This is a genomic window from Mesorhizobium sp. M1006 (assembly GCF_040318825.1).
In the GTDB taxonomy this organism is placed as follows: Bacteria; Pseudomonadota; Alphaproteobacteria; order Rhizobiales; family Rhizobiaceae; genus Mesorhizobium.
Map to the genome: position 1 here is coordinate 1 of NZ_JAMYMZ010000031.1, position 55251 is coordinate 55251.

Consider the following 55251-nt stretch of genomic DNA (forward strand, 5'->3'; position numbering starts at 1 on the left):
TTTTGCTCAGCGCCAATCCGGCATGAAGCGCTGTGGCGAGCGTAACCGGGTCGCCCTGGCCGAAGACGTGCATGTAGAGTGTCATCGGCTCCGCGCGCAGCAAGTGGTTGTGTACCGCAGTGATCTCGATCCCGCTTTCTTCAAGCTTCTCCATGACCGGGCTCACCTCGTCCTGCGTCAGAACGATGTCGCCCATAACCATTGCCTGATCTCCCATGGGTTCGAACGCAATCCAGCCTCCAAGCGCAAATCCGGGTTTCAGGGCCACGCCGTCGAGCGAAACCTTCAGGTCCGTTCGCGGCAGCCCGACCCGGTAGACGCCATCAGGCGTCTCGGTTCCGGATTTGCCGAGCGCCTTAGCGATTGTTTGCCAATCGGGTGCCGCCGATGCCGGTTGGAGCAGCGCCGACATCGCGATCAGCATTGCTCCGGTCACGAGTTTTGCATGCATGGGATTTCTCCTTGTGATCTGCCCCCATTGCCCAATTCGTCATGCGGCCGCCGGCTTGATGGCGGGTGGCCAGCTATGCGTTTCCGCCTTGCGGCCCGAAGCCCACGCGTAGAGCGCGTCATAGATGACGAAGCCGTGCTTCAGCACCTCGTGGTCGTCGGGCGTCAGGTCCCGCAGACCCATGGAGATCGCCAGCAACCCTGCCGACTGTGGCGTGAGATCGTGCCGGTCCGTGTCGGCGCCGCGTACGATCGCGGCAATGGTTACGATCGCCGGGTCGCGCTCGAGCCCATTTTTGGAAACGAAGGTGTCGAAACTGCAGCCGTCGCCGACATGGGTGAATTCGACGCCGGGCACGTCGTAAGGCGTCGCACCCGTTTCCTGGGCGACGCGGATCACCTGATCGGGCGGCACGAAGAGGAACTCAGGTTCCTTGTCGATGAAGCGCGCAATCAGCCAGGGGCAGGCAATGCGGTCGATGACCGGACGTTCGCGGGTAACCCATTTCATGGCGCAATCCTTTCGTTGACTATCAGAGGGACAGTGCGCGCGCCGATCGCATGCCAGGCGGCAATGCCGCCCGAAAGCGCACTTGCGTCGACGCCGCGACGGCGCAGTTCGGCGACGGCGTCGCCGCTGACCTGGAAGCCGTAGAGGCAATAGACGATGACTGGCCTGTCCTTCGGCAGTTCATCCGCCCAATCGACGATCTTCTCGGGCGCGCGGAGCTTGGCCCCCGGCAGCATGTCGCCGCGCTTTGCCAGATCCTCGGCAAGGCAGACGTCCAGCACCACGAGATCTTCTCCTTGATCGAGGCGCGCCCGCAGTTCCTCCGGCGCAATCGCTGGAACCGCGTCGTCCGATGCCGATCCTGTTGAAGGATCTCGCTGCGCGACGGCCCGGCGGTGGCGGGCAGCGACCCGTTCCCAATGGATGTTCTTCATGAAGGCATCAACATAGGCGCCGGCCTTGGTGCCGAAATCCATGTGGTAGGCATGCTCGTACATGTCGAGCGCAAGGATCGGCATGCCGCCGGCAAGACAGTTGGTGTGGTCCGCCGCCCATTGGATCATCAGTCGGTCGCGCCGCTCCGACCAGGTCAGCAGGGTCCATCCCGAGCCTCCGGCCTGTGCCTTGGCACAGGCCATGAACTTGGCGCGCCAGGAGGCTACGCTGCCGAAGTCGCGCTCCAGTGCCGCAGCGAGATCGCCTCCGGCATCGCCGGAGCCACCGAGTCCGTCGAAATAGATTTCGTGCAGGATCGCTGAATTGGCGGCGACCAGTTCCTCGCGTTTCAGACCGTTGATGTCGAAAACTGGCGCCGCGCCCCAGTCGAGCCCGTCGAGCCGCTGTTCGATGGCGTTGAGGCGACGAACGGCACCGCCATAGTTGTTTTCGTAGTGGCTTGCCAACAGCCGCTCGGAAAGGCCGACAAGGCGAGGCGGCTTGAACGGCAACGGCATGATCTGGTGTGGCATCGGTTTCCCCCACTCTGCGGCACGGCCATCCGTGAGGAGGCGAACGCTATGCCCGAATGTAAAATGATACAAGTGTTGCATTTGGCTTTGTTCGTGATACGGTTCACTTATGAGTGAGGGGCAATTGCAGGAGCAGCGCTGGCTGCTCCTGATCCATCAGCTGCCAAGCAAACCCGCCTACTTCCGGGTGAAGATCTGGCGACGCTTGCAAGGCATCGGCGCGGTCGCAGTCAAAAGCACCGTTTACGCCCTGCCGGCCAATGCCGAGATGCAGGAGGATTTCGAATGGCTCCTCAAGGAGATCGTCGCTGGCGGCGGCGAGGCGATGATGTGCGAGGCGCGCCTCGTAGATGGTTTGTCCGACACCCAGGTCCGCGCGCTCTTCGACGCAGCCCGTGACGCCGACTATGCGGAGATCGTCAAAGAAGCGCGCGATCTGGCCGCAGCGATCAAATCCGACGCGCCATCGGAAAGACAGGCGGAAGCGCGTTCGCAGCTCGGCCGTTTGCGCAAGCGGCTCGCCGACGTCGTGACAATCGACTTTTTCGGCGCCAGCGGTCGCCTCAGCGCCGAGGGACTGATCGCCGAGCTCGAGGCACAGCTTCTAGAGGACGACGCCATGACAAAGGAACCGAAGAAGGCGGCCGAGCCGGGTGAGCTCAAGGGCCGGACCTGGGTCACGCGCCGGGACGTGCATGTCGATCGTATCGCCTGCAGCTGGCTGATCCGTCGCTTCATCGATGCCGATGCAACAATCCGCTTCGTCGCTGGCAAGGGATACGTGCCAAAGGAGGGCGAATTGCGCTTCGACATGTTCGAGGGCGAAATCACCCATGAAGGCGACCGCTGCAGCTTCGAGGTGCTGCTGGGTCGCGCCGGCATTACGGATACGGCTTTGCAGGCCATCGCCGAGGTCGTCCACGATATTGATCTCAAGGACGCCAAGTTCAATCGCGAGGAAACTACCGGCATCGCCAGCCTGATCGCCGGCATCACCATGGCAAACGCGGGGGACGAGCAACGGATCGCCGAGGGCGCTTCGGTGTTCGACAACCTCTACCGATATTTCCGCTCGAAGCGCGGCTGATCCGAGGAACTAATCATGGCCAATGCAGAGAGCACCGTGACAGCACCGAACCGACCAGACGACACGCCCGGCCATGGCATTTCGTTCGCTGAGGCCACGCGGGTGTGGGCGCGTGTGGCCGCGCTCAGCTTCGGCGGCCCGGCGGGTCAGATCGCCATGATGCACCGCATCATCGTCGAGGAAAAACGCTGGATCGGCGAGACCAGGTTCCTGCATGCGCTCAATTACTGCACGCTGCTGCCCGGGCCGGAGGCACAACAGCTTGCCATCTACATCGGCTGGCTCATGCACAAGACCAGAGGCGGCCTAGTCGCCGGTATCCTGTTCGTGCTGCCTGGTGCGATCGCCATCATGGCGTTGAGCTGGATCTATGCAATCTTGGGCAATGTCGGAGCAGTTCAGGCCCTCTTCTTTGGCTTGAAGGCGGCGGTCCTTGCCATCGTGCTCGAAGCGGTGTTGCGGATCGGCAGACGGGCGCTCAAGAACAATGCCATGATCGGGCTTGCGGCGGCGGCCTTCACCGCTCTGTTCTTCTTCCACGCGCCATTCCCGCTGGTCATCCTGGCTGCGGGTGTGATCGGTTACGTCGGGGGACGGGCAGGGTGGGCTGCATTCCAGTCGGGCAACGGACATGGCAAGGTCGGCGGCAAGCAGGTTGCCGACGTTGATACGGCGCTTGGCGAAGGGGTGCCTGCGCATACCCGGCCATCCGTCAGTTGGTCGCTGAAGATCGCAGCGGTGTGTCTGCTGCTGTGGCTCGTGCCGGTCCTGGCACTTCTGGTGTTTCTTGGGCAAGGCAATGTCTTCACCGACATCGCGATCTTCTTCTCGAAAATGGCGATGGTCACTTTCGGCGGCGCCTATGCAGTGCTCGCCTATGTCGCTCAGCAAGGCGTCGAGCACTACGGCTGGCTCAAGCCGGGAGAAATGCTGGACGGCCTCGGCATGGCCGAGACCACGCCCGGTCCGCTGATCATGGTCACCCAGTTCGTCGGTTTCATGGGCGCGTACCGGGCGCCAGGAATGCTCAGCCCGCTGGTCGCCGGAACACTCGGCGGTCTGCTGACGACGTGGGTAACCTTCGTCCCGTGCTTCCTGTGGATATTCCTCGGCGCGCCGTTCATGGAGACGATGCGCAGCAACAAGGCCCTGTCGGCAGCGCTGTCTGCGATCACGGCGGCGGTGGTCGGTGTGATCCTGAACCTGGCAGTATGGTTCGCGCTTCATGTGCTGTTCCGCGAACTGCGTGAGGTCAGCTGGCTGGGCACGACGGTGGATGTGCCGGTATTCAGCTCCGTCAACCTGCCGTCGCTGGTGCTGACAGTCGGTGCGCTGCTGGCCGTGTTTCGTTTCAAGATCGGCATGATCCCCGTGCTCGCGACATGCTCCGTCCTGGGCGTGCTTTATGGCGTTGCCACGGGATCGATTTAAGCAGTGCCATAGGCGCAACCACTTTGCGGCAGGAGGCATACCTGGCAGCCCAGACGCCGACGAATGCTTCGCGCGAACCTTTAGCCCAACAGAGGTTTTCGCTGCTGCCTGCCGGTGCCAGGCCGGCAGCCGCCCTTCTGTTGACGTCCAGGGGATTGAGGGCATTCGGCGACGGACTCGTCAGTCTTCTGCTTCCCGCCTATTTGGCCACACTTGGTTTCAGCCCTTTCAGGATCGGGGTTCTCGCCACAGCGACGCTCGCTGGTTCAGCAGCACTCACTTTGACCGTCGGGTTTGTCGCACACCATTTCTCTCGCCGCTCCCCGCTGATCGCAGCTGCCGTCCTGATGGTCGTCACGGGGAGCGCCTTCGCGTTGGTTCAGGATTTCTGGCCGCTGCTCCTTGTCGCATTCGTGGGAACGTTGAACCCATCCTCGGGCGACGTCAGTGTGTTTCTGCCGCTGGAGCATGCGCAACTTGCCCATAGTGTCACTGACCGCGACCGCACCGCGCTCTTTGCACGCTACAGCCTTGTCGGCTCACTTGTAGGGGCGGTCGGTGCTCTTGCGGCCGGAGCCCCCGACCTACTCCGCCAGATTGTCGGCCTGGACATCAAGCAAGCTCTCCAGATCGCCTTCCTGCTTTATGCCTTTCTGGGACTCGGAGCGTTGCTCCTGTATCGGCGGCTGCCGGACGAGTCTGTCGGGGCGAGCGCAGCGCCAGCAGAGCCATTGCGCAAGTCTCGAACCATCGTCCTCACCCTTGCTGCGCTTTTCAGCCTTGACGCTTTTGCCGGCGGCTTCGTAGTCCAGTCGTTGTTGGCTCTGTGGCTGTACCAACGCTTTGGCCTATCGCTCGCCGCGACGGGCGCAATCTTCTTCTTGACGGGTATTCTTTCGGCTGGGTCGTATCTGGTGGCCGTGCAAATCTCTAAACGGATCGGGCTGGTGAACACGATGGTATTCACACACCTGCCATCCAGTCTTTGCCTTTTGCTCATCCCCTTTATGCCGAGCCTCGGTCCCGTTATCGTGCTTCTGCTGATCAGGAGCGCTTTGTCGCAGATGGACGTACCGACCCGCACCTCCTACGTCATGGCCGTGGTATCGCCTGGTGAGCGGGCCGCAGCCGCGAGTGTCACCGCCGTCCCGCGCAGCCTCGCGGCTGCCGTCAGCCCGATGCTTGCCGGCTCGCTGCTCGCAATGTCCGGTTTCGGTTGGCCGCTGCTGATCGCCGGCGCCTTGAAGATTGTCTACGATATGCTTCTGCTTGCGATGTTTCGCAAGGTTCGCCCGCCAGAGGAACGACGAGATGGGCCGTAGCAACCCGCAGAATGCCGAGACAGCATGAGCCGCGCGCCCCTGTTATTCTGCAGGTGCGCGTTCTGCCGACGAGTAGTGCATCAATTCAAAAGCCCGCCACGGTAGCGACCACGGGCGGGCTTTCAATGGGAGCGGCTACATTCCTGAGAAATCGACCGCTATGGCCATAATGCATGACCAGTGGAACGGTTCCAGACGATTTTTAACCATTGGGCATGCGGTCAAATCGGGACAACTGCCTTTTTTCGCACAAGGTTATCGATCTCTTTCGAAAACGCATAGTCAGGCACATGAAATTGCCCATGCGCATCTTGAGGACTATTCGCGCAACTTGTGACGTGCTGACGTGCGGTTATATCGGGGGCGCCTTCGATACGGCTCCTCTTGACGCTGGGGCAATCGGCAGGGCCTGTAGCTGCCCTTGGCGCGGTCCGGCGAAGCGCCGTAAATCTTGATCAGCTGCACATTCGGCATCGGCACCAAAGCGTCCGCTTGACCAGCGTGCCAATGGCTCCATCTTATTCGTACCGGTGCTCGCTCTTCAGCGCGAGGTGTAACAGATATGTCGAGAGTTCTCTTCGCTTTTGCGCTCGCAGGCGTCTGCATGATATCGACACCGGTGTATGCCGACAATGTCGATCTGGGGCTAGAAACTTTTCACCAAACCTGTCTTGCCCATGGCCCCGATTTCGAGCGAACCGCCGCTGTGGCGAAAGCGCGTGGATGGACACCGCTATCCGGTGACGCAGCGCTTGCTCCAGTCGATGACGAGGATGCCTTTCAGGGGTGGGCTGTGACTGGCAATGATCTACCTGCCGGAACCATAATCGCGGTGACCAAAGGCACCTTGAACGGCAAGGCCGTGCAGACCTGTTCCATCAGACTGTTCGACGTCGACCGCGCAATATTTGAGCAACGCTTCTTCGCCCGGACGGACGCCGAAAAGATCGGCGAGGACCGGGCCGGGACTCATCTCTCCAAACTCTACATATTGATTGCAGGCAATCGAAAACAGCTCGTCCATTTAACATCGCCGGTCGGCACGGAGCGAGCCAATTCGATCATTGCGAGCTCGATAGCCGACGACTAATCAGGCTCCGATGCCTTTTCCCGCCATCCTCTGGAACAGCTCGTCGGCCTGTGCCGGTGAAAGGTTCATGTCGGTGGCGACCCACCAGGCGAGGACCGCAAGAAATGCGCCGGCGATGAACTGAATGGCGAATTCGGCAGGCATGCCGCGATCGCCGATCCGTTTCTCGACGAATTCTTCCCGGACGGCTCGCCGGATACGCTCACGCAATTCGTCGTGGATCGTATCGCCGCTGCTTGCAAGCAATGCGTGGTGAAGCGGTCGGAATGCATGAGCGTGCTCGAACATGGGCAGGCTGAACTCGAACAGGCGGCTATCTGTTTCTTGACTTGCCGCCTCGCGCCTGCGGCCTATCGACCGCAGATGCGCCTCGATGGTTGCGCTGCGCAGAGCATCCTTGTCGGCATAGTGGGTATAGAAGGTCGACCTGCCAACATTGGCCCGCTGGCAAATGTCATCGACCGTGATGGCGGCATATCCCTGCTCCGGGATCAGGGCGATGAGCGCGTCCTGCAGCAGGCCGCGCGTCCGCGCGACGCGTCGATCGATCGTGTTCCGCTCGCCCGCGCGTTCTATTTTCATGGCCATGGCCTTCTGCAGTGCCCGGTTTCGGACATTCGGCGGTCCGGTGTCCGACAACAGCATTTCCAGACATTGTGTCCATTATGATACGCCAAGTCCAGGAGCTCAAATTGGGTTGGGCACGCCGCAATGAAGCAGAAGGTCGCCGGACATGCACTCATCTGATCATCACGCCGGCAATGGACCGCATTCGCGCAAGAGGGTGATAGCCTTGGCCCTGCTTGCCAAGCTGTCGCTGGTCGCCGGCTTTCTCGTCCTCGCCAAATTGGGCATGGGCTATGTTCAGGCCGGCGCCTGGACGGCGGCATTCCACGGCCTCGTCCTTGCGGTGATCGCGGGATTGGCGCTGTGGGGCAGCCTGCGTCACAGGGGGCTGGTCGGCAACGCTGCGCAGAGCGCGAGCGACAGAGGCATCGGCATCGTCCTGCACAGGGCGGCGGCCTATGACTTGCTTGCGCGCGTTCTGACCTTTGGCCGCGAGGGCCGGTTTCGCGAGCTCATGCTTCGCCCGGCAAAGCTCCAGCCCGGCGAAGCGATGCTCGATGTGGCCTGTGGAACGGGAACCCTTGCCATTGCCGCGAAGCGGCTGGTCGGTTCGGACGGAAGCGTCACCGGCGTCGATGCGTCGGCCGAAATGATCGAGCGGGCGCGCGCCAAGGCCGAACGGTCCGGTCTCGATCTGACTTTCGTCAACGGGACGGCGCAGCAGCTTCCCTTCAAGGACGCGCAATTCGACATCGTCGTCGGCACGCTGATGCTGCATCACCTGTCGAAGCCCGTTCGATCGGCCTTCATCCGCGAGGCGGCACGCGTCTTGAAGCCACCAGGCCGGCTGTTGCTCATCGATTTCGGCAGGCCCGTGCGCAAGTCCAGATTGCCCAGTCTCCACAAGCATGGTCACGTCGATATGCATTCGGTCGCCTCGATATTGACTGAGAGCGGTTTCCAGGTCAGCGATATCGGCGCCGTCGGAACCAAGAACCTGAATTACATTTGCGCAACGGTGAAAAAGGACCAGCCAGGCCAGGCGTCGTGATCATGCTCAGACGCTAGTTGCATGACGACCTGTTCTTGTATGTCCCATTTCGGCCCGCTTGCAATGGCAGGTGTCCCACCTGATCTGGAATCGACGAGCGAAATGTGAGCGAAAAATGCAGCTGATGGGCATAGTATCAGGCGCGTCGCTGTTGCTCGCTTCCGCCGCGGCGGCGAACGCCCATCCGCATGTGTTTGCCGAAGCGAAGCTGGACCTGACCGTTGGTCCAGACCACACGGTCAAATCGCTTCGGCATCTCTGGCGTTTCGACGACCTCTTTTCCAGCACCGTGCTGATGGAATTCGACAAGAATTCCGACCTTGTCCTTGATGCAAAGGAACTCGATGAAGTCGCTCTCACCATCCATGCGTCGCTGGCCGAGTACAACTATTTTCAGATGGTGACCTTGAACGGCAAGGACGTGACTATGGCGCCACCGCCGAATTTCAGCGTCAGCTATGAAAAAGATCAACTCGTCGTCCAGTTCGAAACGCAGCCGAAGGACCCTTTGGCCCTAGCTGGAAAAGTCAGCATCGGCGTATACGATCCGACCTTCTACACGGCGATCGATTTTACCGACGACGACAAGATTGCTGTGGCTGGCCTGCCTGAAGGCTGCTCACGCGCGGTCGTGCGTCCAGATCCGGACACGGCCATCGCGCAGAACCAGAAGAGCCTGACAGACGCGTTCTTTAGTGACCCGACGGGGACCGATCTCGGCAAGATTTTCGCGACTCGCCTCGAACTGACCTGCGGCTGAAGCGGAGCCGGTTCGATGGCCATGTTCCAGGTGCTGGTCGAGTTCCAGCGCACGATCTACCTGGCGCTTGCCGAGCAGATCAAACTGCTTTCGGCCGGCGGCGATTGGCTGGCCTTCACGGCCTTTCTGCCCATGGGCATTCTGTTCGGTGCGGCGCACGCGCTGACGCCGGGCCATAGCAAAGCCGTGCTGGCGACTTATCTTGCCGGATCGGATGCCAGTGTCCGGCGTGGGCTTCTGGTATCGCTGACACTTTCCTTCACGCATGTGACGATCGCGGTACTGATCGCGGCGCTCTCGTTGCCGTTGGTATCGATTGCCCTGGGCAGTGTCGGCCGTGCCCCACTACTGGAAGACATCAGTCGGGGCCTGCTCGGGCTGATTGGCATCTGGATGCTCTGGCGCGCATTGAGCCACGGCCATCACCACAAGCATGAGGGCGAGGCGGTTGGGGTGATGGCTGGCTTGATCCCCTGTCCGCTGACGCTTTTTGTGATGACCTTTGCGATATCCCGGGGCGTTCCGGTGGCCGGCATTCTTTTCGCAATCACCATGATGGCCGGCGTGGCGCTGACGCTGTCTTGCGTTGCGGTGCTGTCGATCCTGTTTCGGGAGCGCCTGGTGCATTTTTTCGATAGCCGGCCACGCCTGTTCGATGCCATTTCGCGGACGATCGAAGGCGCTGCCGGAATTGTTCTAGCCGGCGTAGCCGTTTGGCAAATCACGTCTCCTTAACGCCGTTTTGGAAAAAGGGACCATGCGACTAGAACCCAATCTCCAAGAAACTCCGGACCCAACTCTGCATTTGGGCGAAACAGAGTTGGGCGCATGACCGACGAGCCGCCTGCGACGACCTACGTTGTGAGCGTGTCGAGGCACCGCACTGGCGCCAAGTGTTGACGACCAAGGACAAGGCCAAAGCGCTGGCGACAGCAAAAGAGATGGGCGACAAGGTGAGGGTCGCGACGAATGCGCCGCAAGTCTAGCGAGGATAAAGGCGGTGGTCGCACTCAAACCGCGCTGCTATCACGGCAAGGCAAAGAATCTTCAGGCGTTCGCCATCGCAGAGCGTGTGGCTTAGTGAGGTGTGCCCTTGCGTCCTTCAATTGCCGAACGGATTGCAATCCGCGAGCAACATACTGGATTCGCCTTCAGCCGACGATACCGGTTGCGTATTGCCGTGAGGGTTGTGAGCTCCTGGGGAGATCATGAGTGACCGACCGTCAAAAGATCGCTTGGATGATAGCGCTAGCCATACTTGCGGGCATTGCGGTGATTTTGCTCGATCACTGGATCAAGGGCGATCTATCCATGGCGCTGCCATTGACTTCGGTCGACAAGACCAACTCGTCTTCTGTCTGATCTCGTCCGCCGGTCGATGTCGGCCGGCTTTTGTTCGGTCGAGTTCGCAGCGCGAATTTGGGTTTGCTAGCCTTGATTGAGCAGGCCCCGGCGCTGCGGTAGCAGCTCCGGTTTGACGATCTTGGCCTAATGCGGTTGCGCATAGCGCCAAACACGCTTCAGAGATGGCCCCAGTGAGATTAAGCAGAGGATATCATGCCGGCGGACGATGGTAGTCTACGCGACATTCTTGGAATTCTATTGGTTCTCGTACTCGTTGGCGCAAATGGCTTCTTTGTCGCTGCCGAATTTGCGTTGGTGGCGGTCAGGCGGAGCCGAGTCGACGAACTTGCTACCGCTGGGCGCTTGAACGCCGGGCTGCTTCAAAGAGCCTTGGCGAGTCTCGATGCCAATCTTGCCGCGACCCAGCTGGGTATCACCATTTCGTCGCTGGCGCTTGGCTGGGTTGGCGAACCTGCACTCGCCCATCTGATCGAGCCACTGCTGGTTGGAGCGATGGGGTCTCTTGCCACCGCCGGATCCCATACAGTCGCCGTCGCAATTGCTTTTATTATCATCACTGCTCTCCACATCGTTCTGGGCGAGTTGGCGCCGAAAAGCCTGGCGCTTCAGCGTAGCGAGGGCACGGCACTCTGGGTGGTGCGGCCGCTAGGCCTGTTCCTGTTCCTGCTCAGGCCGGCGATCCTCGCTTTGAACGGTCTTGGCAATCTGGTGTTGCGTCTCTGCGGGCTACGGCCAGGGACGGGCGAGGAGTCCCTGCATTCGCCTGAAGAGCTGAAGCTGCTTGTCGCGGCGAGCCAGGAGGCAGGGCTGCTTCACCAGACCCAGCAGGAGCTCGTCGAGCGCGTCTTCAACATTGGCGATCGGCGCATCGCCGATATCATGACGCCGCGGCGCGATATCGACTGGATCGACACTGAGGACAGTCCAGACGAGATTCTGCGTACCATCCGTGAATGTCGCCATGAGCAGCTTCTGGTCGGCCGTGGCGGGATCGATGAACCAATCGGCATGATCCTGAAGAAGGATCTCCTCGACCAAGTGCTCGACGGGAAAACGCTCGATCCAATGGCGGTCATCCGCGACCCCGTGATCGTTCATGAAGGAACGCCGATATTCCGCGTTCTCGATCGGTTCAAGAGGGCACCGGTGCGCCTGGCGATCGTCATCGACGAATATGGCGCTCTGGAGGGGATCGTCACCCAGACCGATCTGCTCGAAGCCATCGCAGGCGACCTTCCGGATCTGGACGGTGAGGACCCCGACGTCGTCGAGCGTGAAGACGGCTCCCTGCTGATCGACGGTATGATGCTGGCGCACGATGCTTTCACTCTCCTCGGCTTTCGATCACGGGCGGCAGAGGGTGATTTTCACACGATCGCCGGGTTCGCCCTGTCCCGGCTTGGGCATCTTCCGGAAGCTGGTGAGCACTTCGACTACGAGGGCTGGCGCTTCGAGATTCTCGATATGGACGGAAGGCGGATTGACAAGCTGCTCGCTCGCCGTGAGCCGCCTACATTCCACGGGAAGTCGCCCGGATAGTGGTCTTCGACGCCCATGACGAGAGGCGTATATGCGAGCAAAATTGAGACAGAGTAGTTGAACTGAACTCGTCAAAGCAGACGCGTTCAACTGCTTAATTCAGAATCTGGCTGAGAAACAGCTTGCTGCGTTCATGAAGCGGGCTTGTGAAGAACTCGACCGGAGTGTTCGTCTCGACAATCTCGCCCTGGTCCATGAACACAACGCGGTCCGCAACCTGGCGGGCGAATCCCATCTCGTGGGTGACGCACAGCATTGTCATGCCATCATCGGCCAACGACGCCATTGTATCTAGCACCTCCTTGACCATTTCGGGATCAAGTGCCGATGTCGGTTCGTCGAACAGCATAATTTTCGGGTTCATGCAGAGTGAGCGAGCAATGGCTACGCGCTGCTGCTGGCCGCCAGAGAGCTGACCCGGATATTTGTGCGCCTGATCCAGAATCCCTACGCGCTCGAGATAGTGGATGGCTGTCTCTTCAGCCTCCTTGCGCCGCAGTCTACGCACCCAGATTGGCGCCAGTGTCAAATTTTCCAACACGGTCAGATGCGGAAAGAGGTTGAAATGCTGGAACACCATGCCGATGTCGCGGCGGATTTCATCGATCTTCTTCAGATCGTTCGTTAGCTCAGTGCCATCTACGACGATATGACCTTTCTGATGCTCCTCCAACCGGTTGACGCAACGGATCATCGTCGACTTGCCAGAGCCAGACGGTCCACAGATCACCAGCTTTTCGCCGCGACGAACGGTGAGATTGATGTTCTTCAAGACATGGAAGGTCCCGTACCACTTGTTGACGCCAATCATCTCGACGGCAGCTGTCTCGGCAGTAGAAGATCCAGGTTCAGCATGTCGCGTGCGAGGAGTGGAAGACAACATGTTCTTGTTCCTAGTGCGATGTCGGACCGCGCCGTTCGAGGAAGTCGGCGAAACGGGCGAAGGAGAAGGAGAGCGCAAAGAAGATCGCGCCGATGAATAGGAAGGTCTCGGCCGCCGGCGATGGCCATTCGGGATCCGCAAGCGCTGCCTTGCCGGAACTGATCAAGTCGAATAGGCCCACGACTAGGACAAGACTGGTGTTCTTGATCATGACGATGATTGTGTTGGCTAGTGCAGGGATGGCCACGCGGATGGCCTGTGGCAGGACAACGAGGTACTGGGTGCGCCAGAAGGGAAGGCCGAGCGCGGCGGCGGCCTCGTATTGCCCATTGGGGATAGCCTGAAGCCCGCCGCGGATGACCTCGGCCAGATAGGCCGCCGCAAAAATGGTCAGAGCAACCAGCGCGCGCACGAATTTGTCGGGCAGCAGCGATTCCGGCAGGAAGAGCGGCATCATGATCGATGCCACGAACAGGATGGACAAGAGGGGAAGGCCGCGCACTGATTCAATCAGTACCACCGCGCCGATCCGCACCGCAGTCATGGAAGAGCGTCGGGCCAGCGCAAGCAGAATGCCGACCGGAAAGGCGACACCGATGGCAACGACGGTCAGTATCAACGTTACAGGAAGTCCGCCCCACAAGGACGTGGGGACTTCGACCAGGCCAAGGCCACCACCCATCAACCAGACGATCAACGCGAACGCTGCCAACCAGAGCGCGAGTAATCGGGGTCTCCAGCTAGCCGGGCGAACAGACCAGCCCAGCAGCGCCAGGATGAGTATGCACACAATGGCGGGACGCCAGCGGTCATCAATCGGATAGATGCCGAACAGGAGCTGGCCGGACTTGGCGTATACGAAACTCCAGCAGGCTCCAGCCGCCGCACGACAGGCGTTTGGGTCGGGTTCGAACAGCACTGCGTCTATGACGAGCCAGTGCAGCACTGGCGGGACGGTGACCATCAGCAGAGTGCCAAACACCAGCGTCAATGCGGCGTTGAGAGGCGTACCGAATAGGAGCCCGGCAGTACGCTGCAGGACTGGGAAGCGAACACGTCGCTCCAGGGGCTCGACGGGTAACGGGAGAGAAACGGCCTTCATGATTATCGCTCCACGATGGCGATGCGGCGGTTGTACCAGTTGGCTACGCCCGACATGGTGAGATTGAGGGCGAGATAGACGCCGAGAATGATGAAGACGCCTTCAATGGAGTGGCTGGACTTGCTGATGGTTGTATTCATGACTGCAAGGAAATCCGGGTAGCCAACCGCAATTGCCAAGGTCGAGTTCTTGACGACGTTGATGTACTGGCTGTTGAGCGGTGGCACGATTGCCCGCAGCATCTGGGGGATGACGATCAGGCGCAATATCTTGCCGCGCGGAAGGCCAAGCGAATGGCCAGCGTCCCACTGGCCGCGGCCGATCGACAGGACACCGCCACGCACGATTTCTGCTACGAAACCCGTTGTGTAGAGGGTCAATCCGATGAGGATCGTGCTGAGCTCCGGGGTCAGTTCTTTGCCGCCTTCAAAGTTCGAGCCGGTGAAGACCGGCCAGTCGATGGTGAACCGCGCGTCAGCGAGCCAAACTCCTGCGGCGCTAACTGCCAGCACACTGGGCGCGACAGCCTTCGGCGACCAACCTTTGCGTACTGCGATCCAGCCTGCGATAGCGAGCGCGATGGCGCACAAGACCATGAGGAGACCGGTCATGCCTACGTCGATGCCAACGGCTGGGACCACGAAACCGCGCATGGAAGCATAGACGCCAGGCAGCGGGTTGAGCGCCTCGCCGACTGGCGGCAACATTTTCCACCATAGCGAATACAGGAAGATCAGAAGGACGATAGGGGGCGAATTGCGCGCCAGTTCCACCCACACGCGACATGTGCCCGCAGCCAGTGGGTTGCTGCTCAGCCGCGTGATGCCCACGATCAGTCCGAGAATGGACGAGAAGACGATGACCAGCGTGGAAATGAAGACTGTGTTGGTCAGCCCGACTACAATGGCCCAGTAGTACGGATCCCGCGACTTGTATGGGAGGATTGCCTCGGAGATGACGATCCTGGACGGCATGGACAAGAAGTCAAAGCCTATCGGGATACCGCGCGCCTCAAGGTTGGCGAAGGTGGTGCTGACGAGTAGCGCGGCGAACGCCAGGAAAGCAGTCGCCAAGGCGGCCTGAATGATGATTGATCTGATTTTGGCGTCACTCAACATGCTGACCTCGGATCCACATCGCTATCGGAAGCGAGGAGAGCGCTAGGCGCTCCCCTCGACGCGCCTCAATCCCACGGGAAAGGGTAGTTCAGGCCGCCATCTTTCCACAGGGCGTTCAAGCCGCGTTCGACCTTGAGCGGGCTATCCTTGCCAAGATTGCGATCCCAAATCTGGGCGTAATTGCCGGTCTGCTTGATGACGTTGTAGACCCAATTGTCATCCAGCCCGAGGGGCTTGCCGAAGCCGGCTTCCTTGCCCAGCACTCGCTGGACCTCCGAATTGCCCCCAGCGAGCTTTTCGTCGATATTTTCCGACGTGATGTTGTTGGCCTCTGCCCAGAACAGGGCGTTTATCGTCCAGCGAACGATGTCGAAGAGCTGTTCATCGCCGCGCGCGATGGCCACGCCATTGGGCTCGGCAGCCTTTCCGACTTTGATGATGTCGTAATCGTTAGGATTCTTTGCGACCGAGGCACGCTGCCCTGCTGCCGCGGTTCCATCGGTGACGTAGGAATCGCAGCGGCCGCCGAAGAAGGCATCGCGGGCCTGGAGGGTCGAGTCGTAGTAGACCTTCTTCATCGAGATCCCGAACTCCTCCTCGGTTTCCTCGATCGCCTTCTCGGTCAAGCTGCCGCCGCCTTGAAGGCAGACTGTCTTTCCGTCGAGCAGCTTCGGCTCGGTGATTTTGTCCGCTTTGCGGACGAGGATGCCATCCGTGTCATAGAGGTTGATCCAGACGAAACGGACCACGGCATCGCGCGTGTAGGTGATCGTGGACGTGCGCGACAGAATATCGATTTCTCCAGTTTGCAGCGCAGGAAGTCGCTGAGCAGCATTGAGCGGCACGTATCGGATCTTATCCTTGTCCCCAAGAATGGCGACCGCGAATGTACGACAGATGTCGGAATCGAAGCCGCGATAATACCCCTTTTCGTCGGGGCGAGAGAGACCGGGCACTCCCTGGCTCGCGCCGCAACTGACGTAGCCGCGTGCCTTTATCTTTTCGACGACGCTTTGCGCGGCCGCGTCTCCCGCGCTTGACGCCAGGCCGACCAGCCCGATCGCTAAGGCGGCAAGCCATTTATGCCCTTCGCATTTCATATCCATTCCCCTTTCGTTGAAGTTGTTGTCATTCTGCAGCCTTGGCGTCGCCAACTGTGGTTCGTCGCGTTTCGGCAAAGTGCTCGAAGGCCTGTGACAGATCGGCCAGAAGGTCGCCGACGGCCTCCAGGCCGATAGAGAGCCGCCAAACTGGGCCAGGCTTCAGCCAGTCGAGGCCACTGCGGCCCTTTCGAGGATCACTGACGGAGATCAGCGAATGCACCCCGCCCCAGCTTGCACCTAGCCTGAACAGTCGCATGCGACGCAGAGCCTCGGATTGGTGGGGCGCTAGTTCCGGCTCCAACACAAACGAGAAGACACCTGCCGATCCGGCGAAGTCACGCTTCCAGGTCGAGTGGCCGGGATGGTCGGGCTCACTCGGATGCAGGATCTGCGCAACCTCGGGACGCTCCGACAGCCACGATATGATGTTCTGGGCGGTGCTGTCGGCTTGGCGCATGCGCACCGGCATGGTCATCAAGCCACGCTCGCACAATGCGCAATCCTCCGGCGAAACGCCGTAACCGAGAAAACGCGCGGTATCCTTTAACCGCCGGAACAAGGTCTCGTCGTTCATCGCCACCGAGCCCATCAGCAGGTCGCCGTGGCCGCCAGCATGTTTAGAAAGTGCCTGCATCGAGATGTCGACACCATGCTTGAGTGGTTTGAACAGCAAGTGTGAGGCCCAGGTGTTGTCGACCGCGACAAGCGCGCCAGCCTCGTGGGCCGCAGCCGTGATTGCCGGCACGTCCTGTACCTCGAAGGTCGCGGAACCCGGCGATTCCACCCAGACCAGCTGCGTCCTGCCATCGATTAACGCTGAAAGTCTTCCATCGAGCTTGGGGTCGTAGGTCACCGTATCGATGCCAAGGGGAGCGAGAAGGCGGGCGGCCATTTCGCGTGCCGGCCCATAGAACGTCTCCGGGATCAGAACCCGATCGCCACCATGGCAGACGGCCATGGTCGTCAGCGTTATGGCCGCCATTCCGGAAGGGACGACGAGCGCCCGAGATCCACCTTCCAGTGCAGCGATATGGTCTTCCAACTGGCGGCTGGTCGGAGTCCCGTAAAGTCCGTAACTGAAGCCATCGTACAGTCGCTCGACGCGGCGCTCGAAGGAGTCCAAATCGTCGAAGACGACCGTGGAGGCGCGTTCAACTGGCATCGCCAACGACTTGAATGGCTCCTCCGAGCGCCTGGGAGGATGGATATGTGAAGTGTCGTCGTGTCGGGTCATGGGCGGACTTTAACTGGCTCGCCCATTGCCATCTATGACCGTGGCGATAAAGGTAATCCACTTTTGATATGGAATGCCAATGAACCCGCGCGACATCGATGTGTTCAACGCAATCATGATCACGGGTGGCGCCGGCGCAGCGGCGACGCTGCTGGATACTTCGCAGCCCGCGATAAGTCGCTCTCTGACGAAGCTGGAATCGGAGCTCGGATTCAATCTGTTCGACCGTATCCGCGGCAGGCTGGTGCCGACGCGGGAAGGAGAACTTTTCCACACCGAGGTAAAGGCCAATCTGGTGGGGCTGGATCGGCTCAGGCTGCGCGCGGCCCAGATCAAGGAAGTTGGGACGGGGACGATACGCGTTGCCAGCCTCTCGGCACTCGGCCACGGTCTGGTGCCACGTGCCATCGTGGCTTTCTCGAACAAACATCCACAGGTTCGCATCAGCTATCAGGTGCGCACGTCCAACGTCGTGCGCGACCTGGTGGCATCTGGCAGTTTCGACATCGGTCTCGCTGCCGACGAGATCGATACGACAGGCGTGCTGCATAGCATCTTCACCACCCCGCGAGCTGTCTGCGTGATGCCGAAGAACCACCGGTTGGCTCGCAAGCCCGTTGTCACGCCTGCGGACCTTGATGATGAGGCGTTCCTGGCACTGTCGCCGGAAGACACGGTGCGGCTCGCCATGAACAGGATCTTTGCCGAACACCGCGTAAGGCCGCGCATCTTGATCGAAACACCTTACGGTCTGACCATCGCCATCCTTGCCGCCAAAGGCATGGGTATCGGTCTGGTCAATCCTTCGGTCATTGCCGACCGCATGATCGACGGCATCGTCGCCAAGCCATTCGAGCCAGCCGTCCATTTCCGAGCACTGATTTTGCGCCCGCCAGACGGCATCAACTCGACACTGACAACCGATTTCATCGCCGAGCTCTATGCAGCGCGCAATGTGCTATCGAGCGAGGACTAGATGTTTAGTCTCGGCACCTGGTGGAGCCCGTCGAGGGTGAAACGCTCAGGCTGTTCGTGCCAAGCCTTGCAGATGAACTCGTAGGGCGTGAGGCCTTTGAAGGTCTTGAGTTTGCCGCCAAAGTCGACCAGATGCCGACGCAGGTGTTCGTGCCTTTCGTTGTGGAAGCGCTTGACCGCCTCGTCTTTGATGGTGCGGTTCATGCCTCGACCTGGCATGATGTGGGCGATGCCAAGGACATCGGCCTTGTCGGTCTGTTGCGCTGCGCCGACATCGCGGCGCGCACATGTTGCGTCTCCAGGCAGATGGCCGGCAGGCCTACATCAAGTCCGAAAGCTGCTACTGAACGCGGCTTTTGCTGACCCACGGCGCAATCTGAAGGCCAAGTTCCTCGACCTCGAAAATGCCATCCGCCACTCGCTGAAGTCGTTCGGCATCCGCTTGGGCAAGGTTCGGCCGCGGTGCGTTCGAACAGTCGGTGCCCGCGGCTGAGGCGGATGATCCGCTATCGACCGAGCTGATGGACGCCATGCTGTCGGCACGCGCGGCGCTGTGGAAACAGTATTGCCGGCTGCACGATCTCGTCGTGAAAATGGTGGCGCGAAGCGAACCATGCCGGCGCTTCATGGCGATCCCAGGTGTCGGCCCGGTGACGGCGCTTTCATTCATCACGGCGATCGACGATCCAACGCCCTTTCGCCGCTCGTGCGACGTCGCGGCCTACACAGGCTGACCTCGCGGCCTTGGCAGTCCGGCACTTCGACGACGTCCAGGGCCGCATCTCGAAGGCTGGCGACGCGGACGCGTGGCGGCTCGGCTCTTTCGATGTCGCCGACATCATCCGAGGCCGTGGCGGCAACGATGCGTTGAACGGCGCTGGCACGATGTTACATAAGTCGCGCAAAGAACAACCGATTAAGGACAAGAGGAGTGATGCAGCACGAAGAAGCGAAATCGTGACCCAGCGCAGCTCGATCTACTCGACTGGGCAGCGAGCGCCCGATCGCCAAGATCATCAGCGCCCGCATCGCGAAACGGATGTGGAGGGAACGCCACATGCAGTAACCGAACAAGCCGCCGCACATCATGCCGATGCGGAGACGGGCATTAGCGTGGCGGCCTTACTGATGCGGCATGAGCCGGTCCATGGGCGCGTTTACTTCGGCCAACCTAGCCAGCGCTTCCTCGACTTTTTGAGCCGAGATGTCAGTGCGGTTGATGTGCCGGATCATTTGCCGCGTCAGTCGCGCGAGCCTGGCGGCGCGATATACATCGCCGTATCTCGCAGTTTCAAGGTGGAGGGTCGCGAGCCTCATGGGCGACAATTCCAATTGTCTAGCGGTAGAATTCGCGAATCCGCCTTTCGTTCCGCTGTCCGATCCTACGCTCGCAAAGAGCTGGCCGGAGGGCCGTGACGAATGAGGGGCCGGACCTCACATATTGCTGCGCAGTCTGAGGCACTAGCCGTGACGACATGAGGCCGCGGCGGATCGGAAGGCTTTCACGGCCAGGATGGTTCAACCTGTGCGAACTCCGTCAGCGCTGGTGGGATCGATGTTCGTCAACCGCGATCTGGCCTCCACCACGCCCCGTTGCGCAGCTCGTATCCTGCTGCACAGCGCGATATTGATGCCGACGCCGCAGTTTTCATCCAGCATTTCATTCGCACGTTTAAGGGAAAGCTCCGCTCGGTTGAGCCGCTGTCGGGCTCTCGCCAGTTCCATATCCAAAAATTCCATTATCCCGCATCCATTGCAGCCCCTTCGATTGGTAAACCGCTTGTGGCCGCCGTTGGTTCCGGCTGGCGCGAGCGTCCAACCCTAGCGTCGATATGGAATCTCCGGGCTTGGTTCAATCGGCGGAGCTGGCATGCAAACTTGCCCGAAGCATTCGTTCAACCCTCACTAGGCCACACAACTCCTCCGCCACCCGCACGGCGGGCGCTTGGAGGAGCGACGGAACCGTAGTGATGTTCAAAATGGATTGCGGTGCTATTGGCGCGAGGACGTGAAGGACGCCCACAATCTGCACGATCCCCAATTTTATGGGCCGAAGCTCAATGAACTGTCCGCTCACCATCGCGGCAAATGGTTGTTCGGAATGGGTTGGTGGCCTAATCCGATGACCTTTGTTGCCACCAAAATCAAGCGACAACCAGCCATGATGTAACCCTCGTTTCGTTATTTCGGGAACTCAAAGGTTCCTCGCTTTTTGTCGGAGATGCGAGGGGCGGTTGGATGACTGCCTTGATCGCCCCGTTCCCTGCCAAAAGAGGCTCTGAAACAGGGTGCGCCCTCGATCCGTGCTGATGCGGCCCGATGAAGTACGGGAGATCAAATCGGCAGCAGACTACGGTGGCCGCGATGACAGGACCATTCGCCGCTGGGCAAAGCGCTATGGGATCGGGCCAGAGTGGACCGGGCGCATCCGTCCAAATCAGCCTTCCAGCCTTGGAAATGGTGTTGCACGGCGAATGGGAGGCGCTGGAGAGGCTGCGCCGGCGACAGGTCAAATCCGGACGTGATCCGACTATTCGATCAGATTGGTTTGGCGCCGCAAATTATCGCAGCTTAGGAGCTGCGGCCTCGTATTCAAAGAGCGGCGATGATTTTGGATCGCGGCGGCTTTCGTCGTTCGCCCATATCCGCCATTTGGTGAATCCAACAGCATTGTTGCCGACCCCGGTTATTTGCCCACTTTCGCCGCCGATCTTACGCCACTCAAGTGCAAGCCGCCCCGACGAATCCACCGGAGAAGTTGCGAAGCTCATCGCCCAGCCCGATTGCGCCAAACGGAGCCAGCCAGCACGGCGGGACCTGGTGTTTCCGGGGAAAACAGATGGGTCGAATATCGGCTCGACCACCCAGTCGTTTCCGAAGCTGAGGCAGGCTTGATCACCCCAAGGTCTCGGCAGTAGAGGGTGAGGTTCCTCCGCGGACTTCAGCACTCCAACTAGCGGCTCGGCATTCTGTTGGCCGGTAGCGACGACGAAGCCAAATTCTTGGGTCTCATTGCCGAATGCGATCAGCTCCCCGACTGTCAGTTCGGCCATCTTGCGCAACGTTGCATCAAACGAGAATAGCATGTGTGTTCCTCAGGCCGGTGACGAGGATAGTGGCCTCACATGTCCATCTGTGTCCAATCACTCAAAGTGATGTGCACATGATCTTTTAGCTCCAGCCGAAACGGGCCCTGAGAGCTGGGAGTGACGATTATCGTTACTCACGGATCCGTCGCGAGGTTACAGCGTCGGCAAATTGCATCATTGGTCTCGCCTTTCCATGAGGGAGCCACCGATGGCAGTATTGAGAGACATCGACTGGTCAGCGCATTAACTGGCCATCGGAACTTTTGTCGTCGAGTTCGAGCAGATCGCGACGAGGTTGCGATTCTGCTATAATTGCGTTTTGCAGGCACAAGGTCTGAAGGTCTGGGACCTTGGAGCGAATCTCCTGTCCATCGCAACGATCTCTCCGGAAAGCCTGGCAATCGCGTACGGCTCGGCAATGAAGATTCTGAGCAACGACACCGAGCTAGGAACTCTGACCGACGACATCTACAAACGCACTAAAGTTCTAGCCGAACGCCGCAATAAAATCGTCCATGGCGAATGGTGGATTGGGCCCGAAATGGTCATTGTTGGGCGCAGACGAACTACCTGCTCACTTCGGCATCAAACGGAAGTCGACCAGGGCAGGGCAGCGCGTTACGGACCTGCCTACGATCGAAGAACTTTCGCAGCACGTGACAGAAGCTCGAGACTAGTTGGTATGATCGATCGCACCTATTATTTGCTTATCGTTCTGAAACCTCCAGCGTGGACCAACGCAGCAGCTAAGTAGTAACGCAGCAAACTTGGTCTCGTCCTCCTGAGCCCTTGCCGCCGCAGGCGGGATTATGGTGCAGCCGCTCGAGCGGCGACCGGATGTGAGGTTGATACGTGCAAACGCGCGGATCAGGAACGGGCTCAGACCTCAGGTTCATGTGGCGGTAGGGATCGCGCTGCTTGTGCCGAATGCATGGCAGAAGGGCCGACAACCAGCGTCGTTCTCGTGAGACTGATGCTGAATCCTCCCTATACGGCCTCTCTACTGGCTGGTCTGGCGCCGGTCGGGCCTCTGCCTGCAACGGCTTCGCCGACCTTCTTCCCCGCGGCTTTGCCGCATTCCTCGCGGGACAACAAGCTCGGCTGTCGCCGTCCTCCGCTGGCACTGCGGTCCACAGGATGCAGTCGGCCCGATCGTCGCCTCACGACCGCTATCGAGGCCGCACAGGGCAGCTTCGGCAACCAGTCAGGAGAACGACAATGGCTACCATCGGCAACTTCCAGCAATCGGATAACAACGAGTTCAGCGGCGAGATCGTCACCCTCTCCCTCCAGGCCAAGAAGGTCCGTATCGTCCCCGATACACGCGCCAGCGGCGAAAACGCTCCCAGCCACCGGGTCTTCGTCGGCCGCATCGAAATCGGGGCCGCCTGGTCCAAGCAGTCCAACGAGGGTCGCAGCTACCTGGGTCTCAAGCTCGACGACCCGAGCTTCACCGCTCCGATCTACGCCAACCTCGTCGAGGGCGAGGACGGCCAGGGCTACAGCCTCATCTGGTCACGTCCGAACCGCCGCAACGGCGACTGAGCACCCTTGCCAGGACGCCTCGCACCCAGCGGGGCGTCCTCCAGAAACGACCACTCAGCAGCTCAGAGCCACAGCTTGACGAGCGGCCCCTCATGTGAGCCCGCGATGGGCGCGGCCCGAGAAAAACAGAAGGAACCACCACAATGGCTACGATCGGCACTTTCTCCCGCACCGCGAACGGCTTCTCCGGCTCGGTCAAGACCCTCAACCTCAACATCAAGACGGTAACGTTCTCTCCGGCCGATGGCGAAAATGAAAAGGGTCCCGACTTCCGCATCTTCGCCGGCGCCACCGAGTTCGGCGCGGCATGGAAGAAGACCTCGCGGGAGGGACGCGACTACCACTCCGTCAAGCTCGACGATCCCAGCTTCCCCGCTCCGATCTATGCGAGCCTGGTCGAGACCGACACCGAGGGCGAATTCTCGCTCATCTGGTCCCGCCGCACCGCAGAGTGATCCGACTTAACACGAAGCCCCGCCGCAAGGCGGGGCTTCGCCATGGTCAGGTCTTCCCACAGCTTGGCACGTCCGCCAGCTGCAGCGCACTAGGCTTGGCTGGTGGCTTGCGCGCCTTCTTCACCGGTGACTTGATGACTGCCGCGGTCGTCGTCGCTGCTGCCGCACGAGCAGCCCGTTTTGGTTTTTCCGCTGCGGCAGGAGGGGGCGCAGCCGCCTTGCGCCCGAGCCCTATTGATTTCGCCAGGGCCGAGCGGATGGCCGCGTAGTTCGGCGCTACCATCGGATAGTCGGAAGGCAGGTTCCATTTTTGACGGTATTCGTCAGGGCTCAGATTGTAATGCGTTCCGATATGCCGCTTCAAGGATTTGAACTTTTTCCCGTCTTCCAGGCAGATGATGAAATCAGGTGACACTGACTTCTTGATCGACACCGCCGGCTCCGGTTTGGCTGCGGCAGGAAGCACAGGTGTGCCGATCCCTTGCAAAGCGACATAGGTATCCCCGATCAGCTTCGACAACTCGCCGAGCGGCAACGGATTGTTCGAACGTAGGCGGAAACGATGTCGGCGGTGATTGATACGAGATCAGCCTGGTCGCTTGGGTCTGGAGAAACGGTCATCGAATTTCCTCTTGTCCAAAGGGCGCTTTGAAAACGGATGGTCTGTCTATTCGCTAATCAGGCAAATAATCGTTACTCCGCCAACAAACCTCATTCCGTGTAAATATCAAGCAGGCAAGTTTCGCGGAATCGTTCGGTCCGGCGGCAGACAAGTTGCCGATCGCGTCGGGGGAAGCCGGAAGGCTTTCCCGCTCGCTTCTCCGCTCGCCAAGCGTGCAGCCCAACGCGAGCCAGCGCCATGAACCATGGCTCCTGCGTCGCAGGGTTGAGCCGTGAACATGCGCCCAACAGTGATCGTCGCGGCACGCTGTGGCGCGGTCCTCGTCGTCGGGCCGGCCGCGCGGAAGATGATCGGGCAAGGCGTGCGTTTTCTGCAGAGCCTTTTCGGTTACTGCCACGCGCACCGGACGGCTGTCAGTCGCCCGAGTTAAGCGGTTTCGCACCGCTGAATTCACGAACCTTTTCGGTTCCAGGATCGCCGGATTATGCCTGATTGGCCGGACCCAAAAGCAATCGCGTTTGCCGGATATGCCCGATCTTGGGTGTCATGATCGCCCATGGCTGAGGGCGCCAAGAGCGGACGCTAGGAATGAGGATTTTCCCGCCGTTCGGATGTCGCACCGAATTCTGAAATGGCAAACGAGATGACGCTGCGCAGGCGCGGCGTCATGCGGCGGTCGCGATGATAGACAAGTGACATCGATCGTTCACGTAGATGCCAGTCTGGAAAGAGTTGAACGAGCAGGCCTGCCTGGATATCCGAACTCAGTAGAATGGACGGCTGCATGATCACTCCCAGGCCAGCGCGTGCAGTCATGCGGACGGCCTGACCGCTATTGACGGTGATCGGCATTCGCGGACTAACTTCGACCGTATCGTCACCTTTCGCCAGCTTCCATGGCGACCGCGCTGCCGGGGTAAAGCCGATGGCATCGTGGTTGGCTAGATCACTAGGATGGTCTGGATTGCCCCTCCGTGCAAGGTAATCCGGCGCGGCACAGATCATCATCCGGTAAGGGGCAAGACGGCGCGCAATCAAGCGGCTATCCGGCAACTCGCCGATACGGAAAGCAATATCGAACCCTTCGTCGACGATATCGACGTTGCGATCGGTCAAGGTGACATCCAGCGTGACGTCCGGGGCAAGCTCGCGGTAGCGCTGCAATTTCGGCATCAAGACCTCTGCGCCAAAAGTCGTCGGCGCCGTAACCTTCAGCTTGCCGCGAGGCTCTGCTTGCAATGCCTCGGCATCTTGATCCGCGATGGCAACGCGCTCCAGAATATCTCGGCACTGTTCGACGTAGCTCGCGCCGAAATCTGTCAAGCTCTGACGGCGCGTGGTCCTGTTCAGAAGACGCGTTCCGAGCCGCTCCTCCAGCGCCGCCACGTGCTGCCCGACCATTGCTGGCGACATCCCGAGCTTGCCGGAGGCGGCGCTCATCGAGCCCTCTTGCACCGTCGTCACGAACACCTGCATGGAACGAAATAGGGCCATTTGATAGTGTCGCTTTTAAATGAAGATATAATTTCCGCAATTATCCATACAGATCAGCGAAATTACAACTGCCGTGACGCTGCAACCAAGGAACACGACATGGCACAGAGCAGATTCACGGGCAAAACGATCCTCATTACGGGGGCGGGAACTGGCATGGGGCGGGCCGCCGCTCTTCGATTAGTCGAAGAGGGTGGCCAAGTCGCTCTCGTCGGACGCCGGCCTGAGCCTATCAGTCAATTGCAGTCGGAGATCGAGACCGCCGGCGGCACGGCGATCGCGATTGCCTGCGATATCGCCGACAACAAGGCGGTTGCCGCGGCTTTGCAGACGACGATAACCCGCTTCGGAAAACTGGACGCCCTGTTCGCCAACGCCGGCGTATTGGGCGAGTTCAAGCCTTTGGCCGTCACGGAAGCGGATGAATTCGACGCTCTGATCGCTACCAACCTGCGCGGCACCTTCTTCACCATCAAGCAATGCCTGCCGTTTCTGGCAGATGGCAGCATTCTCATCAACGCCTCATGGACGGCTGGTGGAGTGATGCCCGGCGCCGGAGCCTATGCCGGCACGAAGGGCGCCCTACAGGCAATGATGCGCACGCTTGCGGTGGAGCAAGGCCCACGGAACATCCGCGTCAACGCCATAAATCCGGGCATCATCCTGACGCCGATGGCCGATGATGTCATAGACCCTGTCTTCGCCGCGCGCCTCGCCAGCCACACCCCCCTTCGCCGCAACGGCAGATCGGAAGACGTTGCGGGCACCGTGGCCTGGTTGCTTTCGGACGACGCCAGTTTTGTTACCGGGCAGGAGATCGCCGTCGACGGCGGCTTCACAATAGGCGGCATACGGCTTTAGTCCGATTCAATCGTATCCGTCAGTGAACTGACCGCAAGCATCTCGCCAGGCTCGGCCAGACGCGGCCACACAAACCGTCCGTGATCGATGCGCTTGGTGAACAGGCACAGCTCCGTTCCGTCCCAGAACAGGATCTTCAGAAGCGAGGCATTCTTGCCGCGGAAGACGAACAAATGACCCGAGAACGGCTCCTTCTTGAGCTGTTCCTGGATCAAGTAGCGAGACCATCGAGACCTGTGCGCATGTCGGTGTAGGCAAGCGCCAGATGCACTTTCACGCCCGCTGGAAATGACAATCATGATGCCTTCTCCTTGCCGGCGAGCTGCCGCTTCACCGCAGCCGCGGTCGCGCCCGCCGGTGCAAACACGCGCCGCCCATCATCCAGTCCCATCGCCACCATGCCGTCCGGTGGCCGCACGAGATCGCGCAAGGCGGCCAGCGCCGACGGCTCGTCTTCGCCTTCATCGGCGAGCTCGACCGTCGCCAGTTCTAGCGCCTTACGAGCGGTCAGGCCGAACTCTTCCCGCCAGCGGAAGGCCATGCTGGTGGCAATGCCATGGCGGCGGAAAACCTATGCCACGGCGACGCCGGGCTTCTCCGTCTCCTTCACGATTGCCCGCTTCTGCTGGTCGCTGAACCGGCGCCGGTTCGATCGCCCACCCACCGCCTCCGGTGTCAAGCGGTATTGGCGCCGCGCGCAATTAGCAGCGCTGCTTAATTGGGCTCGTGCACTCGGATGAAGCAGCGATCGCCAGTCCATTTCATCGCCGGATTCTTCCAGGCGATCGCGCCAGATCCGCAGCGCATGTCGCGAAAGCCCGAGCGCCGCCGCGTACTCGGCATACCCCATGCCGCTCCAGTTCATCGCCTCGACATGCATGCTCCAAAACGCCCGAAGGGCGATCGGGCCGCTGTCCGTGCGCTTGCCATAGCGGTAGCGCGGCCGCCTTTGGGGGCGCTTCGGCTGCTGCGCCTTGAGCTGACGTCCGGCTTTCTTCCAGCGCAAATTGCGCAGCTTTTCCGCACGTTTGCGCAGGTCTTCGCTGTTCACCAGATGGCGCATCCACAGCTCGAACGTCGTGATCGAAAGATCGCGCTGGCGACCGTATTCCAGCGCATCCTGATTGCTGCGGTACCAACTCGCAACGTGCGACGACCAGTAAGGACTGTTGGCCTTGGCCCAGGAGCGGCGAGGCGCCATCGGAGATCCTCCACATGACGAAGCAACCCGACATGACGCGAGATTGCACCAGCCAAATATGTGCAGGGACCGGACACTTACGCACAACCAATTACGACGGCAAGATAAAGCGAGCTGGCGCTCGCCCTCGCTTCGCTCGTAAGTCTCTGTCTGCACATTGTTTTTTCGGGCCCAGGCCGACATCAGGCGGAATGACGTAAGGTGCGTGGCTCACGGCTGGTCCGCTATCGCATTGATCTGCAAAACAAAACTGTGGTGCCGCAGCGATGTGCGATCCGCTGATCTACGCTACAGCAAGTCTTTGCGCGCCGTAGCACGCTCGGTGCTCCAGACACCTTGAAGCACCAAATCCGACTCCCGATGCTGTCGTCATGGCAGATCGTGACAGCGACAGGTTCCAGGTTCGCACCGGCCGGACGCGGGATGGCGGCGCGCCGGTCAATTCGCGCACGCTGCCCTTCGTGCGCCAGGTCGAGATCGCTGTCCGCAAGCAAGGCGGCAATCCCTATCGCATCGGCGCAAGCAGCGGCGCCGGGAAGGGGAGTGGCCGCTTCAACGCCCGCGGCCGCGGCGGCAAGCTGGCCGCAGGGTTGCCAAAGGCCAGCGGCGGGTGGAAACAGGAATCCAATGGCGTCCGCTTTCGCTCTCGCCGCGTCGTGGTGAAGGCGCGTGTCGTCAAGCTGCCGGGGCGAGGCAAGGGGACCGGGCGCGGCCAAAAGTTCGTGACAACCAGCAAGGCCGTCGATGCGCATCTGCGCTATCTCCAGCGCGACGGCGTGACCAGGGATGGCGAGAAGGGCAGGGTGTACTCGGCCTTCGAGGACGAGGCCGACGGCAAAGCCTTTGTCGAGCGCGGGCGCGGTGACCGGCATCAGTTCCGCTTCATCGTCGCGCCGGAGGATGCCGCCGAGATGGAAGATCTGCGCTCCTTCACCCGCGATCTCATGCGGCAGATGGAAGCCGACCTTGACACCCGCCTCGACTGGATTGCCGTCGACCACCACAACACCGGTCATCCGCACACCCATGTGCTGCTGCGCGGCATCACCGATGACGGCAAGATCCTGAACATCGCCGGCGACTACATCGCCCATGGCATCCGCCATCGGGCAAGCGAACTGGTGGAACGGGAACTCGGGCTGCAAAGCGAGATCGAAGTCGCGCGCAAGCTGGCCAACGAGGTCGGGGCCGAACGGCTGACCCGGCTCGACCGCATACTGATCGCCGAACAGCAGGAGCACGATCTTGTCGATCTCCGTCCCAACGCCAGCGACAGCTACACCATTTCCAGCAACCGCTACCTGCTGATCGATCGGGCGAAGAGGTTGCAACACTTCGGCCTGGCAAGCGAGATCGAGCCCGGCCGGTGGGTGATCTCTGACCGAGCCGAAAGCACCTTGCAGGCGCTTGGCGAGCGCAAGGACATTATCAAGACCATGCACCGAGCGCTGGAAGAGCACGGCCTCGCCGATGAGCGGGGCCCGGCGCAATATGTCATGCACCGCCAGACCATCACCGAGCCGGTCGTCGGCCGTGTGCTCGCCAAGGGGCTTACCGGCGACGAGATGAGCGACCGGCTGTCGCTTGTCATCGATGGCGTGGACGGGCGCACGCACTATGTCGAGACGGTGGATGCGGCAAAGCTCGACGACATTCAGCGCTGCCATATCGTGACGCTCGATCCAATCCTGCCGAAGGGGGAGCCGCGTGCGGCCGACCGCAACATCGGCGTCGTAGCCGGCGAGGATGGCATCTATCGACCAAGCCAACACCTGGAGGCGATCCGCGAAACGTTTTTGGAAGAGGGCAAGGACCCGGACGCCTTCGTTCGTTTCCATGTCCGCCGTCTCGAAGCGCTGCGCCGGGCCGGCCATGTCGAACGCATCGACGACGACCACTGGCGCGTTCCAAATGACCTGTCCGAGCGCGGCATCGCTTACGATGGCCACAACCGCGGCAAGGACTTCTCCGTCCGCCTGCTCTCGACGCTCGATCTTGACGCGCAGATCGGCAGCGACGGCGCCACCTGGCTCGACCGGGAGCTTACGGCCAGAACCCCGGTGCCGCTGGTGAGGTCAGGCTTTGGTCTCGACGTCGACAACGCTCTCGACAGACGGGCCGCCCAGCTTGTCGGGATGGGTCATGCCGAACGCGATGCGACCAGCGGCACGATCACCTTCTCGCGCGACCTTGTTGCCACGCTGGAGCGTCAGGAGGTGGCGCGCGTCGGCAAAGAAATGGCCGCTGCGCGCGGCCTCACCTTCGTGCCCGTCCAGCCCGGCAATTATGTCGGCGGCACGCTGCTTGGCTCGGTCGGTCTTGCCAGCGGGCGCTTCGCCATGCTGGACGATGGTCTCGGCTTCCGGCTCGTGCCCTGGCAGCCGATGCTGGAAGGGCGCATCGGCCAGCACATCACGGGAGTGATGCAAGACAGAGGCGGCATCGACTGGAGCTTCGGCAGAAAGCGCGGCGTTGGGATCGGGATGTGAGATGGGTCTGGACAACGCAGCAAATGAACTGTGACTTCCTCAACGAGTGAGAGCGCTAGTTCAGGCCTCGCGCGATGAGCCGTGTCTGACCGCATGTGGACGATAGGAGCGAACGCCGGGTCACTCAGGGCTTTGGCGAGCTTCGATAAGTCTCACTCCAGGTCCGCTACCGTTCTCGAGCATGAATTCTGTTCCGGCATCGGTCAATGCCTTGAGAATTTTCGCTGCGGTTCCAGGGCGCCCCCCGAGTGGGCCGTCTTCGGCCTCCAGACGAGCTATGGTTGGCTCAGACACCGAAGAGTGGCGTGCCAGGTCCGCCTGGGACCACCCAAGCAACGCGCGCGCCGCTTTGATTTGGCGCGTACTAACCGTTTGCCGCAGTTTTGATAGATTTTCTATTGACATTCGGCGTGCCCAATTGATATTTTTTCTATCAATGCCTGATCTCGTAGCGTGCGTATCAACCAGCGCCGCGGGACGGAATTGGCCGCGGCAGGCGTTGGTGCACTTTAGCCCCAACACTGCTCTAGCGTGCAAAAAATAGCTGGACAGGATGTCCGCACATCCCATCCAGCTGACCACAACCGAAGCTTCTGAGGAGCTCGGATCATGGGTGATTCCGAGAATACCACGACTCTGCCTTTCGTCACTCGCCGACAAGTGCTTGCCGGAACCATCGCGGCTACCACCGCGTGGCAACTCGAAGGTAACGCGTCCGCAGGCGACGCCGGAAGAACGAATGCGCCTTCTGACCCAGCGCTGGCGCTTTGGCGGGAATGGGAGAAAACCCACAAGCTGACCGAGCGGCTTTGTCGCAGGCAACAGCGACTGGAGACGAGACTTGTCGAGAGCGTCGGCTTTCCTTGCGCAACCGTGTGCCTGCCTGAGGGTGAGGATGTGACGGTCCACTCGATCGAGGCGCTCAATGAAGTGCTCGGCAAGCGCCCGGACACAGCGGATCTCCGGGAAAAGGCCGAAGCTGACCTCGTGGCGCATAAGGCACGCTGGGACACGGCTGCGGAGGAGGACGGCTATGCTGCGGCCCTTCGAGCTGAGCGCGAGGCTGCCAACCGGGCGCAGGATCTGATGCAAGCGCTCTCAATGACGCCTGCCACGACTGTCGCCGGCGTGGCGGGTAAGCTCGATGCCGTGTTGCGCGAGGGTGAGGCCTGGGTGGAATGCTCCGAGTTTCCCTGGCCGCAAATCCGTTCGGCGCTCAGCGATCTGGTACGGATCGCCCAGCAGACGACGGACGACAAACCGCCCGCACCTGGCGGGCTGGCACCCGTCTCCGCGAGAAACGGCTTAAGAGCCGGTTGGCCTCGTAACGGCGGCTTGCTTGACTGAGATACGCGGCCGATCTCTTCCGGTCGAGTGGCTGCGCGGAAATAAGCCACCCATTTTCATGACTTACGTCGTGGCAGGCCATTTTGTTTTGGGACGCAATTCTCGGGGAGCGGCTGTCTTTTGCAGAATTGGGGATCGGTGAAATCCAACTCTTCGACTGAGCCGGTAATCAAGCCCCAACTGCGCTGCCGATCGATCGGGACTTCATAAAAGTCGTCGCCGCCATGCTTGAAAGCCTCATCCTCCAGCGCGACGGCTACGCCCATTTCCCGGAGATATTGCTTCTTCTCCAGGTGAGCATTGGCTAGAACCTTGGCAACCCTCTTGGCGGATTTTATTTGAGTGAAGGTCCTGTCGCCATTTGAGTACAGGACGGCTTGTCCCTTGTGGACCGCGATAAAGTTGCGGTCGCTGTTGAGCCTTTTGACGCCACCAGCAAGGAACAAGGGGCAGGCAGACAGGCAGTTGGCTTCTTCGAATCGACCTTGGCCGTCAATCTCTGGCATCGTGCGACAGACCGAGGCTTTGTCTTTGCAAACTACGGGTGAAGTCCCAATAGCGATTGTCAGCTTGTTCTTTCTGGCGATCCTGCCGAGTTCCTGGGCGGACTGACGGTCACCACCATTCGATGCCAAGACGATGGGCAGGTGAACTGCGCCGAGGCTCTTCAGCAGCTTGCGCAAAGCCGATGGGGACGAGGTTTCAATCGAACCTGCAGCGTAGATCCACGCAGGGCAGGTTGGTTCACATGCGGGGTCCGAGTTCCGGATCACCTGGAAGGTCATGACAGTATCCGGGGCCCATGCCAGTGCCGGCATCGTCGGCAGTGCTGCAAAAAAGGCCACAGTCAAGAGCACAGCACGGCAGAGAGATCGAAAGAAAAGCAAAGCCGCCCCCCGGAAGCATTGTTAGAGAGCAATGAGGTGAACGCTGCGCGATGGTTTTGTCAACTCGGTCGATTCATCGGTCGCTCGCGCGCCGTCTTTCCGAGCCAAAGGAAGCTGTGATTGCGGCGGCATATATGCCGGTGCTGACATTTGTGTCGCCCGCCTCGACCCGTTGCAGGGTCGAGCGCGAGGTAAAGGCGCGCTCGCCACCAGCGCCATTGGGAGCCGCCGCCGGGCATCGTGGATATTCGCTCCCAGCCTGCGCAGGACGCGTCTGACCGCGGCCGGAGGATTGTTGGGAGTGGGCATTTGACACCTTTGCACTACGGATTACGCCTTGAGACTCTTGAGATGGACATTCTCGCAAACGGCTACCGATCCGCGCGTTGTCGATCCTCCGCAGAGCGCAGGCTGCGACCAGGAGCCACCATTCCGGATACCTCGGCCGCCTCCTTCACCTTGCGCTCCCGCTCCTGCGGCGGCACCCACCGATCTTCAGTGCGAAGCCCCCTATTCTCGGCCACGCTTATATGCGGATAGGCCGCATAGGACTGGAACACCATGGCCAGCCCACGCGCGGACGGGTCGATGTCGTTGGCGCGCACGCCGTCGATCATGAGGGTCGCCTGCGCTGATTCTTTCCAGCCCGGCGATCATTCGCGGCAGCGTGGACTTGCCTCAGCCGGACGGGTCGACGAAGACGATGAATTCGCGGTCCTCGACGTCGAGGTCGATAACCCTTGATGATCTCGGCGGCTCCATAGGATTTGCGCGCGCCGCGCAGCTTGAGCTCAGCCTTGGCTTGCCTCCCTGGCGCCGGTTGTCGTCTCCTCGTTCTGCACCATCGCCAGCGCCGTGCCGGGCTCGCCCTCCCATAGGATCAGGCTCGCCGCGCCGACCAGGCCCGCCCGGTCGCCAAGTTCGGCCGGAACGATCGGCACGTCGCGATAGGCTTGCATGGCGCGGTGCTCGACGGTCGCCCTGATGGTCGGTGCCAGGAGGTCGAAGCCGTTGGAAAGGCCGCCGCCCATGACGATCAGGTCGGGCGAGTAGAGATGCAGGAGGTTGGTGAAGCCGATGCCCAGCCACCGCGCCTCGGCCTCGACCAGTGGGCGAGCCGCTACATCACCCGCCCGCGCGGCCTCGACGACGTGTCGCGCCGAGACGTCGCCATTGTTGGACAGCCGCCGGAGCAGCGAGCCGTCGCCCGGCGCGGTCAGCCGTGTCGCCCGGCGTCCGAGCGCCGTACCGGAGGCGACCGCCTCGAAGCAGCCGACGGCGCCGCAGAAGCAGCGGTCGCCTTCGCCGGTGATGGTCATGTGGCCGATCTCGGCCGCCAGCCCGCGCCTGCCGTGATAGATGTGGCCGTCGGCGATGACGCCGCCGCCAATGCCGGTCGACACGGTCACGAATACCAGCGATCCGGTGCCGCGGCCGGCGCCGAAGCGCCATTCGCCGAGGGCCGCCGCATTGGCGTCGTTCTCCAGCCGCACCGGCAGGCCGAACTGCCGGCTGAGGATGTCGATCAGCGGCACATTGTGCCAGCCGGCCAGTGTCGGCGGCCCGATGACGATGCCCGCCTTGGGGTCGAGCGGGCCGGGCGCACACATGCCGATACCGATGACTTTCGCTTGTGGGTGCTCCTTGAGCAACATGTCCGCCAGTGTGATGATTTGGCCGATCACCGCCTCCGATCCTGCGCCGGCAAGCGTCGGCGCCGAGACGCGGGCGACGACGTCGCCACCGCGCTCGACCAGCGCGCCGCGCAGCTCCGTGCCGCCGAGATCGAAGGCAAGCGCAAGCGTGCTCATCAGGCGGCTGCTTTCAGCCCGTGCAGCCAGGCGATGCGTTGCGCAAGGTCAGGGTCACCGAAGGCGAGCGAGCCCAGCACCACGGTGTCGGCGCCGGCGGCGCGCAGCAGCGGCACCGTCTCATGGCGGATGCCGCCATCGGCGGCGAGCGCGATGTCGGCCTCGCGGCCGGCTTTCCTGATCAGCGCGCGCGCCTCGATGAGACGCGGGCAGGCCTGCTCGGACAGGCTCTGGCCCTTGACGCCGATCAAGGTGCCGAGAAGCGTGACGAAGGCGACCTCGGGCAGGAAAGGCACGATTGCCGCGACCGGTGTCTCCAGCCTGAGCACGACGCCGGCCTCGGCGCCGAGCTCATGCGCCAGCTTGACGGCGCGCAAGCCCGCCTCGCCATTCTCGGCATGGATGGTGATGAGGTCGGCGCCGGCCTCGATGAACTGCCGCGTCTGCGCCTCGACGATTTCGGCCTCGACCATCAGATGCACATGGATCGGCTTCGCCGTCAGCTTGGCGATGCGCGCCACCATATCCGGGAAGAACAGCAAGCCGGGGGTGAAGCGGGCGTCGGCGACGTCGACGTGATGCAGATCGGCATGGGCCTCGATGCGCTTCAGGTCGCGCTCCATATTGGCGAGATCGGCCGACCACAGCGAGAATTCGCCGAGCAGCCGGTTGCGCGGCAGAGCGGCTATCGCGGCGGGGCCTGAGAGAGATTTGCTGGTCATGACGGAATGAGGCTCCGGACGTTCGAGTGGGCGTGAAGGAAGGCCGAGATCTCGGCGTGTAATTCGGTGAAATGCCTGGCGCTGTCGAGCGCCTTGGGGGTGATCTCGGCGAAGATCGCATTGGGGATGACTGCGGCGAGCGTATAGGCGGCCGACAGCGGGTGGACCGCGTCGCTGGCGTTGCCAATGGCCAGCGTCGGGATGCGCAGGGCGGCGGCGTCGCGCTCGGAAATCCCGGGCCCGTCGGCGGCGATGTTGGCGAGCACCTGCGCAAAGGCGTGGGCGTCCGGCCGGTCGAAATAGCCGAACAGCGAGGACAGGTTGTCGGGCGCCTCGTGGCAAAGCCGCGTCGCCGTCTCGGATTGCGCGAAGATACTCCGCGCGCTCTCGGCGCCACGGTCGAGGATGAGTTCGGCGACCTCGGTTATAGGCTGCATGTTCACCGGTGCTGCCGTGAACGTCCACGCCGGCCGCACCAGCACCAGCGCGGCGACGCGGTCGGGATGGCGGTAGGCGAGGCGGAGCGCGATCGCGGCACCCATCGAGACGCCGCCGGCAACGAAGCGGTCGAGGCCGGCCTGGTCGGCGGCCGCGAGCACATCGTCGGCGAACATCTCGAACGAAAATGGCCGGCGCTCGCCAAGGCCGGAGCCGCCATGGCCGCGGCATTCAAGCGTGATGCGACGAAAGCCTGTGGGGAAGGTCTGCGCAACCTGCGCCTCGCCGCCACCCAGCCCGTGCTGAAAGACGACCGCCAGCCCGTCGCCCGTATCGGAAACCCGAAGCGCGGCGCCTTCGCGGAGCAGGATCGTCGGGCGCGCCATCACAGCAGCCCCTTGAGGAAACGGGCGACGCCGGGCGCTTCCTCGGCCGAAAGCCCATGCGTCACCAACGGCCCGTCGAAACCTGTCGCCTTCAGCCGGGCGATGAAGTCGGCGAAGTCGACGACGCCTTGCCCGGCGGTGGCAAAGCGGCCGTCGGCGAAACGGTCCTTGGCATGGGCCATGACGACATGGCTTGCCGTGCGCTCGACTGCAGCCGCAACCATGGCGCGCGCCTGCGCGGCATCCGCCTGTTCGAACAGGTTTGCCGGATCGAGCACGATGCGCAGCCGCTTCGAACCCATCTCGGCGATGAGCCGCATCGCGTCAGGGGCGGAGGTGACGATGTTGGCCTGTTCGGGCTCGATCCCAAGATCGACACCGTGACGCTCGGCGAGTTCGAGCGCCTTTTCCATCTCGACCGCCATGTCGGTCCATGCCGAGGGATCGGCATTGTCAGGATGGTGCGTCCATTGGTCGTCACGATTGCGCGTTCCGGTGCAGAGCGTGACGAGCGGCGTGGAAAGCCTTGCGGCGGCTTCGATCACCACCGCCAGCCGACGCAAGCCATCGTCGCGTACCTGCTTGTCTGGATGCGCCATGTTGTAGGTGCCGGACAGCGCCACGAGACCGACGCCGGAGCTGTCGACTGCGGCATCGATTGCCTGGATCGCCGCTGCGGGAACATCATCCGGCATCGACGGCAGGCCGGCGCATGCGAGATTGAATTGGGTGACCGCAAAGCCCGCGTCATGGACCGACGCCAGCACGCCGGCCGGCTCGCTGCCCGGGAAGGTCTTGGCGAACACCCCGATCTGCATCAGACCGCTCCCGTCACGCTGGCGATCTCGACGCGTTCGCCGCTCTCGACCGAGCGCGCGATCGCCACCATGGCGCGGATCGAGGCGAGCCCGTCGTCGACATTGGCGCCGCGCATCGGCTTGCCGTCGAGCACCGTCTCAGCGAGGCTTTCGAGCTGGCGGCGGAAGAAATGGCCGTCAGCGCCGAGCGGCTTTCGCGAGGTGGCGTCCTTCTCGTGAAAAATGTCGACTTCACTCGCCCGGAAGTACCAGGGATTGAAGGTCTTCGCGATCACCGAGCCGTTCTCGCCATAGAGCTGAAAACCCTCGTGCCAGTCCATGCGCACGGCGACGGTGAGGTCGAGATGGCCGAGCGCGCCATTGGCGAACTCGGTCTCGACGAACCAGCAATAGGCGCCGAATTTCTCGTTGAGGCGGGCGCGCACGGCGGTGATCTCGCCGCACAGGAAGCGCGCCGTATCGACGAGGTGCGAGCCATGCGCCAGCATGAAATATTGCCTGAGATCGGCCTTCGGATTGCCGGCCGGCTTCCTCGCCAGCTTGCTGGTGATGGGCAGAGGTTGGATCGCGTCGGTGTTGGTGTAGCGATGGGTGGAATCGCAATACCAGGCCTTCAGCCCCAGGATGTCGCCCATCTCGTCGCGGACGAAGTCACGCGCTGCTTCGAGAGCCGGGTCGAAGCGCTTCATGTGGCCGACCTGCAGCACCTTGCCGGAGCGCTTGACCGCGTCGGCAAGCTTCTGGCCTTCCTCGACCGAGACGCCGATCGGCTTTTCGCAGAGAACGTGCTTGCCCGCCTCGAGCGCCTTGATCGACATCGGCACGTGATAGGCGTCTGAGGTGGCGACGATCACCGCTTCCAGCGCAGGGTCGGCGAGCATCGCGTCATAGTCGCCATACATCTTCTGCGGCTCGTAGGTCGCGCCCATACGCGCGAGCAGATCGGGTGCTGCGTCGCAGATCGCGTAGAGATCGGCATTGCTCGCCTTCACGCAGGATTCCAGATGCGCGAATTGCGCGATCGGCCCGCAGCCGAGCACACCGACACGAAGACGACGGTCTTTCTTGCGGATCATTGTCTCAGGCTCCGTAGCCGCGCATGGTCTGGCGGTTGGTCTTGACCGCGCCGGCCGGATCGGCGGCGGCGGTTTCGGATTCCTCCTCCAGCACCAGCCAGCCGTTGAAATTGGGCGCCGCGCAAGTGATCTCTATCACTTTCGCCGTGTCGCAGACGCCCTTGCCGAGCATCGCCCAGGTGCCGCTCGCATCGACATCCTTCAGGTGCACGTAGCGGATGCGTTCGCGATAGGTGGTGAGCGTGTCGGCCATGTCCTTGTGGCCGCGCAAAATGTGGCCCGTGTCCGGCACCCAGCCGACCAGCGAGGCATCGAGCAGCCCGAAGATGCGGTCGTAATCGGCGCGGTCGTAGAGCAGCGTGTTGTGGTGCGAGCTCGGATGCACCGCGACCTGGACGCCGGCCTTGCGGCCGAGTTCACCAGCCTTGTTGTAGACCTCGGCCGCAATGGCGAACTTGTCGTCGCGCGTACCGTCCGACACGACGGTGGCCGAGCCCATGGACACCAGCGCGCCCGGAAAGGCGGCGGCGAAATCGATCCAGCGCTTGGCGGTCTCAAGGTCGGCGCCGATCTTCTCCTTGAGTGTGAAGCCGCTGTCCGAACCGAACGCGAAGGAGACGAGCGTGAGGCCGGATGTCTTCAGCGCCGCAGCGAACTCCGCCGGCTTGCCGGCATAGCGGCCGATCATCGTGTCGGTGATCTCGATGCCGGCATAGCCGCCATCGGCGATCGCTTTGAGCAGGTCGTCGGGGCCGCCGGCAAAACGGTCTCCGAACATTTCCCAGGTGAAGGTCTGGCAGCCGACTTTGAGGTCTTTCACGTTCATCCTTTCATTCCTTTGATTCCATCTGCATAGGCCCTTCGATGATGTGGCGCTGGAAGAACAGCATCAGCACGATCAGCGGGGCTGTGACGACGCCCGTGGCCGCGGCAATATCGGCTGCCAGCAGAGAAGGTCCAATCCGTCGATTTCGATGCGCGGCCTACTCCATCAGTTCTCCGTGGGAGGGACATCCTACTTGACCGAGCCGGCGGTCATACCGGCGAGGAAGAACCTCTGGGCAACGAGGTAGATGAGCAAGAGCGGTAGCGAGCCGAGCACGCTCATCGCCATCATCTGGTTCCATTCGAAGGCGTGCTGCCCCATTAACAGCTGGATGCCGATCGGGACGGTGCGCATGGACGTTGACTTCGTCAGCGTCAGCGCAAACAGAAATTCGTTCCAGCACAACAGGAAGGTGTAGACCGACGTCGCCACGATACCAGGCAGTGAAATCGGGACGATCACCCGCCAGAGTGCGGTCCAGCTGCTGCCGCCGTCGACAGCCACCGCTTCATCGAGATCGCGGGGCAAGGTGTTCAGATATCCCGTCATCAGCAGGATCGCGTAGGGCAGCGTAAACACCAGGTAAGTCAGGATCAGTGCGACGTAGGTGTCGAAGATGCCATACGAGACGACAAGCCCGAAGAAGGGGATCAAAAGCGTGATCGGCGGGATCGTCTGCGTGCTGATGATGAGTGTGTTGAGGCTGCCCTTGCCGCGGAAATTGAAACGGCTGAAGCCATAGGCCGCCAGCAAGGCGATCAGCACCGTCAGCACGGTCACCGCTCCGGCCACGAAGTAGCTGTTGAAGAAGAAGCGCAGCTTTACCGGGTCGCCAAGGATGGCCGCATACGCTTCCAGCGTGAAGGCCTTCGGCAGGACGGTTGGTGGCAGGGCAAAGATTTCGGTATTCGACTTGAACGAGCTGCTCAGCATCCAGTAGATCGGGAAGGCCGCGAAAAAGAGCCCTGCGGCAAGCGCGACATGCAGCGCGACGGTGATCAGCCGGTCTTTCGGCGTGTGCCTTTTCCTCATGGTGACTACCGAGCCTTTTGATAGCGGATGTAGAACAGCGTCAGGCCGAGGGAGATCAGCAGGATGACCACGGCGCTCGCCGACGCCTGCGACAGATTGTAGCTCGAAAACGCCAGCTTGTACGTGTAGGTGCTGAGGACCTCGGTCGAGTAAATCGGACCGCCGCCCGTCGTTATCCAGATCAATGGAAAGACCTGCATGGTCCAGATGAAATCCAGCAGCGAGATGCTGATGATGATCGGCATCAGCTGCGGGATCGTGATGAAGATCAGTTTCTGGTAGGCCTTCGCCCCGTCGATATCGGCGGCCTCGTAGAAATCCTTGGGAATGCCCTGCAGGCCTGCGAGGAGGCTGACCATGAAAAGCGGATAGCCCGCCCAGATGTTGGCGAAGGTGACGGCGTGCAGCGCGGTCTCGGGCGAGGAAAACCATTCGACCTTGTAACCGATGATGCCGACTTGCATGAGAATGCTATTCACGACACCGTTCGGCTCAAGCAGGAGGCGCCAGATCACGGCGATAATCACTGCGGTGAACAGCCAGGGCAGTATGTAGAGCACGCGCAGGATATTGCGCAGCGTCGGATTGATGCGCTCGCTGTTCAGCATGAGCGCGAAGGCCATGCCGATGGTCATGTGGAAAATGACACTCATGCATGTGAAGTAGAGCGTGTGCCACAGCGAAGCCCAGAACACGGGGTCGTCGAAGATCGCCTGGTAGTGTTTCAGTCCGGCAAAGGACGGGTCACGACGCAGCACCGCGCTGTTCTGGAACGAGTAGGCAATCACCGTCACCATCGGCAGCAACATCAGAAGCCCGATTATGAGCAGCGAGGGCGACAGATAGAGGTAGGGTGCGACCGCTCGTTTCAGCTTGTGGTGGGAGCGCTTTTGCCGGGTCATGTGCCAACCTTGGGATACGCCTTCAGCGAGAAGGTAAGCTTCGGAAACAGGTCCATCTCAAATTTCCGATCCGTTGTTGCCGGGTGGCCTGCCCGAAGTCAGGCCACCCGGTCGAACATAGCAAACGGGAACAGGCCGATCAGAATTTCGCCATCCAGCCCTTCTGAGCGGTGGCTGCAGCTTGTTCCGGAGACTGCTCGCCGGCGAGCATCTTCTGGGCTTGAACGTCGAACTGGGTCATCAGGTCTTCAGCCACCGGCAGGCCCGTGAACTCATTGGCGAGATAACCGGTCTTAAAGATTTCAAAAGCCTTGCCGAAAGCTTTGTCCGAGGTCACGAAATCGGGTTTGGCGTTGACGTTGCCCGGGAAGGCGTTTGCAAGCGACACGAGCTTGGCGTTCACCTTTTCACTCATCAGATATTGGACGAGTTTCCAGGCCTCTTCCTGATGTTTCGAGGCAGCAGAGATGCCGATGCCCCAGGAGGCATAGGGAAGGCCGCGCTTGCCGGTGTAGTTTTCTACGACCGGGACCGGGATGAGGTCGAAGTTCAGCTTGGGGTTGCGTTTGCGGATGAGGTTCACATGCGCGAGCGAGTCGATCATCATCCCGACGCGGTCGTTGACGAATTCCTCGACCTTTTCCTGCTCGGTCTTGGTGGCGATGCCGGGCGAGATGGTGCCGGCGTCGTTGAGTGATTTGACGAAGGTGAGCATATCCACCACCGGCTTGCCCTCGAGAGCGGGCTTGCCGTTCGCCATCATCGACTGACCCGAAGCCCAAACCCAAGACATCATGTCGTTCTGGACGCCGGATGGCGTTTGCAGCGACAGGGGCAACACCCAGCCATACTGGTTCTTTTCGGCGTGCGTCATCTTCTTGGCGGCTTCGAGAAACTCCGCGCGGGTCGACGGCAGCTTGGTCACGCCTGCCTGGGCGGCGAGGTCCAAATTCACGAAGACCGGATAAACGAAGGAGGCCACGGGAAACATCACCGCCTTGCCGTCCACCTTGATGATGTCCGCGACCTGGCTCTTGTCGAAACCACTCGCATCCATCATCGGATTCATGTCGGCGAGTGCGTTCTGCGCATTCAGATTGTTCACCCAGGCGCCGTCGAGACCGACGACGTCGCTGAGCGTTCCGGTTGCGGCACCCACCGAGATCTGGTCTCGCGTGGTCGCGTAGGGGCCGCTGACCAATGTCACCTTGATTCCGGGGTTTGCGGCCTCGAAGTCATCCATGATTGCCCTGAGCGAGCCAGCCGGCAATTCAGGCTCCCACCATTGGGTGAATTCCAGCGTCGTGTCCGCCATGGCGCTGGTTGCGCCAAGCAACCATGCGGCCGCGGCTATTTTCAGCATCGCGGGTTGCATCCGAAACATCATTTTCTCCTCCTTCTACAAGATCGACCGCACAATGCGGACGATTGTCTGGTTTATTCAGAAGCCTTCTTGCGAGTATCTTTCGCAGGCGCCTCCCTCTCGCCTGCGGTCTGCTGCAGATCTTCAGATCGCTAGATGCGTCTCGGGATCGAAGAAATGGAACTTGGCATCATCCACGGCCAACCGGATTTCCGAGTCGGAGTGGATGGCGCTGGCCGGTTCGAATCTCGCCACCGCGTTCGATGCCAGGCCAAAATCCTCCGCTGCGTCCGGATCGCCGGAGTCCACCCGGACCGCGTCGATGTTCAGGTGGACGATATGTTCAGAGCCGAGCTCTTCGATCGAAGTCACCTTTGCCGGTATCGTCTGATAATTGCGGCCGGATTCGAGGCCGCTGTCATAAAGATCCTCGGGCCGTATGCCGAACACGATCTTGCGCCCCTCATAGGACCTCAGAGCGGGCCTGCCGACGAAAGCTGCATCCTGCAATCGGATGGCGAAGTCGCGAAAACCGAGCTCGCCGCCCTTTAGGGTCGCTTCGAAAAGGTTCATCGACGGAGAACCGATGAAGCCGGCGACGAAGGCATTCACCGGCGACTCATACAGTCTCTTGGGTGTGTCGACCTGCTGCAGCACGCCGCCCTTCAACACCGCGACCCTGTCGCCCATCGTCATCGCTTCGATTTGGTCGTGGGTCACGTATATGGTCGTTACGCCGAGCTGCTTTTGCAGGCTGGTGATTTCGGCGCGCATTTGAACACGCAGTTTCGCATCGAGGTTGGAAAGGGGTTCGTCCATGAGAAAGGCGGCCGGCTCGCGTACCATGGCGCGGCCCATGGCAACCCGTTGGCGCTGTCCGCCTGACAGGTTCGCGGGTTTGCTGTCCAGCAAAGACGTCAGCTGAAGGGTTTTGGCGATCTCGTCCACGCGCTTCTTGCGCTCGGCCTTCGGCTTGCCTGCCAGCCGCATCGAAAAGGCGATGTTTTCGAACACCGTCATATGCGGGTAGAGCGCGTAGCTCTGGAAGACCATCGCGATGTCGCGGTCCTTGGGCGGCATGTCGACGACGTCGACTCCGCCGATCCGAAGGCTGCCGCTTGTGATGTCCTCCAATCCCGCGATCATTCGCAACGCGGTGGATTTGCCGCAGCCGGACGGGCCGACGAGAATCAGGAACTCGCCGTCCTCGACCGATAAGTTCAATTGGTCGATTGCGCGAAAATTGTTCCCGTAAGTTTTGCAGATATTCTCTAGAATGACTTCTGCCATCTTCCTCCCTCCACAAGTATAAGCCAATGAGTCTTATAATTTTGCTCGGCTTATGTTCACCTGCGAAATATTTCGTCGGATAGTTTCAGGCTATGTTCCAGTATCGACGTACGCATTTTTCAGTTCGACTGCTGGCGGCGCGTTCGTCGATGCCAGGAGTTCCGTGACCTGGTCGTCGGTCGGAAGCGCCTCGCGCCCGCCACGCCCCGTTATCGAGAGGGCCGCCGCCGCGGCCGCGAATGCCACCCGGCCTGCGGTGTCGGCTCCGCGCATCAAGGCATGCGCGTAGGCGCCATGAAAGCAGTCACCCGCGCCGGTCGAGTCGACGACCACCACCCGGTGCGGGGGCAGATGCCAGAGACCTGTCTCTTCACGCCCGCGATAGTACACGCCCCTGCCGCCATCGGTCAGAACCACGGCGGACCGCGACGGCGACCACAATGCATCGAGCATCTCGGCGGGCGATCGGCGCCCTGTGGCAGTCCGTGCAAAGCCGAGGGGAAGAATGAGATGGTCGCAGAGCGCGATCAGCCGCTCCGTGGCTGGGCCGCAGCTCCATTCGATATCGCCGAGGATCGCAAGGCCGAGATCGCGAGCGCGAGCCACGACATCCAGCGACCGGATCGCGTAGCTATCGACGATCAGGACAGTCGCGCGGCTGAGGACCTCGTCCGGGAAGTCCGACGCGGTGCCCAGCATCGCGTCGTCGTCATACGCGATGAACCGTTCCCCGTCCGAGCCGACGGTAATGCGCGAGCGCACCGGGCGCGCGTCCGGGTGGCGCGGCGCGAATTCGGTTTCAACACCGCTCGCAACGAGATCGCGCAGCACGGCATCGTCAGCGGCGCTGCCCAACCATCCGACGAACCCGGCGCTTCCGCCGAGCCGCGCGACGGCGGCTAGCGCCGTCGCGACATTTCCCCCGAAAGACCGGGCACTATGCAGAACCTTCCCCTTGCCCGCCGACAACGGCTGATCGACATAGACGATGTCGTCGATCGCAATAGCGCCGAAGCCGAGGATTGAAGGGACGGTGGGCATCGTTCAGGCACCCGCCTTCGCCAGGGCCTCTTGCGCCGCAAGGCCGTCATGGATGACGCCCCGAAAGGCAAGCGCAGCCTTCTCCGGATCGCCATGCCCCCAAAGATTGCGGCCTACCACGGCACCGCGTGCGCCGGCACGGATGGCGTCCGCCGTCTGCTTAAGCGCGCCGAGCAGTGTATCGGTTTTCGGACCACCCGCGATCACAACCGGCACCGGGCAGGTCCGGACGGTCTCTCGGAACGACTCGAAATCGCCCGTGTAGCCGATCTTGATCACGTCGACGCCGGACTCGTAGCCGATGCGCGCCGCATAGGCGATCTCGTCGGGGGTGAAGACGATTCTTGCTCCGTCGGTGAAATCGCGTGGGTAGATATGCGCCACCACAGGCATGCCGTAGCGCGCCGCCGCGTTTACCGAATCGGTGAGCCAGCGTATGTATTTGCCCTCGGTCGCGCCGCGCACCGGAATGGCCACGGCCAACGCATCGGCCCCGGCGCGCACCGCATCCTCGGGCGTTGCGATCAACTCGCTGATGCGATCGTCCGGAGTGAAGCAGCCCGCCTGAATCACCAGGGAAGCCTTGCCCGCATATTGCGGCCAGAGATGGCGCGCGGTGCCAGGCTGGATGCTGACGTAATCGGGTCTGCCCGCCATGACGCGTGCAAGCGCTCCCGGCAGGTCGGCAAGGCCGCCTTTGCGCACGTCACCATAGCCGACGAAGTGGTCGACGGCGCCGCCAAAAAGGTTCCCCGATGGATGCGAGAAGAGGCGCGCAAGACGCACCTTGGTTCCTAGGCTCATGAGTGCAAAATTCCCCAATCGTTTGATTTCAAAATCCTGGACCCAGTGTTTCCGAAAGAAATAAGAAAAACAATCTTTCGAAAGCTTTCGAATTTGCGTATTTTTGCTAAGCTGAGCCGAGGCCAGAGCGGTTGCTTGGCGTAGGGAGGCAAGGGCAGGGCAATGTTGTCGGAGCAGAGACGCCAATCGATCCTGGGTGAGGTGCAACGCAGCGGACAGGTTCGCACGAAGGACCTGTCAGATGGGTTTGGCGTGTCGGAAGTCACGGTGCGCTCCGACCTCGAGATACTGGACCGAAAGGGACTACTGACCAAGACCCGTGGAGGGGCGGTGACCCGTACCACCGATTCGACTACGGCCGCGTTCGCCCGGCGGATGCAAGCGAACCTCGACGCAAAGAAGCGCATCGCCCGGGCGGCGGTAGACCTCTTCGAGGACAACCAATCGGTCATCTTCGACGGCGGCTCGACATTGATGCAGCTTGCCATGCAGTTACCGCCGCTCAGCAATGTCGTGGTCGCGGCCACGGCCATGAATATCGTGCAGCACCTTATGCATCGTCCCGGGCTCGACGTTCATATGATCGGCGGCCGGGTCTATCCCGACACGGTGAGCACACTGATCACCGATGCCGATACGGCTCTCGGCGGCTTGGTAGCGCATCAGGTCTTTGTTGGAGCGCATGCGATAGACTCGTCACTGGATGTGGTCGACGTGAACGAAGACATGGCGCGAACGAAGCGAAACCTCGTTCGCATGGCCCGGCGCGTTGTCCTCCTCGCCGATTCGAGCAAATGGGGCGTCAGCGGGACCTCCAAGGCATTTTCGCTGTCGGCCGTCGATGTGGTGATCACCGACGATGGCCTGCCCGGTCCAATACGCAGCCAGCTTGATAGGATCAGGGCCAAGGTGATCTATGCCTGAACCCGTCTCGGTTCCTACCGCGACGGAAAGATCCAGTGCGCGCATGACTCACGGGATTCGCATCGGCCGTTGGCCGTTTTTCATGTCAGTCATGTTCTCCTCCTCAAGGCTGGCGGCCTCCAATGCTGCGCCAGCGTTTTCACATGCTCTATAAAAATTTACGCGCGTCAAGATTTAAAATGTTATATAGCGGCTTTCGACTATGAACCTTGCCGTAGCCAGGCCATGACCGCGTTAGAGGTACGATCTGAAATGCACAGAAAATCAAAGACAAAGCTCGGCGTCGGCGTCATCGGATGCGGCAACATCTCGATGACCTATTTGCGCAATGCGGCTCTGTTCGGCGGGGTAGAGCTCAGCGCCTGCGCCGACATTTCGGCCGATATGGCTGCGCTGCGCGCCAGGGAGCATGGCATCCGCGCACTCGGCGTCGACGCGCTGCTGGCCGACCCGGACATCGATCTTGTTCTCAATTTGACGATACCGGCGGCGCATTTCGACATTTCGCTTTCGGCGCTTTCGGCGGGAAAGCACGTCTTTACCGAAAAGCCTTTGGCGACATCGGCCGCCGACGGCCGCCGGCTGGTCGAGGAGGCGAGGGCGCGCCGGTTGCAGCTCGGCTCGGCTCCCGACACCTTCCTCGGCGCTGCCGGCCGGCGGGCGCGCCGGCTGATGGATGAGGGTGCGATCGGCCGCGCTGTGACCGGCACCGCCTTCATGATGGGGCGCGGCATGGAGCACTGGCATCCCAATCCGCAATTCTACTATCAGCCAGGCGGCGGCCCGGTCTTCGACATGGGCCCTTACTACCTGACGATGCTGGTCAACCTGCTCGGCCCGGTCGAGCGCGTCATGGCGATGGCGACGCGCGGTCAGGAGGAACGTCTGATATCAGCCGAAGGTCCTTACAAGAACACCAGCTTCAAGGTCGGCACGCCGACCACCATCCTGTCCCTGCTGGAGTTCCGCTCTGGCGCCACCGTCACCTTCGGCGCGTCCTGGGACGTGTTCAAGCACTCCAACCATCCGATCGAACTGCACGGCACCGAAGGCTCGCTGCGATTGCCCGATCCCGACACATTCGGCGGCACAGTTTCGCTCTCGGCGCGCGGCGACGACTGGGCCGATTTCGCCAGCGAGGCCGAACTCTACGGTGCGCGCAACTGGCCCTATGTCGCACCCGACCGCGCCAACTACCGCATGCTAGGCGTCGCCGATCTTGCGCGGGCGCTGGCCGATCGGCGCAAGCCCCGCGCCTCCGGCGATCTGGCGCTGCATGTTCTGGAGATCATGGAGGCGATCCTGGCTTCGGGCGAAAGCCGCGGCTCAATTGCCGTCAATGGGACCGTCGACCAGCCGCCGCTGCTCGGCGAGGACGAGGCGGCAGGTCTGCTTGCCTGATGGGGAGGGAGATCCATGATGACATCGCCTTCAGCGCCGTCCCTGTCCCCACTCGACCCGGAAGCCCGGCATGTGCTCGAGCTCGGCCGGCAGGCCGACGCCTTGCCATTCGAGACCGGTACACCGCAACAGGCACGCTGTGCCTACGAAGAAGGCCTTCCGGACCAGCAGGGTGAGCGCGAGCCGGTGGCTTCGGTCACTGAGCGCGCCATCCTTGGACCCGGCGGTTCGCTGACGCTCAGGATCTATCGCGGGCAGGACGCGCCTGATGCAACTGCCCCGGCGCTGCTTTACCTGCATGGCGGCGGCTGGGTGATCGGCAATCTCGATTCCCATGACGAGATCTGCCGCTGGTTCGCCAATATGGCGGCTTGCGTCGTCGTTTCGCCCGCCTACCGGCTGGCGCCGGAGCACAAATTCCCGGCCGCGGTCGAGGATTGCCGCGCCGTGCTCTCCTTCATACAAGAGGCACCTGGCGATCTCGGCATCGACGCTCTGCGCATTGCCGTTGCCGGCGACAGCGCCGGCGGCAATCTCGCCACGGTGCTTAGTCTTCTCGCGCGGGGCGATCCTATTCCGTTGACCGCGCAGCTGCTGTTCTATCCCAACACTGATGCCGCGCAGACGGCGGACAGCTATCGCCGCTTCGCCGAAGGTTTTGGCCTGACCGCCTCGACCATGGCCTGGTTTCGCGATCACTATGTCCGCTATGCCGCCGACATCGACGACTGGCGCGCCTCGCCACTCAGGGCGGAAAGCCTCGCGGGCGCGGCGCCAGCCTTCGTCGCCATCGCGGGTCACGACATCCTCGCTGATGAAGGCGAGGCCTACGCCGGGCGTCTGCAAGATGACGGTGTGCCGGTCGTGCTGCGGCGTTGGCCAGGCCAGATCCATGGTTTTGTTTCCATGGGCCGCCATGGCACGGCAGCGCGACAGGCCGTTGGCGCTGCGGTCGCCGCATGGCGCGGCTTCGATTCGGCTTTTGGGAAAGATCAGGCCGACTGACGCATCACCAGCGTCGCATCGAGACTGACTTTGGGTGGGATCGCCGTGTCGTCCTCCTCAAGCACCGCCAGCAGCATCTCGACGCTGCGCCCGGCCATCGAGGCGAAGTCCTGCGCCATGGTGGTGAGACCGGGGCAGGTGTAGCGGCTGAGTGGATGATCGTCATGGGCGGCTACCCGCAGGTCGCAATCGCCCTTGCGGCCGATCTTGAGTCCGCGCGCATAGGCGGCGGCCATCACGCCAAAGGCCAAGCGGTCATTGTTGCACAGGATGGTCTTTCCCGCCAGGCCGCCATTGTCGAGCATCGTTTCCGTCTGCTCGTAGCCGATCCGTTCGAAATCCCAAGTGTAGTCCTCGGTGTTGCCGATGACGACCGGCTCATGCCCGAGCCGCTTCATCGAGGCGACATAGCTCTCCAGCCGTTCCGGCGAGTTGTGGTTGACATGCGGGATGTCGAAATAGACCGGGGCGCCGCCGGACCGGCAAAGATAATCGACGATGGTCGAGACGCTCTGTGCGTTGTTGTTGCCGACGAACGGCGTCCCGCCTTCGAGATAGGTGTCGAAATAGACGACCGGGATCGCCTTCGTCAGCTTTTCCAGCGTGCGGTGGTCCGAGCGCACGCCGAGCGGTGCGATCAGCGCGCCGGAGACTTTCAGCGACAGGATCGTTCGCGTTGCCTCCACTTCGAGTTCGCGCGAGCCGTGCGAGGAGATCACGATCGGCCAGTAGCCCTCGTCGCGCAGCCTGAGTTCTATGCGGCTGACCATCTCCGAATAGAAGGGATCGGCCACCGTCGGCACCATGATGCCGATGCTGCGGGTACGCTTGCGGTTGAGGTTGCGCGCGAACAAATTGGGCTGGTAGTCGGACGAGCGCAGCGCTTCCTCGATGCGCTTTCGCGTCGCCGGCTTGACGCTGGTCGGATCGTCGAAATATTTCGACAAGGTCGGCCTGGAGACGCCACAGGAGCGGGCGAAATCCTCCATCGTCTTGTGCTTCATCGCCAGCGATTCCCCGCCTTCCGGAAACCTCGTTCCTTGTGCTGTCCGGCACCTACTTACGGTGCGCCGGCGTGCAACCGCAAGGCAAAATTTTACAGAAAACTGTAGCTGTTTTAACGCGTATAACAAAATTATTCCACGCGTAAATTTATTAATTGGCGCAAAAAGTGCAAGCCGTATTGACTCTGGATGTCGGTTGCCGCCAGGCACAATTGTGCGCGACTGAAGTCCGCAGTCGGACTGGAGCGAGACGCCGGGAGGAATTCCGCGATGAAGAAGCTGGTCTCAGCCGGCGAGATCCTCGTCGAGATCATGGCCGAGCGTATCGGCCAGAGCTTTCTCGAACCGGGCCCGCTGCTGGGGCCTTATCCGTCCGGCGCGCCCGCCATCTTCATCGGCCAGGCCGCAGCGCTCGGCCAACCCGCCGGCCTGATCGGCGCGGTCGGCGAGGACGATTTCGGCCAGTTGAACATCGAGCGGCTGCGGACCCTGGGAGCTGACGTGTCGGCGATCGCGGTTCACAAGGGCCACGCGACGGGCACCGCCTTCGTCACCTACCGGGCGGATGGCAGCCGGCACTTTGTCTTCAACATCCGCAACAGCGCCGCCGGCCTGGTCGGGATCGATGCCGCTGCGACAAGCATGCTGGCCGGCGCCGACCATGTCCATATCATGGGCTCGTCACTGTTCTCCGACCGCGCCACCGATGTCGCGTTGTCGGCGATCCAAACGGTGAAGGCCAAGGGCGGGACGGTGTCCTTCGACCCCAACATTCGCCGCGAGATCATGCAGGCCTCCGGCATGCGCGAAGCGCTCGACCAAGTGCTCAAGCAAACCGATGTCTTCCTGCCGAGCGGCAACGAACTGTTCCTGTTTTCGTCGGCCGGCGACGAAAAGGGCGCGGTCGACGACCTCCTGCAGCGCGGCGTTTCCTGCGTCGTCCTCAAGAAGGGCGCCGACGGCGCCGCCTTCCACGACCGTCACGGCACGGTGGCCTTGCCGGGCTTTGCCATCAACGAGGTCGATCCGACCGGCGCCGGTGACTGTTTCGGCGCTGCCTTCGTCTCATTCTGGCTTCGTGGTGCGGCACCCGCCCAGGCGCTCATGATCGCCAATGCGTGTGGCGCGCTAGCCGTTACTCGCAAGGGGCCAATGGAAGGTATCTTTCCGCTGGCCGAGGTTGAGGCTTTCGCAACCACCGCCGGGAGGGGCCGGCCGTGAGGGCCGCGATGCAGAGATTTGCCAGCATCGCGGTGAAGCGCGCCGCGGGTGAGAAAGGCGGCATCGCCTCGATCTGTTCGGCGCATCCGCTGGTGATCGAGGCCGCGCTCCGCCACGGCGCGTCGCGCGGTTCCGATGTGCTGATCGAGGCGACCTGCAACCAGGTCAATCACGAAGGCGGCTACACCGGCATGACGCCCGCCGGCTTCCGCAGCTTCGTCGAGGGCCATGCGCAAAGGGCCGGCTTTCCGCTCGATCGCCTGATCCTCGGCGGCGACCATCTCGGTCCCAATCCGTGGAAGCATCTTCCTTCCGCCGAGGCGATGACGAAGGCGAAGGCGATGATCGACGCCTATGCCGGCGCCGGCTTCACCAAGCTGCATCTCGACACCAGCATGGCTTGCGCCGACGATCCAGCCGCGCTTGCCGACGAGACCATCGCTGCACGCGCCGCGGCGCTTGCGGCCGTCGCCGAGGTGGCGGTCGAACGCATTGGCGGCGAGAAACCGGTCTACATCATCGGCACCGAAGTTCCGGTGCCGGGCGGCGCGCTCGAAGCGCTCGACCATATGCATGTCACCGAACCCGATGACGCCCTGCGCACCGTCGAGATCCACCGACAGGCATTTTCGCGCGCCGGCCTCGATGCTGCCTTTGCGCGTGCGGTCGGCGTCGTCGTCCAGCCGGGCGTCGAATTCGGTAATGCCGAGATCATCGCCTACGCGCCGCGGAAGGCGACGCAGCTGGTCGCCGTGCTCGGGCGCATGCCGCAATTCGTCTTCGAGGCGCATTCGACCGACTACCAGCCAAACGAGGCGCTTGGGGCTCTGGTGCGCGACGGCTTCGCCATCCTCAAGGTTGGACCCTGGCTCACCTTCGCGCTGCGCGAGGCGTTGTACGGGCTGAGCCACATCGCCGACGTGCTTGCGCCAGACCCGTCCCGTGAAAGCCTACCGGCGGCGATGGAGCGCGTCATGCTGGCCTCGCCGGACAATTGGCAGAAATACTATCCGGGTACGCCGGACGAGCAGCGCGTGCAGCGGCACTTCTCCTTCAGCGACCGCATCCGTTACTACTGGCCGACGCCCGACGCACAGCACGCGACACAGACGCTGCTGGATTTTCTGGGCGACAGGGACATTCCCCGCCCTTTGATCAGCCAGTATCTGGGGCAACTCGATGCCGAGGTTGCGGCAGGTCGGATCGAGCCCGTCGCGCATGACCTGCTGATTGGCAGCATCACCCGTGTCCTCGATTCCTATGGGCGTGCGACGTTACAGCAGCGCGGATCGTCCTAGATTCGCCGTTGCAGGGTCGAGCCGCGCCCGGAGGACGCGCGTGATCTAAGATGTGCGCTCAGCCGACACACGCGGAGCCTATGCCGGACCTTCGAAGTTGGGCTGCTGTTGGACTAATATAAGCAGGGCACAGCCAATTCGACGGTGAGAGCATCGCGGAACCATACGGAACGATACGGGAATACTTCTGATTTTGGCCCACGAAAAACCCAATCAAATCGACGTTCCTAGCACATCCTCCGGGCCCACCATTATCGTTATCTTTCAATGATTTAGAGGCATTGTTGCACTTGGCTAGCCAAGTCAAGGCAGGCGAACCGCCGTCCATAGCGTTTGATTTTATGACTTATGGTGGGCCTCTGGAGGCCGCAGATGTGTTGCCAACCGCCGGTGGAGTGTCAGGATCGTTTATCAAGTGCTTGAACGACGCCGGCACGGTGTTCGGAATAGAAAGCCGCGCATAGTCCCCTACGCAATCGACCTCGAATTACTGTCTGGATGCTACATCGGCCATCGCCGCACCCCAGGCGATCTCGTAGCCCATGCGTGAGAAGCCGAATTCGCGATCGAATGTGTTCGGCGCTTTGACACGCCAGTTCTTCATGACCTCGCCCGGGAGGCCGCCAGCAGCGGTGACGACCAAGTCACGCTCGCCGGCGCGGAGTTCACGACGGCGATCATTTGGCGTAGCTGGGAACAGGCCGGCTACGTCAGGCAAGACCGTCCGGCTGCAGCTAGGAAGTTAATCGCAACCCACGGCGGACGGCTCCGTACGCGCGCGCGGCGTACGGCAAGCTGCTAGCCTCAATCTCCGGATGAGATCAGAGTCGCTCAGACCGGGTCTTCAGGATCTGGTACAGCACGTTTCGGATGCGCTGCCCAACGGTTAGCCGGTTGATCACGCCTTCGCCTCCTGTTCATCGCAGATGAATGGGCTGCGGTTCAGATGATCTGTGCCGCCAGCGCCACGCCGACCAACGACGTGCCGACCCCTGCCGTGCGGATGGCTCGCGGCCAGCGCCGAAGTGTTAGGGCGGCTAACGCGCCGGTCGCGTGAAGAGCCGAAGTAGCGACCACGAAGCCGACCGCATAAGCGATGCCGCTGGCCGTCTCGGGAATTTCGAGGCCATGGGCATTGCCGTGGAAGAGGGCGAAGAGAGCAGTCAGCGAGGCGGCCACAGCGAGCGGAAGCGGCTTGGCAAGCGCCATCATGGCGCCGAAGACCACCAGCGATAGCGTTATGCCGGTTTCCAGTGAGGGCAGGCCGATGCCGGCGATACCGAGCAGGGCGCCAGCGAGCATCGCCGAGACAAAGCACGACGGCACGATGATGATCCCCTTGCCGCCGGCGCGAGCGGCAATGATGCCTACAGCCATCATGGCAAGCAGGTGGTCCATACCGGTCAGCGGGTGCTGAATGCCGTCTACAAACCCGTGGGCATGAAAACCGCCGCTATGGGCGAAGGCCGATGAGGGGATGAGGGTTGTGGCGGCTGCCAGGGCGAGTCTACCGAAGAATGAAAGCGTTCTGTTCATGGTTCTGGACCTGTTTGATAGGGGTGCGATCGGTTCAAGGCCGGTGCTCATTGTCCGGCCCCTGGCATGGTGAATTGTGCGGCGCCGGACCTGTCGGCCAGAAGTCGGGCCTCGCCGAAGTCAAGGGGCGTTTGTGCCTTGCCGTTATGGTAGACGAAGGCCAGGCGGCGCCGGCGCGACGTCAGTTTCGCGGGCAGCGGGTGATAGGTGACGCCGGCGCCGCCAATCAGCGGCATGACGGCGCCGACATCGACCATGTCCTGCGTCTCGACGCGCAGAAGATGCAGCCGCACGCCGTCGGCGGTCTCGCCGACGAACGGAATCCCGGCGAGGCGCAGGAAACTGGATGGGTCGGGCGCCCGCGAAAACCCTTCGAGAAACGCGATCTCGACGAGATCGAGATCGGTCGCCCGCGCGTCGGCGGGTTCGGGCGCATGGTCGTGCGGTAGATGCGGTGTCTGCCATTGCAACGGCTTGCCGGCCGGCCCGTTGTGGCCGACGGGGTGGGGATGGTGATGATGACCGTTCGGCCCGTGATGGTGGCCGTCGCCATGATCATGGCTGTGGTGGTGATGATCATCGTGCATGGTCAAAAGCTCGTCGGCTTGTCGATGATGGATTTGTGTTTGCCGAGATTGCCGTGCGCGACCATCGAGCCGAGCGCCTCGACGACAACCCGCACGCCAAACAGCGCCGTGATGTCTGACGTGTCGTAGGGCGGCGACACCTCGACCACTTCCAGTCCGCAGATGCCGGGCGCCGACACTAGCCCGAGCAGCTTCAGTGCCTCGCGCGGCAGGAAGCCACCGGGCTCCGGCCAGCCCGTACCCGGCACGAAACCGCAATCGATGCTGTCGACATCGAAGGAGATGTATACGGCGTCGGTGTCCTTCCATGCGATCTCGAGCGCGATCTCGGCCGCCTTCTCCAGCCCCATCTGTTCGATATCGGAGATCGTCAGCACGTTGGTTCCGCGCTTTCTCGCCTCGGCCACGCCGTAGCGGGGCACCTGCCAGCCGCCGATACCGAGCTGCACCAGATTGGTGGCCGAGACGTTCGGCAGGTTGGTCGCCCAATACCAGGGCGTCGTGTGCATACGTTCGTCGAGATCCTTTTCCTGGATGTCGATGTGGCGGTCGAAATGGATAATGCCGATTCGCTTGGAGGTCACGTCGGCGATGCCGCGCACGCACGGAAACCCGATCGAATGGTCGCCGCCGAGCATGATCGGCAGCGCGCCGGACGAGGCGACATGGCTGACGCCCTTGGTGATCTGGTCGAAGCTCTTTTCGAGATTGGCGGGGATGGTGAAGACGTCGCCGGCGTCGCAAAGCGTCATCTGCTCGCGCAGGTCGACACCGAGCTCGTAATTGTAAGGCGTGTAAAGCGCCGAGATGCGGCGCATGCCTTGCGGCCCGAAGCGGGTTCCGGGCCGGTAAGTGGTGCCGCTGTCGAAAGGAATGCCCATGACGGCAGCGTCATATCTGCCGACATCGCGGACGTTCTCGACATAGGGCGCCTTGAGGAAGGTGTTGATGCCGGCGAAGTGCGGCAACTCGCCTCGCGCGAATGTCGGGATCGACTTGTCGATGATCGAATCCGATCCGGGCAGGCCCATGTCGAGTGCCCATTTCTGTTCCTTGCGCCAGCCGTCCTCGGGCAGCTTTCCTTCCGCCTCGATAGACTTCCAGCCCTGCATGTCGCGGATCTCGAAGTTCGGATGGTGGAAGCGTTGGCGTGGCTGGTGGTCGGTGAGCCCGGCGCGACGATGCCGGCGTTCTGGACTATCTCTGTGCATGAAACCTCC

56 protein-coding genes and 3 pseudogenes are annotated in these 55251 nt (G+C 61.7%); 21 read left to right on the forward strand and 38 right to left on the reverse strand.

Translation table 11 applies throughout. The features are described 5' to 3' along the window. From NKH60_RS24060 to NKH60_RS24070, 3 genes are all read right to left on the reverse strand, one after another. Nucleotides 1-424: DUF1259 domain-containing protein (locus NKH60_RS24060; RefSeq protein WP_352873527.1), on the reverse strand; the 424-nt coding region annotated here is incomplete at its 3' end. Between the two features lie 66 nt (nt 425-490). After that, nucleotides 491-961, reverse strand: coding sequence for a chromate resistance protein ChrB domain-containing protein (locus tag NKH60_RS24065; RefSeq protein ID WP_352773338.1), 471 nt, complete (start codon nt 959-961; stop codon nt 491-493). Further along, nucleotides 958-1929, reverse strand: a complete 972-nt coding sequence (locus NKH60_RS24070) for a Fe-Mn family superoxide dismutase (RefSeq protein WP_352873529.1) — start codon at nt 1927-1929, stop codon at nt 958-960. Before NKH60_RS24070 ends, NKH60_RS24065 begins: the two co-directional genes overlap by 4 nt. A 109-nt stretch (nt 1930-2038) precedes the next feature. Here NKH60_RS24070 and NKH60_RS24075 point away from each other — a divergent pair, with 109 nt between their 5' ends. The 4 genes from NKH60_RS24075 to NKH60_RS24090 all read left to right on the forward strand — a co-directional run bounded on the left by NKH60_RS24075 (nt 2039) and on the right by NKH60_RS24090 (nt 6859). Further along, nucleotides 2039-3016 carry a chromate resistance protein ChrB domain-containing protein gene (locus NKH60_RS24075; protein ID WP_352873531.1) on the forward strand — a complete coding sequence of 326 codons (978 nt, stop codon included), beginning with the start codon at nt 2039-2041 and terminating at the stop codon, nt 3014-3016. Between the two features lie 15 nt (nt 3017-3031). Beyond that, nucleotides 3032-4447, forward strand: coding sequence for a chromate efflux transporter (gene chrA, locus NKH60_RS24080; protein WP_352873533.1), 1416 nt, complete (start codon nt 3032-3034; stop codon nt 4445-4447). Between the two features lie 101 nt (nt 4448-4548). Beyond that, entirely contained in the window at nt 4549-5769 is a 1221-nt protein-coding gene (locus NKH60_RS24085) for an MFS transporter (RefSeq protein ID WP_352873588.1), read from the forward strand. Nucleotides 5770-6373: 604 nt separating this feature from the next. Further along, complete coding sequence (locus tag NKH60_RS24090; RefSeq protein ID WP_352873535.1) at nt 6374-6859, forward strand: hypothetical protein; 486 nt, start codon at nt 6374-6376, stop codon at nt 6857-6859. Here the strand turns inward: NKH60_RS24090 and NKH60_RS24095 are convergent, their stop codons facing one another. Then, nucleotides 6860-7441: a TetR/AcrR family transcriptional regulator gene (locus NKH60_RS24095; protein WP_352873537.1), complete on the reverse strand. Its 582-nt coding sequence runs from the start codon at nt 7439-7441 to the stop codon at nt 6860-6862. 151 nt (nt 7442-7592) lie between these two features. Here NKH60_RS24095 and NKH60_RS24100 point away from each other — a divergent pair, with 151 nt between their 5' ends. The 5 genes from NKH60_RS24100 (at nt 7593) to NKH60_RS24120 (ending at nt 12141) form a co-directional block, all read left to right on the forward strand. Next, entirely contained in the window at nt 7593-8477 is an 885-nt protein-coding gene (locus tag NKH60_RS24100) for a class I SAM-dependent methyltransferase (RefSeq protein WP_352873539.1), read from the forward strand. Between the two features lie 115 nt (nt 8478-8592). Then, nucleotides 8593-9237, forward strand: coding sequence for a DUF1007 family protein (locus NKH60_RS24105; protein ID WP_502907766.1), 645 nt, complete (start codon nt 8593-8595; stop codon nt 9235-9237). Between the two features lie 21 nt (nt 9238-9258). After that, nucleotides 9259-9972 carry a HoxN/HupN/NixA family nickel/cobalt transporter gene (locus NKH60_RS24110; protein WP_352873591.1) on the forward strand — a complete coding sequence of 238 codons (714 nt, stop codon included), beginning with the start codon at nt 9259-9261 and terminating at the stop codon, nt 9970-9972. 477 nt (nt 9973-10449) lie between these two features. After that, nucleotides 10450-10599, forward strand: a complete 150-nt coding sequence (locus NKH60_RS24115) for a hypothetical protein (protein WP_352454963.1) — start codon at nt 10450-10452, stop codon at nt 10597-10599. Between the two features lie 195 nt (nt 10600-10794). Beyond that, on the forward strand, nt 10795-12141 hold the full coding sequence (locus NKH60_RS24120) for a hemolysin family protein (RefSeq protein ID WP_352873541.1): 1347 nt from the start codon (nt 10795-10797) through the stop codon (nt 12139-12141). A gap of 94 nt (nt 12142-12235) precedes the next feature. Here NKH60_RS24120 and NKH60_RS24125 read toward each other — a convergent pair whose 3' ends face one another. From NKH60_RS24125 to NKH60_RS24145, 5 genes are all read right to left on the reverse strand, one after another. Then, the gene (locus tag NKH60_RS24125; protein ID WP_502900677.1) at nt 12236-13024 is read right to left on the reverse strand and encodes an amino acid ABC transporter ATP-binding protein; all 789 of its coding nucleotides are present in this window, start codon (nt 13022-13024) and stop codon (nt 12236-12238) included. A gap of 10 nt (nt 13025-13034) precedes the next feature. After that, complete coding sequence (locus NKH60_RS24130; RefSeq protein ID WP_352617695.1) at nt 13035-14126, reverse strand: amino acid ABC transporter permease; 1092 nt, start codon at nt 14124-14126, stop codon at nt 13035-13037. A gap of 2 nt (nt 14127-14128) precedes the next feature. Next, a complete protein-coding gene (locus tag NKH60_RS24135; protein WP_352873543.1) occupies nt 14129-15244 on the reverse strand; it encodes an amino acid ABC transporter permease in 1116 nt (371 codons plus the stop codon). A gap of 65 nt (nt 15245-15309) precedes the next feature. Then, the gene (locus NKH60_RS24140) at nt 15310-16398 is read right to left on the reverse strand and encodes a transporter substrate-binding domain-containing protein (RefSeq protein WP_352561897.1); all 1089 of its coding nucleotides are present in this window, start codon (nt 16396-16398) and stop codon (nt 15310-15312) included. Further along, entirely contained in the window at nt 16373-17581 is a 1209-nt protein-coding gene (locus NKH60_RS24145) for a trans-sulfuration enzyme family protein (RefSeq protein WP_352873546.1), read from the reverse strand. The genes NKH60_RS24140 and NKH60_RS24145 overlap by 26 nt, the downstream gene beginning before the upstream one ends. 79 nt (nt 17582-17660) lie before the next feature. On the opposite strand from NKH60_RS24145, the gene NKH60_RS24150 reads away from it, so the two are divergent. Next, nucleotides 17661-18557, forward strand: a complete 897-nt coding sequence (locus NKH60_RS24150) for a LysR family transcriptional regulator (RefSeq protein ID WP_352873548.1) — start codon at nt 17661-17663, stop codon at nt 18555-18557. A 66-nt stretch (nt 18558-18623) separates the two neighbouring features. On the opposite strand, the pseudogene NKH60_RS35175 reads toward NKH60_RS24150, so the two are convergent. Then, nucleotides 18624-18760 (reverse strand): annotated as a pseudogene (locus tag NKH60_RS35175) (IS481 family transposase); the annotation flags it as partial. A 107-nt stretch (nt 18761-18867) separates the two neighbouring features. Between NKH60_RS35175 and NKH60_RS24165 the strand changes: the two are divergent. Further along, nucleotides 18868-19453, forward strand: a pseudogene (locus NKH60_RS24165) (transposase); the annotation flags it as partial. 621 nt (nt 19454-20074) lie between these two features. Here the strand turns inward: NKH60_RS24165 and NKH60_RS24170 are convergent. Together NKH60_RS24170 and NKH60_RS24175 are read right to left on the reverse strand one after the other, a co-directional pair. Further along, on the reverse strand, nt 20075-20296 hold the full coding sequence (locus tag NKH60_RS24170; RefSeq protein ID WP_352873550.1) for a hypothetical protein: 222 nt from the start codon (nt 20294-20296) through the stop codon (nt 20075-20077). A gap of 821 nt (nt 20297-21117) precedes the next feature. Then, complete coding sequence (locus tag NKH60_RS24175) at nt 21118-21642, reverse strand: hypothetical protein (protein ID WP_352873552.1); 525 nt, start codon at nt 21640-21642, stop codon at nt 21118-21120. A gap of 1221 nt (nt 21643-22863) precedes the next feature. Between NKH60_RS24175 and NKH60_RS24180 the strand changes: the two genes are divergently transcribed. After that, the gene (locus NKH60_RS24180; RefSeq protein ID WP_352576627.1) at nt 22864-23190 is read left to right on the forward strand and encodes a DUF736 domain-containing protein; all 327 of its coding nucleotides are present in this window, start codon (nt 22864-22866) and stop codon (nt 23188-23190) included. A 143-nt stretch (nt 23191-23333) separates the two neighbouring features. After that, nucleotides 23334-23645 carry a DUF736 domain-containing protein gene (locus tag NKH60_RS24185; protein ID WP_352873554.1) on the forward strand — a complete coding sequence of 104 codons (312 nt, stop codon included), beginning with the start codon at nt 23334-23336 and terminating at the stop codon, nt 23643-23645. 46 nt (nt 23646-23691) lie between these two features. On the opposite strand, the gene NKH60_RS24190 is transcribed toward NKH60_RS24185, so the two are convergent. Both NKH60_RS24190 and NKH60_RS24195 read right to left on the reverse strand, forming a co-directional pair. Beyond that, entirely contained in the window at nt 23692-24165 is a 474-nt protein-coding gene (locus tag NKH60_RS24190) for a Ros/MucR family transcriptional regulator (protein WP_502907767.1), read from the reverse strand. Between the two features lie 684 nt (nt 24166-24849). Next, the gene (locus NKH60_RS24195; RefSeq protein ID WP_352873556.1) at nt 24850-25761 is read right to left on the reverse strand and encodes a LysR family transcriptional regulator; all 912 of its coding nucleotides are present in this window, start codon (nt 25759-25761) and stop codon (nt 24850-24852) included. 99 nt (nt 25762-25860) lie between these two features. Between NKH60_RS24195 and NKH60_RS24200 the strand changes: the two genes are divergently transcribed. Next, nucleotides 25861-26622: an SDR family NAD(P)-dependent oxidoreductase gene (locus NKH60_RS24200; RefSeq protein ID WP_352873593.1), complete on the forward strand. Its 762-nt coding sequence runs from the start codon at nt 25861-25863 to the stop codon at nt 26620-26622. Here NKH60_RS24200 and tnpB read toward each other — a convergent pair. The 3 genes from tnpB to NKH60_RS24215 are packed head-to-tail and all read right to left on the reverse strand — an operon-like array spanning nt 26619 to nt 27823. Further along, nucleotides 26619-26921, reverse strand: a complete 303-nt coding sequence (gene tnpB / locus NKH60_RS24205) for an IS66 family insertion sequence element accessory protein TnpB (protein WP_352873558.1) — start codon at nt 26919-26921, stop codon at nt 26619-26621. The genes NKH60_RS24200 and tnpB overlap by 4 nt on opposite strands. Then, a complete protein-coding gene (locus tag NKH60_RS24210; RefSeq protein WP_352873560.1) occupies nt 26918-27163 on the reverse strand; it encodes a hypothetical protein in 246 nt (81 codons plus the stop codon). Before NKH60_RS24210 ends, tnpB begins: the two co-directional genes overlap by 4 nt. A 30-nt stretch (nt 27164-27193) precedes the next feature. Continuing rightward, complete coding sequence (locus NKH60_RS24215) at nt 27194-27823, reverse strand: hypothetical protein (protein ID WP_352873562.1); 630 nt, start codon at nt 27821-27823, stop codon at nt 27194-27196. A gap of 371 nt (nt 27824-28194) precedes the next feature. Here NKH60_RS24215 and NKH60_RS24220 point away from each other — a divergent pair, with 371 nt between their 5' ends. Next, nucleotides 28195-30312 carry a DUF3363 domain-containing protein gene (locus NKH60_RS24220; RefSeq protein WP_352873564.1) on the forward strand — a complete coding sequence of 706 codons (2118 nt, stop codon included), beginning with the start codon at nt 28195-28197 and terminating at the stop codon, nt 30310-30312. A gap of 120 nt (nt 30313-30432) precedes the next feature. Here NKH60_RS24220 and NKH60_RS24225 read toward each other — a convergent pair whose 3' ends face one another. Next, nucleotides 30433-30882: a helix-turn-helix domain-containing protein gene (locus NKH60_RS24225; RefSeq protein ID WP_352873595.1), complete on the reverse strand. Its 450-nt coding sequence runs from the start codon at nt 30880-30882 to the stop codon at nt 30433-30435. Between the two features lie 39 nt (nt 30883-30921). Here NKH60_RS24225 and NKH60_RS24230 point away from each other — a divergent pair, with 39 nt between their 5' ends. Further along, nucleotides 30922-31659 carry a hypothetical protein gene (locus tag NKH60_RS24230; protein ID WP_352873566.1) on the forward strand — a complete coding sequence of 246 codons (738 nt, stop codon included), beginning with the start codon at nt 30922-30924 and terminating at the stop codon, nt 31657-31659. Nucleotides 31660-31715: 56 nt separating this feature from the next. Here NKH60_RS24230 and NKH60_RS24235 read toward each other — a convergent pair whose 3' ends face one another. From NKH60_RS24235 to NKH60_RS24305, 15 genes and pseudogenes are all read right to left on the reverse strand, one after another. Next, nucleotides 31716-32444 (reverse strand): hypothetical protein, encoded by a 729-nt coding sequence (locus NKH60_RS24235; protein WP_352616336.1) that lies wholly within the window; start codon nt 32442-32444, stop codon nt 31716-31718. A 214-nt stretch (nt 32445-32658) separates the two neighbouring features. Beyond that, nucleotides 32659-32855, reverse strand: a pseudogene (locus NKH60_RS24240) (hypothetical protein); the annotation flags it as partial. A 62-nt stretch (nt 32856-32917) separates the two neighbouring features. Further along, complete coding sequence (locus NKH60_RS35180; RefSeq protein ID WP_502907768.1) at nt 32918-33163, reverse strand: hypothetical protein; 246 nt, start codon at nt 33161-33163, stop codon at nt 32918-32920. Between the two features lie 174 nt (nt 33164-33337). Beyond that, the gene (locus tag NKH60_RS24250; protein ID WP_352873568.1) at nt 33338-34357 is read right to left on the reverse strand and encodes an ROK family protein; all 1020 of its coding nucleotides are present in this window, start codon (nt 34355-34357) and stop codon (nt 33338-33340) included. Next, nucleotides 34357-35079, reverse strand: a complete 723-nt coding sequence (locus NKH60_RS24255) for a ribulose-phosphate 3-epimerase (RefSeq protein ID WP_352873570.1) — start codon at nt 35077-35079, stop codon at nt 34357-34359. Before NKH60_RS24255 ends, NKH60_RS24250 begins: the two co-directional genes overlap by 1 nt. Next, entirely contained in the window at nt 35076-35903 is an 828-nt protein-coding gene (locus NKH60_RS24260) for an alpha/beta fold hydrolase (RefSeq protein ID WP_352873572.1), read from the reverse strand. The genes NKH60_RS24255 and NKH60_RS24260 overlap by 4 nt, the downstream gene beginning before the upstream one ends. After that, the gene (locus NKH60_RS24265; protein WP_352873574.1) at nt 35903-36721 is read right to left on the reverse strand and encodes a sugar phosphate isomerase/epimerase family protein; all 819 of its coding nucleotides are present in this window, start codon (nt 36719-36721) and stop codon (nt 35903-35905) included. Before NKH60_RS24265 ends, NKH60_RS24260 begins: the two co-directional genes overlap by 1 nt. Beyond that, the gene (locus NKH60_RS24270) at nt 36721-37797 is read right to left on the reverse strand and encodes a Gfo/Idh/MocA family protein (protein ID WP_352832728.1); all 1077 of its coding nucleotides are present in this window, start codon (nt 37795-37797) and stop codon (nt 36721-36723) included. Before NKH60_RS24270 ends, NKH60_RS24265 begins: the two co-directional genes overlap by 1 nt. Nucleotides 37798-37801: 4 nt before the next feature. After that, nucleotides 37802-38623 carry a sugar phosphate isomerase/epimerase family protein gene (locus tag NKH60_RS24275; RefSeq protein ID WP_352873576.1) on the reverse strand — a complete coding sequence of 274 codons (822 nt, stop codon included), beginning with the start codon at nt 38621-38623 and terminating at the stop codon, nt 37802-37804. A 189-nt stretch (nt 38624-38812) separates the two neighbouring features. Further along, nucleotides 38813-39655, reverse strand: coding sequence for a carbohydrate ABC transporter permease (locus tag NKH60_RS24280; RefSeq protein ID WP_192254565.1), 843 nt, complete (start codon nt 39653-39655; stop codon nt 38813-38815). 5 nt (nt 39656-39660) lie between these two features. Then, nucleotides 39661-40557 (reverse strand): carbohydrate ABC transporter permease, encoded by an 897-nt coding sequence (locus NKH60_RS24285; protein ID WP_352873578.1) that lies wholly within the window; start codon nt 40555-40557, stop codon nt 39661-39663. A gap of 139 nt (nt 40558-40696) precedes the next feature. Further along, nucleotides 40697-41944 (reverse strand): ABC transporter substrate-binding protein, encoded by a 1248-nt coding sequence (locus NKH60_RS24290; protein WP_352819266.1) that lies wholly within the window; start codon nt 41942-41944, stop codon nt 40697-40699. Between the two features lie 120 nt (nt 41945-42064). Then, nucleotides 42065-43210 (reverse strand): ABC transporter ATP-binding protein, encoded by a 1146-nt coding sequence (locus tag NKH60_RS24295; protein WP_352819268.1) that lies wholly within the window; start codon nt 43208-43210, stop codon nt 42065-42067. A 90-nt stretch (nt 43211-43300) separates the two neighbouring features. Continuing rightward, nucleotides 43301-44251 carry a PfkB family carbohydrate kinase gene (locus tag NKH60_RS24300; RefSeq protein ID WP_352819270.1) on the reverse strand — a complete coding sequence of 317 codons (951 nt, stop codon included), beginning with the start codon at nt 44249-44251 and terminating at the stop codon, nt 43301-43303. A 3-nt stretch (nt 44252-44254) separates the two neighbouring features. Then, the gene (locus tag NKH60_RS24305; RefSeq protein ID WP_352873597.1) at nt 44255-45055 is read right to left on the reverse strand and encodes a beta/alpha barrel domain-containing protein; all 801 of its coding nucleotides are present in this window, start codon (nt 45053-45055) and stop codon (nt 44255-44257) included. A 162-nt stretch (nt 45056-45217) separates the two neighbouring features. On the opposite strand from NKH60_RS24305, the gene NKH60_RS24310 reads away from it, so the two are divergent. From NKH60_RS24310 to NKH60_RS24320, 3 genes are all read left to right on the forward strand, one after another. Further along, nucleotides 45218-45979 carry a DeoR/GlpR family DNA-binding transcription regulator gene (locus NKH60_RS24310; RefSeq protein WP_352501408.1) on the forward strand — a complete coding sequence of 254 codons (762 nt, stop codon included), beginning with the start codon at nt 45218-45220 and terminating at the stop codon, nt 45977-45979. A 252-nt stretch (nt 45980-46231) separates the two neighbouring features. Further along, the gene (locus NKH60_RS24315) at nt 46232-47380 is read left to right on the forward strand and encodes a Gfo/Idh/MocA family protein (protein WP_352873581.1); all 1149 of its coding nucleotides are present in this window, start codon (nt 46232-46234) and stop codon (nt 47378-47380) included. A gap of 18 nt (nt 47381-47398) precedes the next feature. Beyond that, nucleotides 47399-48385, forward strand: a complete 987-nt coding sequence (locus NKH60_RS24320; RefSeq protein ID WP_352819274.1) for an alpha/beta hydrolase — start codon at nt 47399-47401, stop codon at nt 48383-48385. Here the strand turns inward: NKH60_RS24320 and NKH60_RS24325 are convergent. Then, nucleotides 48373-49395: a LacI family DNA-binding transcriptional regulator gene (locus tag NKH60_RS24325; RefSeq protein WP_352819297.1), complete on the reverse strand. Its 1023-nt coding sequence runs from the start codon at nt 49393-49395 to the stop codon at nt 48373-48375. The two genes, NKH60_RS24320 and NKH60_RS24325, sit on opposite strands and share 13 nt — an antisense overlap. 264 nt (nt 49396-49659) lie before the next feature. On the opposite strand from NKH60_RS24325, the gene NKH60_RS24330 reads away from it, so the two are divergent. Then, entirely contained in the window at nt 49660-50610 is a 951-nt protein-coding gene (locus NKH60_RS24330) for a sugar kinase (RefSeq protein WP_352773587.1), read from the forward strand. Nucleotides 50611-50618: 8 nt separating this feature from the next. Further along, entirely contained in the window at nt 50619-51908 is a 1290-nt protein-coding gene (locus NKH60_RS24335) for a D-tagatose-bisphosphate aldolase, class II, non-catalytic subunit (RefSeq protein WP_352819276.1), read from the forward strand. 487 nt (nt 51909-52395) lie between these two features. Here NKH60_RS24335 and NKH60_RS24340 read toward each other — a convergent pair whose 3' ends face one another. From NKH60_RS24340 to NKH60_RS24355, 4 genes are all read right to left on the reverse strand, one after another. Further along, the gene (locus tag NKH60_RS24340; RefSeq protein WP_352474481.1) at nt 52396-52626 is read right to left on the reverse strand and encodes a thiamine pyrophosphate-dependent enzyme; all 231 of its coding nucleotides are present in this window, start codon (nt 52624-52626) and stop codon (nt 52396-52398) included. A gap of 224 nt (nt 52627-52850) precedes the next feature. Further along, on the reverse strand, nt 52851-53444 hold the full coding sequence (locus NKH60_RS24345) for a HupE/UreJ family protein (protein WP_352873583.1): 594 nt from the start codon (nt 53442-53444) through the stop codon (nt 52851-52853). Between the two features lie 47 nt (nt 53445-53491). After that, the gene (locus NKH60_RS24350; protein WP_352474461.1) at nt 53492-54031 is read right to left on the reverse strand and encodes a hypothetical protein; all 540 of its coding nucleotides are present in this window, start codon (nt 54029-54031) and stop codon (nt 53492-53494) included. A 2-nt stretch (nt 54032-54033) separates the two neighbouring features. After that, a complete protein-coding gene (locus NKH60_RS24355) occupies nt 54034-55242 on the reverse strand; it encodes an agmatinase family protein (RefSeq protein WP_352542649.1) in 1209 nt (402 codons plus the stop codon). Between the last annotated feature and the right edge of the window lie 9 nt (nt 55243-55251).

Coding starts and splice junctions, on each gene's coding strand:
- NKH60_RS24065 (WP_352773338.1), bottom strand. CDS start 961: ATGAAATGGGTTACCCGCGAACGTCCGGTCATCGACCGCATTGCCTGC.
- NKH60_RS24070 (WP_352873529.1), bottom strand. CDS start 1,929: ATGCCACACCAGATCATGCCGTTGCCGTTCAAGCCGCCTCGCCTTGTC.
- NKH60_RS24075 (WP_352873531.1), top strand. CDS start 2,039: ATGAGTGAGGGGCAATTGCAGGAGCAGCGCTGGCTGCTCCTGATCCAT.
- chrA (WP_352873533.1), top strand. CDS start 3,032: ATGGCCAATGCAGAGAGCACCGTGACAGCACCGAACCGACCAGACGAC.
- NKH60_RS24090 (WP_352873535.1), top strand. CDS start 6,374: ATGATATCGACACCGGTGTATGCCGACAATGTCGATCTGGGGCTAGAA.
- NKH60_RS24095 (WP_352873537.1), bottom strand. CDS start 7,441: ATGAAAATAGAACGCGCGGGCGAGCGGAACACGATCGATCGACGCGTC.
- NKH60_RS24100 (WP_352873539.1), top strand. CDS start 7,593: ATGCACTCATCTGATCATCACGCCGGCAATGGACCGCATTCGCGCAAG.
- NKH60_RS24105 (WP_502907766.1), top strand. CDS start 8,593: ATGCAGCTGATGGGCATAGTATCAGGCGCGTCGCTGTTGCTCGCTTCC.
- NKH60_RS24110 (WP_352873591.1), top strand. CDS start 9,259: ATGTTCCAGGTGCTGGTCGAGTTCCAGCGCACGATCTACCTGGCGCTT.
- NKH60_RS24120 (WP_352873541.1), top strand. CDS start 10,795: ATGCCGGCGGACGATGGTAGTCTACGCGACATTCTTGGAATTCTATTG.
- NKH60_RS24125 (WP_502900677.1), bottom strand. CDS start 13,024: ATGTTGTCTTCCACTCCTCGCACGCGACATGCTGAACCTGGATCTTCT.
- NKH60_RS24130 (WP_352617695.1), bottom strand. CDS start 14,126: ATGAAGGCCGTTTCTCTCCCGTTACCCGTCGAGCCCCTGGAGCGACGT.
- NKH60_RS24135 (WP_352873543.1), bottom strand. CDS start 15,244: ATGTTGAGTGACGCCAAAATCAGATCAATCATCATTCAGGCCGCCTTG.
- NKH60_RS24145 (WP_352873546.1), bottom strand. CDS start 17,581: ATGACCCGACACGACGACACTTCACATATCCATCCTCCCAGGCGCTCG.
- NKH60_RS24150 (WP_352873548.1), top strand. CDS start 17,661: ATGAACCCGCGCGACATCGATGTGTTCAACGCAATCATGATCACGGGT.
- NKH60_RS24170 (WP_352873550.1), bottom strand. CDS start 20,296: ATGGAATTTTTGGATATGGAACTGGCGAGAGCCCGACAGCGGCTCAAC.
- NKH60_RS24175 (WP_352873552.1), bottom strand. CDS start 21,642: ATGCTATTCTCGTTTGATGCAACGTTGCGCAAGATGGCCGAACTGACA.
- NKH60_RS24180 (WP_352576627.1), top strand. CDS start 22,864: ATGGCTACCATCGGCAACTTCCAGCAATCGGATAACAACGAGTTCAGC.
- NKH60_RS24185 (WP_352873554.1), top strand. CDS start 23,334: ATGGCTACGATCGGCACTTTCTCCCGCACCGCGAACGGCTTCTCCGGC.
- NKH60_RS24195 (WP_352873556.1), bottom strand. CDS start 25,761: ATGGCCCTATTTCGTTCCATGCAGGTGTTCGTGACGACGGTGCAAGAG.
- NKH60_RS24200 (WP_352873593.1), top strand. CDS start 25,861: ATGGCACAGAGCAGATTCACGGGCAAAACGATCCTCATTACGGGGGCG.
- tnpB (WP_352873558.1), bottom strand. CDS start 26,921: ATGATTGTCATTTCCAGCGGGCGTGAAAGTGCATCTGGCGCTTGCCTA.
- NKH60_RS24210 (WP_352873560.1), bottom strand. CDS start 27,163: ATGGCCTTCCGCTGGCGGGAAGAGTTCGGCCTGACCGCTCGTAAGGCG.
- NKH60_RS24215 (WP_352873562.1), bottom strand. CDS start 27,823: ATGGCGCCTCGCCGCTCCTGGGCCAAGGCCAACAGTCCTTACTGGTCG.
- NKH60_RS24220 (WP_352873564.1), top strand. CDS start 28,195: ATGGCAGATCGTGACAGCGACAGGTTCCAGGTTCGCACCGGCCGGACG.
- NKH60_RS24225 (WP_352873595.1), bottom strand. CDS start 30,882: ATGGGATGTGCGGACATCCTGTCCAGCTATTTTTTGCACGCTAGAGCA.
- NKH60_RS24230 (WP_352873566.1), top strand. CDS start 30,922: ATGGGTGATTCCGAGAATACCACGACTCTGCCTTTCGTCACTCGCCGA.
- NKH60_RS24235 (WP_352616336.1), bottom strand. CDS start 32,444: ATGACCTTCCAGGTGATCCGGAACTCGGACCCCGCATGTGAACCAACC.
- NKH60_RS35180 (WP_502907768.1), bottom strand. CDS start 33,163: ATGATCGACGGCGTGCGCGCCAACGACATCGACCCGTCCGCGCGTGGG.
- NKH60_RS24250 (WP_352873568.1), bottom strand. CDS start 34,357: ATGAGCACGCTTGCGCTTGCCTTCGATCTCGGCGGCACGGAGCTGCGC.
- NKH60_RS24255 (WP_352873570.1), bottom strand. CDS start 35,079: ATGACCAGCAAATCTCTCTCAGGCCCCGCCGCGATAGCCGCTCTGCCG.
- NKH60_RS24260 (WP_352873572.1), bottom strand. CDS start 35,903: ATGGCGCGCCCGACGATCCTGCTCCGCGAAGGCGCCGCGCTTCGGGTT.
- NKH60_RS24265 (WP_352873574.1), bottom strand. CDS start 36,721: ATGCAGATCGGGGTGTTCGCCAAGACCTTCCCGGGCAGCGAGCCGGCC.
- NKH60_RS24270 (WP_352832728.1), bottom strand. CDS start 37,797: ATGATCCGCAAGAAAGACCGTCGTCTTCGTGTCGGTGTGCTCGGCTGC.
- NKH60_RS24275 (WP_352873576.1), bottom strand. CDS start 38,623: ATGAACGTGAAAGACCTCAAAGTCGGCTGCCAGACCTTCACCTGGGAA.
- NKH60_RS24280 (WP_192254565.1), bottom strand. CDS start 39,655: ATGAGGAAAAGGCACACGCCGAAAGACCGGCTGATCACCGTCGCGCTG.
- NKH60_RS24285 (WP_352873578.1), bottom strand. CDS start 40,557: ATGACCCGGCAAAAGCGCTCCCACCACAAGCTGAAACGAGCGGTCGCA.
- NKH60_RS24290 (WP_352819266.1), bottom strand. CDS start 41,944: ATGATGTTTCGGATGCAACCCGCGATGCTGAAAATAGCCGCGGCCGCA.
- NKH60_RS24295 (WP_352819268.1), bottom strand. CDS start 43,210: ATGGCAGAAGTCATTCTAGAGAATATCTGCAAAACTTACGGGAACAAT.
- NKH60_RS24300 (WP_352819270.1), bottom strand. CDS start 44,251: ATGCCCACCGTCCCTTCAATCCTCGGCTTCGGCGCTATTGCGATCGAC.
- NKH60_RS24305 (WP_352873597.1), bottom strand. CDS start 45,055: ATGAGCCTAGGAACCAAGGTGCGTCTTGCGCGCCTCTTCTCGCATCCA.
- NKH60_RS24310 (WP_352501408.1), top strand. CDS start 45,218: ATGTTGTCGGAGCAGAGACGCCAATCGATCCTGGGTGAGGTGCAACGC.
- NKH60_RS24315 (WP_352873581.1), top strand. CDS start 46,232: ATGCACAGAAAATCAAAGACAAAGCTCGGCGTCGGCGTCATCGGATGC.
- NKH60_RS24320 (WP_352819274.1), top strand. CDS start 47,399: ATGACATCGCCTTCAGCGCCGTCCCTGTCCCCACTCGACCCGGAAGCC.
- NKH60_RS24330 (WP_352773587.1), top strand. CDS start 49,660: ATGAAGAAGCTGGTCTCAGCCGGCGAGATCCTCGTCGAGATCATGGCC.
- NKH60_RS24335 (WP_352819276.1), top strand. CDS start 50,619: ATGCAGAGATTTGCCAGCATCGCGGTGAAGCGCGCCGCGGGTGAGAAA.
- NKH60_RS24345 (WP_352873583.1), bottom strand. CDS start 53,444: ATGAACAGAACGCTTTCATTCTTCGGTAGACTCGCCCTGGCAGCCGCC.
- NKH60_RS24350 (WP_352474461.1), bottom strand. CDS start 54,031: ATGCACGATGATCATCACCACCACAGCCATGATCATGGCGACGGCCAC.
- NKH60_RS24355 (WP_352542649.1), bottom strand. CDS start 55,242: ATGCACAGAGATAGTCCAGAACGCCGGCATCGTCGCGCCGGGCTCACC.